Annotated in this window: 52 protein-coding genes, 1 rRNA gene and 2 pseudogenes (1 of these 55 only partly in view); 18 read left to right on the top strand and 37 right to left on the bottom strand. The window is 70.3% G+C overall.

Annotated features, from left to right (window positions below; translation table 11 throughout):
- On the top strand, window positions 1-698 hold the 3' end of the coding sequence (locus ACFY0F_RS24430) for an APC family permease (RefSeq protein WP_388798060.1). 775 nt of this gene lie to the left of the window's left edge; 698 of the gene's 1,473 nt are visible here — the last part of the coding sequence; its start codon lies beyond the left edge, outside the window; the stop codon is at window positions 696-698.
- A 19-nt stretch (window positions 699-717) separates the two neighbouring features.
- Here the strand turns inward: ACFY0F_RS24430 and ACFY0F_RS24425 are convergent, their stop codons facing one another.
- Window positions 718-1,545 (bottom strand): M55 family metallopeptidase, encoded by an 828-nt coding sequence (locus tag ACFY0F_RS24425; protein ID WP_388798057.1) that lies wholly within the window; start codon window positions 1,543-1,545, stop codon window positions 718-720.
- A gap of 154 nt (window positions 1,546-1,699) precedes the next feature.
- Here ACFY0F_RS24425 and ACFY0F_RS24420 point away from each other — a divergent pair, with 154 nt between their 5' ends.
- On the top strand, window positions 1,700-1,990 hold the full coding sequence (locus ACFY0F_RS24420) for a hypothetical protein (protein ID WP_388798054.1): 291 nt from the start codon (window positions 1,700-1,702) through the stop codon (window positions 1,988-1,990).
- Window positions 1,991-2,178: 188 nt separating this feature from the next.
- The gene (locus tag ACFY0F_RS24415; RefSeq protein WP_388798051.1) at window positions 2,179-3,981 is read left to right on the top strand and encodes a phosphatidylglycerol lysyltransferase domain-containing protein; all 1,803 of its coding nucleotides are present in this window, start codon (window positions 2,179-2,181) and stop codon (window positions 3,979-3,981) included.
- A gap of 9 nt (window positions 3,982-3,990) precedes the next feature.
- Here the strand turns inward: ACFY0F_RS24415 and ACFY0F_RS24410 are convergent, their stop codons facing one another.
- From ACFY0F_RS24410 to ACFY0F_RS24390, 5 genes are all read right to left on the bottom strand, one after another.
- Window positions 3,991-5,433, bottom strand: coding sequence for an ATP-binding protein (locus ACFY0F_RS24410; RefSeq protein WP_388798048.1), 1,443 nt, complete (start codon window positions 5,431-5,433; stop codon window positions 3,991-3,993).
- Complete coding sequence (locus ACFY0F_RS24405; protein WP_388798619.1) at window positions 5,434-6,156, bottom strand: response regulator transcription factor; 723 nt, start codon at window positions 6,154-6,156, stop codon at window positions 5,434-5,436.
- A gap of 323 nt (window positions 6,157-6,479) precedes the next feature.
- A complete protein-coding gene (locus ACFY0F_RS24400; RefSeq protein ID WP_388798045.1) occupies window positions 6,480-7,070 on the bottom strand; it encodes an FMN reductase in 591 nt (196 codons plus the stop codon).
- Window positions 7,067-8,167, bottom strand: coding sequence for an LLM class flavin-dependent oxidoreductase (locus ACFY0F_RS24395; RefSeq protein WP_388798042.1), 1,101 nt, complete (start codon window positions 8,165-8,167; stop codon window positions 7,067-7,069). The genes ACFY0F_RS24400 and ACFY0F_RS24395 overlap by 4 nt, the downstream gene beginning before the upstream one ends.
- Window positions 8,168-8,327: 160 nt before the next feature.
- Window positions 8,328-9,218, bottom strand: coding sequence for an NADP-dependent oxidoreductase (locus ACFY0F_RS24390; RefSeq protein WP_388798039.1), 891 nt, complete (start codon window positions 9,216-9,218; stop codon window positions 8,328-8,330).
- A 122-nt stretch (window positions 9,219-9,340) separates the two neighbouring features.
- Between ACFY0F_RS24390 and ACFY0F_RS24385 the strand changes: the two genes are divergently transcribed.
- On the top strand, window positions 9,341-9,748 hold the full coding sequence (locus ACFY0F_RS24385; RefSeq protein ID WP_388798036.1) for a winged helix-turn-helix transcriptional regulator: 408 nt from the start codon (window positions 9,341-9,343) through the stop codon (window positions 9,746-9,748).
- Window positions 9,749-10,040: 292 nt separating this feature from the next.
- Here ACFY0F_RS24385 and ACFY0F_RS24380 read toward each other — a convergent pair whose 3' ends face one another.
- Together ACFY0F_RS24380 and ACFY0F_RS24375 are read right to left on the bottom strand one after the other, a co-directional pair.
- On the bottom strand, window positions 10,041-10,541 hold the full coding sequence (locus ACFY0F_RS24380; protein ID WP_388798033.1) for a MarR family winged helix-turn-helix transcriptional regulator: 501 nt from the start codon (window positions 10,539-10,541) through the stop codon (window positions 10,041-10,043).
- Window positions 10,542-10,612: 71 nt separating this feature from the next.
- A complete protein-coding gene (locus tag ACFY0F_RS24375) occupies window positions 10,613-11,080 on the bottom strand; it encodes a hypothetical protein (RefSeq protein ID WP_388798030.1) in 468 nt (155 codons plus the stop codon).
- Between the two features lie 110 nt (window positions 11,081-11,190).
- Between ACFY0F_RS24375 and ACFY0F_RS24370 the strand changes: the two genes are divergently transcribed.
- From ACFY0F_RS24370 to ACFY0F_RS24355, 4 genes are read left to right on the top strand one after another with little or no spacing between them, the layout of a single operon-like run.
- Window positions 11,191-11,529 carry a YnfA family protein gene (locus ACFY0F_RS24370; RefSeq protein ID WP_388798027.1) on the top strand — a complete coding sequence of 113 codons (339 nt, stop codon included), beginning with the start codon at window positions 11,191-11,193 and terminating at the stop codon, window positions 11,527-11,529.
- 59 nt (window positions 11,530-11,588) lie between these two features.
- The gene (locus tag ACFY0F_RS24365) at window positions 11,589-12,365 is read left to right on the top strand and encodes an SDR family NAD(P)-dependent oxidoreductase (RefSeq protein ID WP_388798024.1); all 777 of its coding nucleotides are present in this window, start codon (window positions 11,589-11,591) and stop codon (window positions 12,363-12,365) included.
- Window positions 12,362-12,514, top strand: a complete 153-nt coding sequence (locus ACFY0F_RS24360) for a hypothetical protein (protein WP_388798021.1) — start codon at window positions 12,362-12,364, stop codon at window positions 12,512-12,514. The genes ACFY0F_RS24365 and ACFY0F_RS24360 overlap by 4 nt, the downstream gene beginning before the upstream one ends.
- 14 nt (window positions 12,515-12,528) lie before the next feature.
- On the top strand, window positions 12,529-13,797 hold the full coding sequence (locus ACFY0F_RS24355; protein WP_388798018.1) for a GNAT family N-acetyltransferase: 1,269 nt from the start codon (window positions 12,529-12,531) through the stop codon (window positions 13,795-13,797).
- Between the two features lies 1 nt (window position 13,798).
- Here ACFY0F_RS24355 and ACFY0F_RS24350 read toward each other — a convergent pair whose 3' ends face one another.
- Window positions 13,799-14,992 carry an RtcB family protein gene (locus ACFY0F_RS24350; protein WP_388798015.1) on the bottom strand — a complete coding sequence of 398 codons (1,194 nt, stop codon included), beginning with the start codon at window positions 14,990-14,992 and terminating at the stop codon, window positions 13,799-13,801.
- A 205-nt stretch (window positions 14,993-15,197) separates the two neighbouring features.
- Between ACFY0F_RS24350 and ACFY0F_RS24345 the strand changes: the two genes are divergently transcribed.
- The 3 genes from ACFY0F_RS24345 (at window position 15,198) to ACFY0F_RS24335 (ending at window position 18,596) form a co-directional block, all read left to right on the top strand.
- Complete coding sequence (locus ACFY0F_RS24345; protein WP_388798011.1) at window positions 15,198-16,091, top strand: DUF3558 domain-containing protein; 894 nt, start codon at window positions 15,198-15,200, stop codon at window positions 16,089-16,091.
- Between the two features lie 119 nt (window positions 16,092-16,210).
- Window positions 16,211-17,137: a DUF3558 domain-containing protein gene (locus ACFY0F_RS24340; protein WP_388798008.1), complete on the top strand. Its 927-nt coding sequence runs from the start codon at window positions 16,211-16,213 to the stop codon at window positions 17,135-17,137.
- Between the two features lie 73 nt (window positions 17,138-17,210).
- Window positions 17,211-18,596: a DUF2637 domain-containing protein gene (locus ACFY0F_RS24335; protein ID WP_388798005.1), complete on the top strand. Its 1,386-nt coding sequence runs from the start codon at window positions 17,211-17,213 to the stop codon at window positions 18,594-18,596.
- A 75-nt stretch (window positions 18,597-18,671) separates the two neighbouring features.
- On the opposite strand, the gene lysS is transcribed toward ACFY0F_RS24335, so the two are convergent.
- Window positions 18,672-20,414, bottom strand: a complete 1,743-nt coding sequence (gene lysS / locus ACFY0F_RS24330; protein ID WP_388798616.1) for a lysine--tRNA ligase — start codon at window positions 20,412-20,414, stop codon at window positions 18,672-18,674.
- Window positions 20,415-20,577: 163 nt separating this feature from the next.
- On the opposite strand from lysS, the gene argS reads away from it, so the two are divergent.
- Window positions 20,578-22,347 carry an arginine--tRNA ligase gene (argS, locus tag ACFY0F_RS24325; protein WP_388798001.1) on the top strand — a complete coding sequence of 590 codons (1,770 nt, stop codon included), beginning with the start codon at window positions 20,578-20,580 and terminating at the stop codon, window positions 22,345-22,347.
- Between the two features lie 61 nt (window positions 22,348-22,408).
- Here argS and ACFY0F_RS24320 read toward each other — a convergent pair.
- From ACFY0F_RS24320 to ACFY0F_RS24300, 5 genes and pseudogenes are all read right to left on the bottom strand, one after another.
- Window positions 22,409-22,591: pseudogene (locus ACFY0F_RS24320) on the bottom strand (PLP-dependent aminotransferase family protein); the annotation flags it as partial.
- Window positions 22,592-22,610: 19 nt separating this feature from the next.
- Window positions 22,611-23,513, bottom strand: coding sequence for an SAM-dependent methyltransferase (locus ACFY0F_RS24315; RefSeq protein WP_388797998.1), 903 nt, complete (start codon window positions 23,511-23,513; stop codon window positions 22,611-22,613).
- Between the two features lie 109 nt (window positions 23,514-23,622).
- Window positions 23,623-24,627, bottom strand: coding sequence for a porphobilinogen synthase (hemB, locus tag ACFY0F_RS24310; RefSeq protein WP_388797995.1), 1,005 nt, complete (start codon window positions 24,625-24,627; stop codon window positions 23,623-23,625).
- A gap of 68 nt (window positions 24,628-24,695) precedes the next feature.
- Entirely contained in the window at window positions 24,696-25,463 is a 768-nt protein-coding gene (locus tag ACFY0F_RS24305) for a hypothetical protein (RefSeq protein ID WP_388797992.1), read from the bottom strand.
- 322 nt (window positions 25,464-25,785) lie between these two features.
- A complete protein-coding gene (locus tag ACFY0F_RS24300) occupies window positions 25,786-26,811 on the bottom strand; it encodes a helix-turn-helix domain-containing protein (RefSeq protein ID WP_388797989.1) in 1,026 nt (341 codons plus the stop codon).
- A gap of 400 nt (window positions 26,812-27,211) precedes the next feature.
- Here ACFY0F_RS24300 and ACFY0F_RS24295 point away from each other — a divergent pair, with 400 nt between their 5' ends.
- Window positions 27,212-27,502: a DUF6087 family protein gene (locus ACFY0F_RS24295; RefSeq protein WP_388797986.1), complete on the top strand. Its 291-nt coding sequence runs from the start codon at window positions 27,212-27,214 to the stop codon at window positions 27,500-27,502.
- Window positions 27,503-27,555: 53 nt separating this feature from the next.
- On the opposite strand, the gene ACFY0F_RS24290 is transcribed toward ACFY0F_RS24295, so the two are convergent.
- Window positions 27,556-27,990, bottom strand: a complete 435-nt coding sequence (locus ACFY0F_RS24290; RefSeq protein ID WP_388798613.1) for an ATP-binding protein — start codon at window positions 27,988-27,990, stop codon at window positions 27,556-27,558.
- Between the two features lie 153 nt (window positions 27,991-28,143).
- Between ACFY0F_RS24290 and ACFY0F_RS24285 the strand changes: the two genes are divergently transcribed.
- Window positions 28,144-28,974: a helix-turn-helix transcriptional regulator gene (locus ACFY0F_RS24285; RefSeq protein WP_388797983.1), complete on the top strand. Its 831-nt coding sequence runs from the start codon at window positions 28,144-28,146 to the stop codon at window positions 28,972-28,974.
- A complete protein-coding gene (locus tag ACFY0F_RS24280; protein ID WP_388797980.1) occupies window positions 28,971-29,177 on the top strand; it encodes a DUF397 domain-containing protein in 207 nt (68 codons plus the stop codon). Before ACFY0F_RS24285 ends, ACFY0F_RS24280 begins: the two co-directional genes overlap by 4 nt.
- 60 nt (window positions 29,178-29,237) lie before the next feature.
- On the opposite strand, the gene ACFY0F_RS24275 is transcribed toward ACFY0F_RS24280, so the two are convergent.
- From ACFY0F_RS24275 to ACFY0F_RS24230, 10 genes are all read right to left on the bottom strand, one after another.
- Window positions 29,238-32,474, bottom strand: coding sequence for a type I restriction endonuclease subunit R (locus tag ACFY0F_RS24275; RefSeq protein WP_388797977.1), 3,237 nt, complete (start codon window positions 32,472-32,474; stop codon window positions 29,238-29,240).
- On the bottom strand, window positions 32,471-33,772 hold the full coding sequence (locus ACFY0F_RS24270; RefSeq protein ID WP_388797974.1) for a restriction endonuclease subunit S: 1,302 nt from the start codon (window positions 33,770-33,772) through the stop codon (window positions 32,471-32,473). The genes ACFY0F_RS24275 and ACFY0F_RS24270 overlap by 4 nt, the downstream gene beginning before the upstream one ends.
- Entirely contained in the window at window positions 33,772-35,382 is a 1,611-nt protein-coding gene (locus tag ACFY0F_RS24265) for a type I restriction-modification system subunit M (protein WP_388797971.1), read from the bottom strand. Before ACFY0F_RS24265 ends, ACFY0F_RS24270 begins: the two co-directional genes overlap by 1 nt.
- Window positions 35,383-35,485: 103 nt before the next feature.
- Complete coding sequence (locus ACFY0F_RS24260; protein WP_388797968.1) at window positions 35,486-37,669, bottom strand: N-6 DNA methylase; 2,184 nt, start codon at window positions 37,667-37,669, stop codon at window positions 35,486-35,488.
- Window positions 37,670-37,726: 57 nt separating this feature from the next.
- Entirely contained in the window at window positions 37,727-38,404 is a 678-nt protein-coding gene (locus ACFY0F_RS24255) for a hypothetical protein (RefSeq protein WP_388797965.1), read from the bottom strand.
- Between the two features lie 430 nt (window positions 38,405-38,834).
- Window positions 38,835-40,544 (bottom strand): uroporphyrinogen-III synthase, encoded by a 1,710-nt coding sequence (locus ACFY0F_RS24250; RefSeq protein ID WP_388797962.1) that lies wholly within the window; start codon window positions 40,542-40,544, stop codon window positions 38,835-38,837.
- Complete coding sequence (hemC, locus tag ACFY0F_RS24245; RefSeq protein WP_388797959.1) at window positions 40,541-41,503, bottom strand: hydroxymethylbilane synthase; 963 nt, start codon at window positions 41,501-41,503, stop codon at window positions 40,541-40,543. Before hemC ends, ACFY0F_RS24250 begins: the two co-directional genes overlap by 4 nt.
- Window positions 41,500-43,245, bottom strand: a complete 1,746-nt coding sequence (locus ACFY0F_RS24240) for a glutamyl-tRNA reductase (RefSeq protein WP_388797956.1) — start codon at window positions 43,243-43,245, stop codon at window positions 41,500-41,502. The genes hemC and ACFY0F_RS24240 overlap by 4 nt, the downstream gene beginning before the upstream one ends.
- Entirely contained in the window at window positions 43,242-44,003 is a 762-nt protein-coding gene (locus ACFY0F_RS24235) for a redox-sensing transcriptional repressor Rex (RefSeq protein ID WP_388797953.1), read from the bottom strand. The genes ACFY0F_RS24240 and ACFY0F_RS24235 overlap by 4 nt, the downstream gene beginning before the upstream one ends.
- Before the next feature lie 234 nt (window positions 44,004-44,237).
- Window positions 44,238-44,510, bottom strand: a complete 273-nt coding sequence (locus ACFY0F_RS24230) for a glutaredoxin family protein (RefSeq protein ID WP_388797950.1) — start codon at window positions 44,508-44,510, stop codon at window positions 44,238-44,240.
- Window positions 44,511-44,613: 103 nt separating this feature from the next.
- Here ACFY0F_RS24230 and ACFY0F_RS24225 point away from each other — a divergent pair, with 103 nt between their 5' ends.
- From ACFY0F_RS24225 to ACFY0F_RS24215, 3 genes are all read left to right on the top strand, one after another.
- Entirely contained in the window at window positions 44,614-45,567 is a 954-nt protein-coding gene (locus ACFY0F_RS24225) for an HAD family hydrolase (RefSeq protein ID WP_388797947.1), read from the top strand.
- Between the two features lie 300 nt (window positions 45,568-45,867).
- Window positions 45,868-46,644 (top strand): ECF subfamily RNA polymerase sigma factor, BldN family, encoded by a 777-nt coding sequence (locus tag ACFY0F_RS24220; RefSeq protein ID WP_388797944.1) that lies wholly within the window; start codon window positions 45,868-45,870, stop codon window positions 46,642-46,644.
- Window positions 46,645-46,907: 263 nt separating this feature from the next.
- Complete coding sequence (locus ACFY0F_RS24215) at window positions 46,908-48,152, top strand: DUF5667 domain-containing protein (protein WP_388797941.1); 1,245 nt, start codon at window positions 46,908-46,910, stop codon at window positions 48,150-48,152.
- 61 nt (window positions 48,153-48,213) lie between these two features.
- Here the strand turns inward: ACFY0F_RS24215 and ACFY0F_RS24210 are convergent.
- The 11 genes and pseudogenes from ACFY0F_RS24210 to rrf all read right to left on the bottom strand — a co-directional run.
- Window positions 48,214-48,433: pseudogene (locus tag ACFY0F_RS24210) on the bottom strand (glycerol acyltransferase); the annotation flags it as partial.
- Between the two features lie 88 nt (window positions 48,434-48,521).
- Complete coding sequence (locus tag ACFY0F_RS24205) at window positions 48,522-49,583, bottom strand: lysophospholipid acyltransferase family protein (protein WP_388797938.1); 1,062 nt, start codon at window positions 49,581-49,583, stop codon at window positions 48,522-48,524.
- Window positions 49,584-49,597: 14 nt separating this feature from the next.
- Window positions 49,598-50,659: an NAD-dependent epimerase/dehydratase family protein gene (locus ACFY0F_RS24200; protein ID WP_388797935.1), complete on the bottom strand. Its 1,062-nt coding sequence runs from the start codon at window positions 50,657-50,659 to the stop codon at window positions 49,598-49,600.
- Window positions 50,660-50,856: 197 nt separating this feature from the next.
- On the bottom strand, window positions 50,857-50,955 hold the full coding sequence (locus tag ACFY0F_RS24195) for a 30S ribosomal protein bS22 (RefSeq protein WP_003948845.1): 99 nt from the start codon (window positions 50,953-50,955) through the stop codon (window positions 50,857-50,859).
- Between the two features lie 133 nt (window positions 50,956-51,088).
- Window positions 51,089-51,301, bottom strand: coding sequence for a helix-turn-helix domain-containing protein (locus ACFY0F_RS24190; RefSeq protein ID WP_004984898.1), 213 nt, complete (start codon window positions 51,299-51,301; stop codon window positions 51,089-51,091).
- Window positions 51,302-51,430: 129 nt separating this feature from the next.
- The gene (locus tag ACFY0F_RS24185) at window positions 51,431-52,246 is read right to left on the bottom strand and encodes a phosphatase (protein WP_388797932.1); all 816 of its coding nucleotides are present in this window, start codon (window positions 52,244-52,246) and stop codon (window positions 51,431-51,433) included.
- Between the two features lie 282 nt (window positions 52,247-52,528).
- Window positions 52,529-53,704, bottom strand: a complete 1,176-nt coding sequence (locus ACFY0F_RS24180; protein WP_388797929.1) for an acetoin utilization protein AcuC — start codon at window positions 53,702-53,704, stop codon at window positions 52,529-52,531.
- Window positions 53,655-54,887, bottom strand: a complete 1,233-nt coding sequence (locus ACFY0F_RS24175) for an MFS transporter (RefSeq protein ID WP_388797926.1) — start codon at window positions 54,885-54,887, stop codon at window positions 53,655-53,657. The genes ACFY0F_RS24180 and ACFY0F_RS24175 overlap by 50 nt, the downstream gene beginning before the upstream one ends.
- 81 nt (window positions 54,888-54,968) lie before the next feature.
- The gene (locus tag ACFY0F_RS24170) at window positions 54,969-55,658 is read right to left on the bottom strand and encodes a VC0807 family protein (RefSeq protein WP_388797922.1); all 690 of its coding nucleotides are present in this window, start codon (window positions 55,656-55,658) and stop codon (window positions 54,969-54,971) included.
- 69 nt (window positions 55,659-55,727) lie between these two features.
- Window positions 55,728-56,372 (bottom strand): HAD family hydrolase, encoded by a 645-nt coding sequence (locus tag ACFY0F_RS24165; RefSeq protein ID WP_388797919.1) that lies wholly within the window; start codon window positions 56,370-56,372, stop codon window positions 55,728-55,730.
- A 61-nt stretch (window positions 56,373-56,433) separates the two neighbouring features.
- A 5S ribosomal RNA gene (rrf, locus tag ACFY0F_RS24160) occupies window positions 56,434-56,520 on the bottom strand; the annotation flags it as partial.

Here is a 56,520-nt window from a genome sequence, read left to right as displayed (position 1 = left end):
TGAGCTACGTCCTGTTCTCCTACGCGACGGTGACCGGCTTCGACTACGACGTCGCCCGGCTCGGCGCCGCCCGCATCCCCTTCGTCGACGTCGCCCAGGACACCCTCGGCGGGCTGGCGTTCGTGGCCTACCTCGGCGGCCTGACCTCGACCCTCGGCGTGCTGATCGCCGGCATCAACTCCCAGGCCCGGCTGGTGTTCAACGCCGGCCGCGAGGGGCTGCTGCCGTCCTTCTTCGGTTACGTGCACCCCAAGCGCCGTACACCGAACAACGCCATCGTCACCTTCACCGCCATCTCGCTGCTGATCATCGGCGGCTGGGGCCTGGCCCATCTGCTCGGGGCCGACGGCGGGCCGATGAACCCCGTCACCTTCTTCGCCGAGTCCTCCAGCCTGGGCGCCATCCTGATCCTGCTCGTCTACCTCGCGTCCAACATCGCCCTGCCGCTGTACTACCGCAGGTACCGCCCGCAGGAGTTCCGGACGGTCCGGCACCTGGTGCTGCCCGCGATCGGCACCCTGGCCATCCTGATCCCGCTCTACTACCTCGCCAAGCCCGGCCAGCCCGCGCCCTACAGCTGGTTCCCCCTCGCGGCCCTCGCCACCCTGCTGGGCGCCGTCGGCTACGCGGCCCTGCTGGTCCGGCGCGACCCGGGCCTGGCCGAGCGGGTCGGGTCCGTCGTCGCCGACGCCGAGTGAGCAGAGGCTTGCCGGAAGGTCAGCAGTACGGCGGCTGGTTGGTCAGCGCGGCCGCCACGCGCATCCACACGCCGAACTGGCGGTAGAGTGCGGGCAGGCCGCCGCTCACCCGCACGGTCCGGCTGTCGGTGGCGGTGACCCCGGGGATGCCCAGCAGGGTCTCGGCGACCGAGGAGGACTGCCAGCGGACGGCGAGGGTGGCCTCCCGGGGGGCGGGGCGGGGCTCGGGGACGGCGGCGAGGGCCCGGGTGACCGCTTCCTCGATCTCCCGGCGGGCCTCGGCGGTGGGACGCAGTTCGGCGGCGAAGCGGTCGCGGGCGTACTTCACGGGGACCGTGACGATGCCGCCGTCCCAGTCCGCCGCCTCCTCGCAGGCCGTGTCGTCGCCGGTGAGAGCGACCACGGGGACGCCGAGCGCCGCCGCGGTGGCCTGGGCCAGGCCGATCTCACCGACCGGGCGGCCGTCCAGCCACATGTCCTCGATCTCGTGGCCGAAGAAGCTGTGGCTCAGCACGCCGTGGACACCGGCCCGGGAGTGGTAGCCGACGCAGACGACGGCGTTGTACTCACCGGTGAGCCCCTCCAGCATGCCCATCGGCTTCGGCCTGCCGCGGACCAGGCGGGCCGCCGGGTGCAGTGCCTCGGGAAGGAGGTTGCGCATCGGGCCGTGGGCGTCGTTGACGAGTACGGAGCTCGCGCCGGCGGCCACGGCGCCGCGGACGGCGGCGTTCACGTCCTCGGCCATCATGGCCCGGCCCCGCTCGTAGTCCCGCCCGCCGGGCTGCACGTCGTCGGCGTCGACGAGCCCGGTGACGCCCTCCATGTCGGCAGTGATGTATATCCGCACGGTGGCCAGCCTAGGGTGAACCGGACCCTACGTATTGTAGGTTTCGAGGCGCCTACGGGCAGACAGGGATCAGCAGGGACGATCCACGGGCATTGATCAGCAGGCAGCGGTCACACGTATCCAGTGACCAGGCAACTGTTCGACGGGGGAGAGCATGCAGGACACAAGGGAAGCGTGCCCACCACAGCCGGGCGTACCGCCGGCCGTGCGGGCGCTGGCGCCGACGGTCGCCGTGCTGGTGGCGAGCCTGACGATCGCCGCGGCCGGGGTGTACGAGCTGTGCGGGTTCGGACTGCACAGCCTGGACCGGCGGCCGCACCTGTTCAGCGACGGGCTGACCACGGCCGGAGTGATCGTCGCCGTGGTGGCGGCCGGTGCGGCGGTGGGCAACCTGGCGTGGATGCTGACGGCGGACCGGCGGCGCACGGAGGACCGGGCCGGCTGAGAACCGGCGCGCTCCTCGCCGTACGCGCCCCCACGCACTCCGACTCCCGTGGGACGATGCCGTACGGCCACCCCCTGCCTGCATTACCCTACAAACTGTAGGGTCTTCGGTGGCGGTGACGCGTGACGACCACGCGGCCGACCGCCCACCCGTCCCCGTCCCCACCCCACTCAAGGTGACCGGTCACCATGTCCCCACTGCCCGCACAGCAGTCGACGACGCACCCCCCACGTCCCACCCAGGACACCCCACGCCGCTTCCCCGTCCGCCCCGGCCCGCGGCTGCGGGCACGCGCGGCCTCCGCCACCGTCTGGTACCTGCGGCTGCTCGCCGCGCTGAACATCGTCGCGGTCGTCTCCCTCCCCTTCCGCCAGGAGGTCCACGAACACAACGCCGGCGAGTACTTCACGCCCTACCTGGCCACCGCCGGCCTGGTCTCCGCCGCCCTCGCCCTCTTCCTCGCCGTGGTCATGCGGCGCCGCAAGCGGGCCGCCTGGCTGTTCAACCTGCTGTGCGCCGGCGCCCTCCTCGGCCTGTACGTCATCGCCCTCACCCGCGACGACTACCGCGAGCACCTGTTCAACTGGCTCTCCGCCCTGCTCACCGCCCTGTTCGTGGCCGCGCTGCTGATCGGCCGCCGGGAGTTCGACGCCATCGGCGACCGCTCCAACCCCCGGCTCGCCCTGGCCGTCGGCGCCGGCGGCACGCTGGTCAGCGCCACCCTCGGCACCCTCCTCGTGGACGCGACCAACAAGGTGCCCGGCGCCACGCTCCAGGACAAGATCGCCTACACCCTGCTGCGCGGCATCAGCGTAGGCCCGCTCGCCGACCGCTTCGACGCCGTGCACGCGCCCCGCTGGGTCGACGTGATCATCAACATCCTGGTCGCCGCGACCTTCCTCCTCGTCCTCTACGCCCTCTTCCGCGCCCCGCGCGGCCAGGCCCTGCTCGGCGAGGACGACGAGCGGCGCCTGCGCGACCTCCTCGACCGGCACGGCGAGCGCGACTCCCTCGGTTACTTCGCCCTGCGCCGCGACAAGGCCGTCATCTTCTCCCCCAGCGGCAAGGCCGCCATCGCCTACCGCGTCGTCGGCGGCGTCAGCCTCGCCTCCGGCGACCCCATCGGCGACCCCGAGGCCTGGCCCGGCGCCATCGACGCCTGGCTCGCCGAAGCCCGCCGGCACGCCTGGACACCCGCGGTGATGGGCGCCGGCGAGGAGGCCGGCACGATCTACGCCCGGCACGGACTGGACGCCCTCGAACTGGGCGACGAGGCCATCGTGGACCTCGCCGACTTCACCCTGGAGGGCCGCGCCATGCGCGTCGTCCGCCAGGCCCACAACCGCGTCCGCCGCGCCGGCTACACGGTCCGCGTCCGCCGCCACGAGGACATCCCCGACGACGAGATGGCCCTGCTCGTCGACCGCGCCGACCACTGGCGCGACGGCGCCACCGAACGCGGCTTCTCCATGGCGCTCGGCCGCCTCGGCGACCCCGCCGACGGCCGCTGCGTCATGCTCGAATGCCGGGACGCCGAGGGCGAACCGCGCGCCCTGCTGAGCTTCGTGCCGTGGGGCGAGCACGGCCTCTCCCTCGACCTGATGCGCCGCGACCGGGACTGCGAGAACGGCCTGATGGAGTACATGGTCGTCGAGCTCCTGACCCGGGCGGAGGAACTGGGCGTACGCCGGGTGTCGCTGAACTTCGCCATGTTCCGGTCGGTGTTCGAACGCGGCTCCCGGCTGGGCGCCGGACCGGTCCTGCGGCTGTGGCGCTCCGTCCTCGCGTTCTTCTCCCGCTGGTGGCAGATCGAGTCCCTGTACCGGGCCAACGCCAAGTACCGACCCGTCTGGGAGCCCCGCTTCCTGCTGTTCGCCAAGAGCAGCGACATCCCCCGCATCGGCCTGGCCAGCGCACGGGCCGAGGGCTTCCTCACCGCCCCCGCCCTGCCGGGCCTGCCCGGCCGCCGCAAGTCCCCCTGCCGCCCCTGACCGGACCGCTCAGCCGCCCCCGCGCGCGCCGCTCGGCAGGCCGCCCCCGCCCACGGTGAACCCGATCGCCGCGCCGCCACCCTCGCGCCGGAAGGCGAACGGCGCTCCCCCGTGTGCCGCGGCCACCTCGCGCACGATGGACAGACCGAGGCCGGAGCCCGGCAGGGAACGGGCGTCGGCGGCACGGTAGAAGCGGTCGAAGATACGGATGAGGTCGCCGTCGGCGATACCGGGTCCGCGGTCGAGGACCTCGACCCGGACCACACCCGGCCGGGCCGGCCCGGTGACGTTGACCTCGATGGGCGCCTTCCCGTCACGGTCGAACTTGGCGGCGTTCTCGACCAGGTTGGAGAGGGCGCGCTGCAGCATGCCGGACCGGCCGTCCGTCGTCGTGTCCCCGCTCACCCTGAGGACGATGTCACGTCCGGTACGGCGCCGGGCCAGACCCACCACGTCCTCCGCGATGTCCGCGAGGTCCACGGCCTGCGGGGGCTCGGTGTCGGACTGCCCGGCGGCCAGGTCGACGAGCTCGTTGACCAGGTCGGTCAGCTCGCGGGCCTCCTGGCCGAGGTCGGCGACCAGTTCCTCACGGGTGGCGGGCGGCAGCTCGTCGATACGCCGCAGCAGCGAGATGTTCGTACGCAGCGACGTCAGCGGCGTACGCAGTTCGTGGCCCGCGTCCTGGACCAGCCGGCGCTGGTCCTCCTCCGACTGGGCGAGCCGGCCCAGCATGCGGTCGAAGGCCCGGCCCAGCCGGCCCACCTCGTCGTATCCGGCGACGGGCACCTGGATGCCCAGTTGCCGGGTACGGGCGACGTCCTCGGCGGCCGAGGTGAGGATCACCAGCCGGCGGGTGATGCGGCGGGCCAGCCACCAGCCGAACAGGCCGGCGGCGACCACCACCGCCGACATCAGGGCCAGCGTCCGCTGCTGCAGCGCCCGCAGCAGATCCTCGGTGTCGCTGAACTCCTGCGCCACCTGCACCGCGCCCCGCCCGTCGCCGAGCGAGACGGTCGCGATACGGAAGAGGTCCTCGCCGACCCGGACGTCCTTGTGCTCGGCCAGCCGCCCGGCCGCCCTCGCACCGGCGACGACCCGGTCCCGGGCGGTGACCGGCAGCACGGGGCTGCCGTGGTCGACGATCCCGCCCTCGGCGCCGAGCACCTGCACGTCGGTACGGGCGGGCCGTACGACGTCGTGGCCCGGGCGGGAGGAGGAGAAGTCGTCCGGCTTCATGTCGTGCTGCCGGACCTCGTCCCGCACGTCCTGCACCACCTCGGTGAACACCGACTGCTGGTCGACCCGGACCAGACGGGCGGCCGCACCGTAGGAGAGGATGCCGACGAGGATCGTGACGGCGGCGGTGACGGCCGCGAAGGACACGGCGAAGGTGGTCCGCAGCGACACCAGTTTGGGCCGACGCCTGGCCGGCAGCCGCCCGAGGCGGCCCACTCAGTCCTCCCGCAGCACGTAACCCACGCCACGGACGGTGTGGATCAGCTGCGGCGCACCCGGCTCGTCGAGCTTGCGGCGCAGATAGCCGACGTAGACGGCGAGGTTCTTCGAGCCGGGGCCGAAGTCGTAGCCCCAGATGCGGTCGTAGATGGTGGAGTGGTCGAGCACGATGCCCGCGTTGCGGACGAGCAGCTCCAGCAGCTCGAACTCGGTACGGGTCAGCTCCAGCTCACGCCTGCCCCGCCAGGCCCGGCGGGCCTGGAGATCCATGCGCAGCCCCGCGGCCTCCACCTGGCGGTCGGAGACCTGGACGTCCGTCCGGCTCACCTCGCTCACCTCGGAGCCGCCGCCGACCGGGGCGACCGGGCTGGTGCGGCGGAGCAGGGCGCGCAGCCGGGCGAAGACCTCCTCGACGTCGAACGGCTTCACCACGTAGTCGTCGGCGCCGGCGTCCAGGCCCGCGATGCGGTCGGCGGTCTCCACCAGGGCGGTGAGCATCAGGATCGGGGTGCGGTCGCCCTCGGCGCGCAGCACCCGGCAGACCTGCAGTCCGTCGATGCCCGGCATCATGACGTCCAGCAGGAGCACGTCCGGCGGGGTCCGGTGGGCCTGCGCCAGCGCCTCGACGCCGTCGGCGACCGCCGTGACCTCGTAGCCCTCCAGGCTCAGGGCACGCTCGAGGGCATGACGGATGGCGCGGTCGTCTTCGGCGAGGAGCACAGTCTGGGGCACGTCCCCAGTCTGCCAAGGCCTCCGGCGGTTCGGCCGGGACGAGTGGGCCTACGATCACCCTTTTTACCTGGCTCTCACCGTGGAGGAGGCAACCCCGGGCTCTGCTGGGGGCTGCCGCCGCCGGACCCCCGCTTCGGCCTGAACGGCCTCGTCCTCGAACTCCCCCAGAGGGGGCGCCCCCGGACGGGCTGAGTAATGCGGACCGGCGCCCATCAGCCCCACAGCCGCCCTAGCTGCGGGCGGGTGGGCGGTGGGGGAGGCACCTCGCAGCGCCGAGTTGCGCAACGCCCCGCCCCAGCCCGCACCCCGGGTCACCCCCGCAGGGCCGCCAGCTGCTCCTCGAACGGCACGACCTCAAGGTCACGGTCGGCCTTGGCAGGAGCCGACCCCACCAGCCCCGTCATCAGCGCGGCCAACTCCCCCGCCGCCCGCTCGATCCGCTCCGCCAGCCCCTGCGCCCCCCAGTCCTCCGAGGCCGCGTACACGGCCGTCGGCACGACCACCGCACGCAGGTAGGCGAACAGCGGCCGCATCGCGTGCTCCAGCACGAGCGAGTGCCGCGCCGTCCCACCGGTCGCCGCGATCAGCACCGGCTTGCCCGTCAGCGCCTCCTTGTCGAGGACGTCGAAGAAGGACTTGAACAGGCCGCTGTAGGAGGCGGTGAAGACGGGGCTGACGACGATCAGCCCGTCGGCCGCCGCCACCGCCTCCAGCGCGTCCGCGAGGGCCCGCCCGGGGAACCCGTTGGTGAGGTTGTGCGCGATCTCCACCGCGAGGTCCCGCAGCTCGATCACCCGCACCTCGGCCGAGGTCCGCCCGGCGGTCGCGTTCGCCAGCCGGTCGGCCAGCAGCCGGGTGGAGGACGGGACGCTCAGTCCCGCCGAGACGACGACGAGCTTCATACGACGGTCACCCCTTCCGGGTTCTTCGAGGCGGCGGCGAGCAGGGACTGGTGGGTCGGCGCGTCCGGCACGTCCGCCGGACGGCCCTTGGCGAACTCCTGACGCAGCACCGGCACGACCTCCTCGCCCAGCATGTCGAGCTGCTCCAGCACGGTCTTCAGGGGCAGGCCGGCGTGGTCCATGAGGAAGAGCTGGCGCTGGTAGTCCCCGGCGTACTCGCGGAAGGACAGGGTCTTCTCGATCACCTGCTGCGGGGAGCCGACGGTCAGCGGGGTCTGGTCCGTGAAGTCCTCCAGGGACGGGCCGTGGCCGTAGACCGGGGCGTTGTCGAAGTAGGGGCGGAACTCGTTCACCGCGTCCTGCGAGTTCTTCCGCATGAACACCTGCCCGCCGAGCCCGACGATCGCCTGTTCCGGCGTGCCGTGGCCGTAGTGGGCGTACCGGGTGCGGTACAGCTCGACCATCCGCTTGGTGTGGTCGGCCGGCCAGAAGATGTTGTTGTGGAAGAAGCCGTCGCCGTAGTAGGCGGCCTGCTCGGCGATCTCCGGGGACCGGATGGAGCCGTGCCAGACGAAGGGCGGGACCCCGTCCAGCGGACGCGGGGTGGAGGTGAAGCCCTGCAGCGGGCTGCGGAACTTGCCCTCCCAGTCGACGACGTCCTCGCGCCACAGGCGGTGCACCAGGGCGTAGTTCTCGATGGCGAGGTTGATGCCCTGGCGGATGTCCTGGCCGAACCAGGGGTAGACCGGGCCGGTGTTGCCGCGGCCCATCATCAGGTCCACCCGGCCGTCGGCCAGGTGCTGGAGCATCGCGAAGTCCTCGGCGATCTTCACCGGGTCGTTGGTGGTGATCAGCGTGGTGGAGGTGGAGAGGACCAGCCTCTCGGTCCGCGCGGCTATGTAGCCGAGCATCGTGGTCGGGGACGACGGCACGAACGGCGGGTTGTGGTGCTCGCCGGTCGCGAAGACGTCCAGGCCGACCTCCTCCGCCTTCAGCGCGATGGCGACCATGGCCTTGATGCGCTCGCGCTCGGTCGGCGTCCGGCCCGTGGTGGGGTCCGGGGTGACGTCGCCGACGCTGAAGATCCCGAACTGCATGGTCGCTCAACCTCCAAGTTGTTGACCGTTCAACTATAGCCCTGCAACAGACCCCAGTGTCCGCCTATTCCGCCGGGCCCTCCTGGTCCACGAGTGCACACTTCTCCCCCTGCCGCACCCACCCCTGACGCACCCACCGCGGACGCCCCCTCCCACGTCGTCACGGAACGATCACCAGCCGCCCCCGCACACCGCCCTCCGCCTGCCGCACGTGCGCCTTGACCGCCTCCTCCAGGGAGTACGTCTCGGCCACCCGCAGCGTCAGCACCCCCTCGTCCACCAACCTGACCAGCTCGGCCAGCCGGGCCCCGTCGGCGGCCACCTCGACGGCCGACGTCCGCACCCCGCGCACCGGCGCGGGCTGGGCCTGCGGGATGACACCGACGTACGCGCCCCCGTCCCGCACCCACTCCAGGGCCCGCTCACCCAGCACCGCCGCGTCGAACACCGCGTCGAACCCCGCCGGCGCCACGCCACCGGAGGCGAAGTGCGCGGCCCCCAGGGAACGCACGAACTCCTCGTCGCCCTCCCTGGCCAGCGCGGTCACCGAGACGCCCTGGTGGGCGGCGAGCTGCACCACGTACCCGCCGACCGCGCCCGCCGCACCCGTCACCAGCAGCGACCGGCCGGGGGCCGGCTCCAGCAGGTCGAGGCCCTGGGCGGCGGTCAGGGCGTTCAGCGGAAGGGTGGCGGCGTGCACCGCGTCCGCCGTCGCGGGCGCCAGCGCCACCGCGTCCGTGGGCACGACGACGTACTCGGCGTGCGCGCCCACCGGCTTCGTCATGCCGTAGTCGAGCGCCACCACCTCGTCGCCGACGTTCCACGCGGTCGCCACCCCCACCGCGTCCACCGTCCCGGCGACGTCCCAGCCCAGCCCGACCTGCTTGCCCGCCCCGCCGAAGGCCCCGGACCGCGTGCCCGCGTCCACGGGGTTCAGCGCACTGGCCGCGACCTTGATCCGCACCTCACGCGCCCTCGGCTCCGGCACCTCCGCCTCCACGACCTCCACGGCCTCGGGCCCGCCGAACGTCCTCACCACAGCAGCACGCATGTCAACTCTCCCCGATCGATCGCTTGTCGGTGTCTCCCAACCCGTTGCGACAACCCTAGGAAGAGTTACTATCCATCAGTAAGTAGTTACCTGAAGGTGCGTAGGAGACGCGGAGGAGAGCCATGGCGACCATGACGGCGGCACAGCGACGCGAACAGGCCCGCGTGGAGTACGACGCCTTCATCCGCGACTGCCCCACCAACCAGCTCCTGGGCCGGCTCAGCGACAAGTGGGTCAGCCTGGTCGTCGCCGCCCTCTCGACGGGCCCCATGCGCTACAGCGACCTCGGCCGCAAGATCGCCGGCGTCAGCCCCAAGATGCTGACCCAGACCCTGCGCACCCTGGAACGCGACGGCATCCTGAGCCGCACGGTCACCCCGTCCGTACCGGTCCGCGTCGACTACGAACTCACCCCGCTGGGCCGCAGCCTCGCCGTGCTGCTGACCGCGGTGAAAGGCTGGGCGGAGACCCACTTCGACGAGGTACGGGCCGCCCGGGAGCGCTACGACACGGAGACCCCCGCCGACTAGGGCCTGTCCGGCGGATCATGCCGCAGACGCGGGGCTTGGCACGCCCTCCCCCGCTCTCGGCTTCGCTCGAGCGGGCGGTGCCCCCACCGGCGTTGTCGTCGGTTGCCGACTCCCCCACGCTCGAACGAGCTCGCGCGGGGGGACCCCCATCGCGTCGACGCCCTCCTCCGCCTTGCAGCCGGACGCTCCCCCACGCTCGAATGAGCTCGCGCGGGGGCACCCCCATTCGCCCCGCTCACCAGCGCCGATGAGGCACCGCCCGTGCCCTGCGACCTGATCCGCCGGACAGGCCCTAGGGTCCGTCCGGCCGCGGCCGCCCCTCCCGCAACCGGGCGACCTGCTCGCCGCTCAGCTCCACCGTCCGCCTCATATGCCGGACGATCACCCCCAGCTCGGCGTCGTCCAGATCGTCGAAGAGCGCCTCCCAGGCGCCGCCGAGGCTGTCCCACATACGGCCGAACTCCGCCACCTTCTCCGGCACGGTCGCCACCAGCACCCGCCGCCGGTCCTCCGCGTCCCGCCGCCGGACGACGTACCCCGCCTTCTCCAGCCGGTCCACCAGCCGTGTCGCCGACCCGGTCGTCAGCCCCGTCAGCTCCGCGATCCGGCCGGTGGTGACCGGCGCCTCCTCCAGCGTGAGCAGGTTCAGGCACTGCAGATCGGTGGGGTGCAGACCGAAGTGGTCGGCGACGGCCTGGTTGAACAGGGCGTACGACGCCATGTACCGCCGGGAGACGGCCGCCAGCTCCGCCAGCAGCCGCGACCGGCCGCTCCCCGCACCGCTTCCCGACATGCCCGGCCACCTTTCGCCTGCGCCGTGCAGGGATCGTACGGCGCGGGCCGGGCCGATCCCGCCACCGCGACTCAGAACGCGTACGTGTCCCCGGTGGCCAGCACCAGCACCCGCTGCCGGTCGTGCGCCTTCCCGGCATCCCCGGCGGCGCCGCCCCACGCCGTCTCGAACTCCAGCGTCAGCTCCGGCGGCCGCTCCTTCAGCCGCACCGAGAGCACGATCCGCTCCCCCACCCCGTCCACGGCCAGCGAACCCGTGCGGCACACCACCGCCCGCTCCTCCTCGCGCACACACCCCGCCGGCAACTGCTGCACCTCCGCGAGCGGCACCGACCAGCGCAGCCGCACACTCGCGTCCACGACGGCGGACGGACCGTTGTTGCGCGGGGTCAGCCGCACCTCGACCTGGTCGCCGGCCATCACCGCGGAACCGTGATAGACCACGTCCGCCCCGGCATCACCCGCCCAGGCGGCCCCGCCACCCATGACCACCGCCAGCCCGGCGACCCCGCCCACGGCAAGCCCTCGGACACCTCGCACGAAACCCACTCCTCACATATGCATATGAATGCCATGTAAGGGATGTATGCCACGAGGAGTACACGGCAGGCGCCGTCCATCAGGTGACACGGCCGTGCGAAGCTGCCCCCATGCCCGTCCTCCGCTCCGCCGCCCTCTTCGTCGTCGCCGCCCTCTTCGAGATCGGCGGCGCCTGGCTCGTCTGGCAGGGCGTACGCGAGCACCGAGGCTGGCTCTGGGCGGCCGGCGGCGTCCTCGCCCTCGGCGCCTACGGATTCGTCGCCACCTTCCAGCCCGACGCCCACTTCGGCCGCATCCTCGCCGCGTACGGCGGGATCTTCGTCGCCGGTTCACTGCTGTGGGGCGTGGTCGCCGACGGCTACCGCCCCGACCGCTGGGACATCGTCGGGGCGCTGATCTGCCTGGCCGGAATGGCCGTGATCATGTGGGTGCCGAGAGACGGCCGCTGACGCTCGCCTACCCTGGCCGCAGACGCCCGGAACCCAGCCCCGCCCCCGAGGAGCAGCCCATGGCCCCCGCCGCCCCGTCCGCCGCCTCCCGCATCGCCGTCGTCACCGGTGCGAGCAGCGGAATCGGCGCCGCCACGGCCCGAAAGCTCGCCGCCGCCGGATACCGCGTCGTCCTCACCGCCCGCCGCAAGGACCGCATCGAGGCACTCGCGGAGGAACTCACGGCAGCCGGCCACTCGGCCGTGGCGTACCAGCTCGACGTGACGGACCGCGCGGCGGTCGACGAGTTCGCCACCGCCTTCCAGACCATCGGCGTCCTCGTCAACAACGCCGGCGGAGCACTCGGCGCCGACCCCGTCGCCACCGGCGACCCGGCCCACTGGCGCACCATGTACGAGACGAACGTCATCGGCACGCTCAACCTCACCCAGGCACTCCTGCCGAAGCTCGTGGCCAGCGGCGACGGCACGGTCGTGGTCGTCTCCTCCACCGCCGGCCACGGCACCTACGAGGGCGGCGCGGGCTACGTCGCCGCCAAGCACGGCGCCCACGTCCTCGCCGAGACCCTCCGCCTGGAGATCGTCGGCCAACCCGTCCGCGTCATCGAGATCGCCCCCGGCATGGTCCGCACCGACGAGTTCGCCCTCACCCGCTTCGACGGCGACCAGGAAAAGGCGGCCAAGGTCTACGAGGGCGTAGCCGAACCCCTCACCGCCGAGGACGTCGCCGACACCATCACCTGGACGGTGACCCGCCCCAGCCACGTCAACGTCGACCTCCTGGTGGTCCGCCCCCGCGCCCAGGCCTCCAACACGAAGGTGCACCGGGAACTGTGACCGCCGACCAGGACAAGACGCTGGAAAGACGCCGACTGGAACAGGAGACCAAGGACGAGCGCAAGGTCTGGTACTTCCTCGCCTACTTCCTCTTCGGCATCCACTTCGTGGCGTTCGTGATGATCTACGCGGTGCGGCACGCGCACTGAGTCCACACTGAGGTGTGGACAGACACATACCGTTCGACCGCCTGCACAACTTCCGCGACCTGGGCGGCTATCCGACCCCGGACGGCCGCCACCGCATCCGCCCCGGTCGCCTCTACCGCGCCGACTCCTTGGGCAAGCTGACCGAGGACACCCCCGACTGGGACCGCTTCCTCTCCCTTGGCATCGGCACGGTGATCGACCTGCGCCACGGCTGGGAGGTGGAGAAGCGGGGCCGTATCCCGGCACACCCCTCCTTCACGTACCACAACCTCGGCATCGAGCACCGCCCCTACGACCAGGCGGCCCTCACCCCCGACGTCGATCCCGGTCCCTACCTCGCTGAGCGCTACATGGAGGTCGCGGAGGACGGCACCAAGGAAATCCGTGCGGCACTGGAACTGATCGCGGAGGCGGCCGAGTCCGACACCGCTCTGGTCTTCCACTGCGCCTCCGGCAAGGACCGCACGGGCCAGTTCGCCGCCCTGGTCCTCTCCCTCCTGGGCATCCCCGAGCCGACGATCGTCGAGGACTTCAGCCTCACGGAACTGGCCACACCGGCCCTCCTGACCGCCTGGCGCACGCGAAACGGGGGCCGCACCCCCACCTGGCCCGCCTGGGGCCACGCCCCGGCCCCGGTCATGCGCCTGTTCCTGGCCGCTCTCGACGCGCGGTACGGCTCGGTCGACGCGTACGTGGCAGGCGCGCTGGGCATGGACGCCGCGCGCCTCTCGAAGACCCTGCGCGCCCACCTGCTCGAACCGGTCCCGAAGACCTCGCCCACCCTGACGTACCGCAAGGCGATCCCCGCCGAGGCCTCCGTCCTGGTGCGCCTGCGCGACACGGCGGCCCTGTGGCAACTGGCCCGCGGGATCGACCAGTGGAAGCCGGGCGAGAAGGACGAGGCCCACTTCCGCGCCCGTATGGCGGACGGCGAGGTGTGGCTGGCGCACAGCGGCGGCCATCTGGCGGGCGCCTGGGAACTCTGGTGGGACGACCCGGCGGCCTGGGGCCCCCGCGCCCCGGACGCCGGCTACATCCACCGCCTGATGACGACCCCGCACACGGCTCCCCCGGGGACCGGCCGCCGCATGCTGGCGGAGGCCGAGTCCCGCATCGCCGCCGAGGGCCGCCCGTACGCCCGCCTGGACTGCCTCGCCTCCAACCCCCGCCTGCGCGCGTACTACGAGGCGGCGGGCTACACGGTGGTCGGCGAACAGCCCGCCAAGGACGGCGGACCGGGCAACCCGTACGCGGTGACACTGCTGGAGAAGCGACTGAGGTGAATCAGCCCTTCACACACACGACCTGCTTCAGCTTCGCCACGACCTCCACCAGGTCCCGCTGCTGGTCGATGACCTGCTCGATCGGCTTGTAGGCACCGGGGATCTCGTCGACGACGCCGGAGTCCTTGCGGCACTCCACGCCCCGCGTCTGCTCCTCGAGGTCCTTGGTCGAGAAGCGGCGCTTGGCCGCGTTGCGGCTCATACGCCGGCCCGCGCCGTGCGAGGCCGAGTTGAAGGACAGCTCGTTGCCGAGGCCCTTCACGATGTACGAGCCCGTGCCCATCGAGCCGGGGATGATCCCGTACTCGCCCGAGCCCGCGCGGATCGCGCCCTTGCGAGTGACGAGCAGGTCCATGCCCTGGTAGCGCTCGCGGCTCACGTAGTTGTGGTGGCAGCTCACCTCGGGCTCGAAGGTCACCTTGGCCTTCTTGAACTCCTTGCGGATCACGTCTTTGAGGAGCGCCATCATGATCGATCGGTTGTACCTGGCGTACTCCTGGGCCCAGTAGAGGTCGTGCTCGTACGCTGCCATCTGCGGGGTGTCCGCCACGAACACGGCGAGGTCGCGGTCCACCAGCCCTTGGTTGTGCGGGAGCTTCTGCGCAACCCCGATGTGGTGCTCGGCGAGTTCCTTGCCGATGTTGCGGGAACCGGAGTGGAGCATCAGCCAGACAGAATCTGTCGAATCCGTGCAAACTTCGACAAAATGATTTCCGGATCCAAGCGTCCCCATCTGCTTCCCCGCCCGCTCGTGACGGAATTTGACCGATTCGGCGACCCCGTCGAACCGCGCCCAGAAGTCGCCCCACCCCGCGGTCGGGAACCCGTGCAGCCGCCCCGGATCCACGGGATCGTCATGCATCCCCCGCCCCACCGGAATCGCCTGCTCGATCTTCGACCGCAGCCGCGAAAGGTCGCCCGGCAGGTCGTTCGCCGTCAGTGACGTCCTCACCGCCGACATGCCGCAGCCGATGTCCACCCCGACCGCCGCCGGGCACACGGCGCCCTGCATGGCGATGACGGAGCCGACCGTCGCACCCTTGCCGTAGTGGACGTCCGGCATGACCGCGAGGCCCTTGATCCACGGCAGGGTCGCGACGTTGCGGAGCTGCTGCAGCGCCACGTCCTCGACGGTCGCGGGGTCGGTCCACATGCGGATCGGGACCTTCGCGCCGGGCATCTCCACGTACGACATGTCTTCCTCATTCCCCCGAAGGTGCAGCAAAAGTATTGAAATGCTCAGAACGCAAAAGCGGCGCCAAGGTCGAGGAAAAGGGACAACGGACCGGCGTCCACAGCAGTGCGTGCGATACACATTGTCTGCAGTGGACGCCCCGCCGCGGCAAGCGAATTACCAGCGGGGACACTGGAGCACCCGGACCGTCGAGAGGAGCCTGACCGTGCAGCGGAAGGCGTATGTAACCGGCACCGCCGCCCTCCTCGCGGCCCTGCTGGTCGGCTGCACGAGCGGGTCGGACGACACGGGCTCGACGGACGACGCGAACCCCGGTGACGCCGGCACGGCGACGGCGGTGGCGCAGCCCGGTAAGTACCGCACGCTTCCGGAGCCCTGCGGGGCGGTCAGCCACGGGACGCTCGACTCGCTTCTGCCGGGCATCAAGCAGATGACCGACGAGGAGCAGCGGGACAAGGCCTATCAGGGCGAGGCGACGCTCACGTACGACACGGACCGCAAGGTCGGCTGTCGCTGGAAGGCCGATTCCACGGATGCGACCGATCATCTCCTGGTCGATTTCGAGCGGGTGGTGTCGTACGACAACGCGGTCAGCGACGACAGTCAGGCGGAGAGGCTCTTCGCGGGCATGCAGACCGCGGCCGACCTTCCGGCGCCCGAGTCCTCCGCGCCGGAGGCTTCCGCGTCGGAGTCCTCGGCGGGGTCGGCCTCCGGGTCTCCTTCGGTGTCGTCGTCCGCCTCGGCCGCCGGCGGGGAGTCGGCGGCCACGGTGGCGGCCTCCGCGGCGGCTTCCTCCACCGCGTCGCCGTCCGGTTCCCCCTCGGGTTCCCCGGGTTCCCCGGGGGCCGCCGCGGCCGATCTGCAGCCCCGCACTCTCGACGACCTCGGTGACGAGGCGTACCTCGACGACGAGACGACGAGCGCCGGTTCGACGGCGGAGCAGCGGACGGTGACTGTGGTGTTCCGCACGTCCAATGTGATCGTGACCATCGCGTACACGGAGCAGCCGACGACGCTCGGTGCCGTGCCGGACAGCAAGGAAATGCAGGACAGGGCGCGTAATCTGGCGGGTCTGCTGGATGACGCGCTGGGTGGTTAGAGGTGCCGCGGGGGTCGTCGGGGGGCGTGTGCGAAGCCCGCGAACGGAGGCCGCACAGCTCGCTCACCGCGTACCGTGGCCCATCGGACCCCGATCCGACCGCAGGAACCACGAGCGTCATGAGTGAAGGAACCATGCAGCGAGCAGCCCAGCGAGACGACCAGCGTGCCCAGCGAGTCCAGCTTCTTCCCCGCCTCCTTGTCTGCGCGGCGGCGGTCCCCGTGATGCTGGTGGCCGCCGGCTGCTCCGGCTCGGACTCCGACTCCGGGGATGCGGCGCAGGGTTCGCAGCAGACCGCCGCGGCCGGTGCGGACGCGGGCAGTGCCTCCCCGAGTGCTTCTCCGACGGTGGAGGCGGCCGCGTACGCGAAGCTGCCGGAGCCGTGCAAGGTGCTGTCGAAGAAGACTCTGGGCGAACTCGTCCCGAAGGGGGCGAAGTCGGGCAAGGAGGGTACTTCGAGTGACACTTCGGCCCGGTCGAGCTGCTCCTGGAGCAGCCTCGCCAACAACGGGGTGAAGGGGTCGCAGTTCCGTTGGCTGAACGTTTCGATGCTCCGTTTCGCGTCGGACGCCAACCGGGGTTCGGGCGAAAAGCAGGCGCAGGCGTACTACGCGGACCAGGTCAAGGCGGCGCAGACGGCGCCGGGTGCGAAGAACGGCAAGACGGAGCAGGTCGCCGGGACGGGTGACGAGGCGTCGGTGGTGCGCTACGACCTGAAGAAGAAGGAAGGCGACTTCAAGCAGCAGACGGTGGTGGCGCGCGTGGAGAACGTCGTCGTCACGCTGGACTACAACGGTGCGGGTCTGGCCGGCGAGAAGTCTCCGAGCGCGGACGACCTGGTGAAGTCGGCGGAGAAGGCGGCCAAGGAGGCGGTGGCCGCGGTGTCGGCGGCCAACGGGCAGGGTGCGGGCGGCAGTTCGGACGCGGGTTCGGGTGGGGCGAGTTCCTCGCCGTCGAAGTCGGCGTCCGGGTCGGCGTCTCCCTCGGCTTCCAAGAAGGCTTCCCCGAGCGCTTCTCCGTCGAAGTCGGCAGCCAAGAAGGACTGACCGGCACCACGTTTGCCGTACAGGTGTGCCACCCTGTTGCGCGCAAGAAGACGCAATGGGAGGGGAGTAGCGAGTGGCCGCGCCACTGCAGCTGACTCGGATGCACCGCGTTCTCATCGGCGTGGTCGTGACCGGCGCCGTGATCATCGCCGGTATCGGCTTCGCCGGTTCGTACGCGGCGGTCCGTGAGCTGGCCATCAAGAAGGGCTTCGGGAACTTCTCCTATGTGTTCCCGATCGGCATCGACGCGGGTATCTGTGTCCTGCTGGCCCTGGACCTGCTGCTGACCTGGATCCGTATCCCCTTCCCGTTGCTGCGTCAGACGGCGTGGCTGCTGACGGCGGCGACGATCGCCTTCAACGGTGCCGCGGCCTGGCCGGACCCGCTGGGTGTGGGCATGCACGCGGTGATCCCGGTGCTGTTCGTGGTGGCGGTCGAGGCGGCCCGGCACGCGGTCGGCCGGATCGCGGACATCACGGCGGACAAGCACATGGAGGGCGTCCGTATCACGCGCTGGCTGCTCTCGCCGGTGCCGACGTTCCTGCTGTGGCGTCGTATGAAGCTGTGGGAGCTGCGTTCCTACGAGCAAGTGATCAAGCTGGAGCAGGAACGTCTCGTCTACCGGGCGCGGCTGCACTCCCGCTTCGGCCGGGCGTGGCGGCGGAAGGCTCCGGTGGAGTCGCTGATGCCGCTGCGTCTGGCGCGGTACGGGGTGCCGTTGGCGGAGACGGCTCCGGCCGGGCTGGCGGCGGCGGGCATCGAGCCGGTGCTGCTGCCTCCGGCGCCGCAGCCGTCCGCGGCGGTGACCGCGGCACCCGCGGCACCCGCTGCCGGGCAGCGCCCCGAGCTGACCCGGCCGAGCGCCGCCCAGCCGGGGAACCCGGCTCAGCCGGGGGGTGCGGCTCAGCCGGAGGGCGCCGCGCAGCCGGAGGGCGCCGCGCAGCCGGAGGCCGCAGCCCGGCGCGAGGGTGCCGCCCAGCCGGGCGGCGCGCCGGAGCCCGAGCAGAGCCCGTGGTTCCAGGCTCCGAAGGAGGTCGACTACCAGGGTGGTTACGACCCGGCCTACGAGCCCGTCCCCGACCCCTCTTTCGGCCCTCCCTACGACCTCCAGTACGCGCCGGAGGAGCAGTACGAAGGGTGGTACGAGGAGCAGGAGCCGGAGCAGTTCCAGCAGGCGCCCGGCCCGGAGGAGACCGGCAGCTTCCCCATTCCGTCCGGTCCCGGCCGTACCCGCCAGCTCGGTGAGGGTGGGGGTACGCCGCAGGTGGAGCCGGACGAGGAGGCGTACTACCAGGTGTTCCGCCAGTCGATCAACGGCAGCCTGCCCACGCCGCGCCAGTTCCAGGACGGGGTCGAGGCGACGTACGGGATCACGTTGCCGGACCAGGAGGCCAAGCGCATGGTGAATCGGTTCTCCAACCGCTTCAACGCGGAACTGGAAGAGGACCACATCGCGTAGGGCCTGGCATGGAACGGCATGGCATGCGAAGGCGCCCGGTGCTACGAGAGCACCGGGCGCCTTTCTGCCTGGGGCCTACTCCCCGAGCAGGGCCCGCACCCGCTCCTGTCCCACCGCGAGCAGCAGCGTGGGCAGGCGCGGGCCGGTGTCGCGGCCGACGAGCAGGTGGTAGAGCAGGGCGAAGAAGGACCGCTGGGCGGTCTTGATCTCCGGCGGCAGCTCCTTGGGCGTGGCGTCGGCGGGGAACCCGGCCTGGACCTTGGGCACGCCGTAGACGAGGTGGGTCAGTCCGTCGAGCGACCAGTTGTCGGCGAGCCCGTCGAGGAGCAGCCGGATCGACTGCTGGGAGGGCTCGTCGAGGGACTTCAGCAGTTCGGCGTCGGGTTCGCCGCGGACGATGGTGCGCTGGTCGGCCGGGACGTGGGTGTTGATCCAGGCCTCGGCCTTGTCGTACCGGGGCCGGGCCTCGTCCAGGGAGCCGAGCGGGTTGGCCGGGTCGAGCTCGGACAGGATGCGCAGGGCCTGGTCCTGGTGGCCGGCGGTGATGTCGGCGACGGAGGCGAGGGTGCGGTAGGGCAGCGGGCGGGGCGTCTTCGGCAGTTCACCGGCGGCGGTGCCGACGGCCCGGGTGTACGCGGCGACGTCCGCCGGGAGGGCGGAGCCGTCGGTGACCTTGCCGGCGAGCTTGTCCCACTCGTCGTAGAGCCGCTGGATCTCCTGGTCGAACGCGATCTTGAAGGACTGGTTGGGCCTGCGCCGGGCGTACAGCCAACGCAGCAGCTGCGGCTCCATGATCTGCAGCGCGTCGGCCGGGGTGGGCACGCCGCCGCGTGACGACGACATCTTCGCCATGCCGCTGATGCCGACGAAGGCGTACATCGGCCCGATCGGCTGCTTGCCGCCGAAGATCCCGACGATCTGCCCGCCGACCTGGAAGCTGGATCCCGGGGAGGAGTGGTCGACGCCGGAGGGCTCGAAGACGACGCCCTCGTACGCCCACCGCATCGGCCAGTCGACCTTCCAGACCAGCTTGCCGCGGTTGAACTCGCTGAGCCGGACGGTCTCGGAAAAGCCGCAGGCGGTGCAGGTGTAGGCGAGCTCGGTGGTGTCGTCGTCGTAGGAGGTGACCGTCGTGAGGTCCTTCTCGCAGTTGCCGCAGTAGGGCTTGTACGGGAAGTACCCGGCGGTGGAGCTGCCGTCGTCCTCGGCGGCCGCGCCGGAGCCCTCGGCGGCCTCCAGCTCGGCCTCGTCGACGGGCTTCTGCTGCTGCTTCTTGGCGGCGGCCTTGGGCTTGGTGCGGTACTGGGCGAGGATCGCGTCGATGTCGCCGCGGTGCTTCATGGCGTGCAGGACCTGGTCGCGGTACGCGCCGGAGGTGTACTGCGCGGTCTGGCTGATCCCGTCGAACTCGACGCCCAGCTCGGCCAGCGACTCGATCATGGCGGCCTTGAAGTGCTCGGCCCAGTTCGGGTACGCGGACCCCTCGGGGGCGGGCACGGAGGTCAGGGGCTTGCCGATGTGCTCGGCCCAGGACTCGTCGACGCCGGTGACGCCGGCCGGGACCTTGCGGTAACGGTCGTAGTCGTCCCAGGAGATCAGATGCCGGACCTGGTACCCGCGCCGCCGGATCTCGTCGGCGACGAGGTGGGGCGTCATGACCTCGCGGAGGTTGCCCAGGTGGATCGGGCCGGAGGGCGAGAGCCCGGATGCGACGACGACCGGTTTGCCCGGGGCCCGACGCTCCGACTCCTCGATGACGTCATCCGCGAAACGGGAGACCCAGTCGGTGGTCTCGGTGCTCTGAGCCACGATCGGCACGTCCTCTTTGTCCTGGGAGTTCTGCTCCATGGGCAGCCGGTACGGTCGCACGGCTGACCGCACCATTCTCCCAGACCGACTCACGCCCAGGAAAACCGCTTTACCCACCGTGGGATACTGGCCGGGTATATCCATCCCCACGAGGAGAACGGCACCCATTCCTATGGCCTCGGTCACGTCCCTCAGCGACTCCGTCCAGCAGCACCTCGCGTCCGCCCTCTCGGCCACCCTGCCGGAGGCCGCCGGCGCGGACCCGCTGCTGCGACGAAGCGACCGGGCCGACTTCCAGGCCAACGGGATCCTGGCGCTCGCCAAGAAGGCGAAGGCGAACCCGCGGGAGCTGGCGACGCAGGTCGTCTCCCGCATCGCCACCGGTGACGTGATCAAGGACGTCGAGGTCTCCGGCCCCGGCTTCCTGAACATCGCCATCGCCGACAAGGCGATCACGGAGAACCTGGCCGCGCGCTACGCCGACGACACCGGCCGCCTCGGCGTGCCGTACGCCGAGCACCCGGGCACGACGGTCATCGACTACGCCCAGCCGAACGTGGCGAAGGAGATGCACGTCGGCCATCTGCGGTCCGCCGTCATCGGCGACGCGGTGGGCCGGCTCCTGGAGTTCACCGGCGAGAACGTGGTCCGCCGCCACCACATCGGCGACTGGGGCACCCAGTTCGGCATGCTCATCCAGTACCTGGACGAGCACCCGCACGAGCTGGACCACAAGCAGGGCCAGGTCACCGGTGACGAGGCGATGTCGAACCTCGACCGCCTCTACAAGGCGGCGCGCAAGCTGTTCGACTCCGACGAGGAGTTCAAGACCCGTGCCCGGCGCCGGGTGGTGGACCTCCAGGCCGGCGAGCCGCACACCCTCGCCATGTGGCAGAAGTTCGTGGACGAGTCGAAGATCTACTTCTTCTCCGTCTTCGAGAAGCTGGACATGGAGATCCGGGACCCGGACATCGTCGGCGAGTCGGGTTACAACGACATGCTGGCGGAGACCTGCCGCCTCCTGGAGGAGTCGGGGGTGGCGGTCCGCTCGGAGGGCGCCCTGTGCGTGTTCTTCGAGGACGTCAAGGGCCCGGACGGCAACCCGGTCCCGCTGATCGTCCAGAAGTCGGACGGCGGGTACGGCTACGCGGCCACCGACCTGTCCGCGATCCGCGACCGCGTCTTCGGTCTGAAGGCGAACACGCTGCTGTACGTGGTGGACGCCCGGCAGTCCCTGCACTTCCGGATGGTCTTCGAGACCGCCCGCCGGGCGGGCTGGCTCGGCGACGACGTCAAGGCGCACCAGCTGGCCTTCGGCACGGTCCTCGGCAAGGACGGCAAGCCGTTCAAGACGCGTGAGGGCGAGACGGTCAAGCTGCAGGACCTCCTCGACGAGGCCGTCGACCGGGCCACGGCGGTCGTCCGGGAGAAGGCCGAGAAGGTGGGCCTGGCGGAGGACGAGATCACCGAGAACGGCCGGTACGTCGGCATCGGCGCGGTGAAGTACGCGGACCTGTCCACCTCCGCGGTCCGGGACTACAAGTTCGACCTGGACCAGATGGTCTCGCTGAACGGCGACACGTCCGTCTACCTCCAGTACGCCTACGCCCGTATCCAGTCCATCCTCCGCAAGGCCGGCGAGGCGAGCCCGGCGGCCCACCCGGAGCTCGAACTGGCCCCCGCGGAGCGGGCGCTCGGCCTCCACCTGGACCGGTTCGCCGAGACGGTCCTGGAGGTGGCGGCGACGTACGAGCCCCACAAGCTGGCGGCGTACCTGTACCAGCTGGCGACGCTGCTCACGACCTTCTACGACCAGTGCCCGGTCCTGAAGGCGGACACGCCCGAGCAGGTCGAGAACCGCCTGTTCCTGGTCGACCTCACGGCCCGCACCCTGCACCAGGGCATGGCCCTGCTGGGGATCCGGACGCCCGAACGCCTCTGAGGCCCGGGAAGGACAGGGCGCTGGCGGCCCCACGGCAACCACCCAACCGACCTGAGATTCCCAGCCTCTCCGCCAGCCTCCCCAGCCCCTCCGTGATCTCATCCGGGGTCGGGGTCACGCAGCACAGGCGGAGGGTCGAGCGGTCAGGGGTGCCGGCGCAGAAGGGGGCGCCGGGAACGTAGGCCACGTTCTGCTCGCCCACGCGCGGGAGCAGGGCCTTGGTGTCGTACGCGTCCGGGACGCGACAGCCCGCTCCGGCCCGGTCAGGGCTTGTTGCCGACGGCCGCGTACACGTTGATGTCGGCGTCCGTGACGTCGTTGATGTCGGCGTACCGGACCTTGTCGATGGCGTCGAGGGTCGCCAGGTAGCCCGGCTCCGGCTGCTCGGGGACGGGGGCTGCGTGGTCGGGGCGCCAGTGGTGGGCCGGGACGACGCCCGGGTCGGCGAGTTCGAGGCCGGTGTCCGTGAAGAACCGCTCGACCTCGGCCTTGGAGCGCAGCACGAACGTGAACCCTCGTTCGGTGTACGTCCGCTGGACCGCGCGGATGTTGTCGGGGTTGAGGTCCTCGGTGAGGTGGCTGAGGACCAGTCGGCTCCCGGCGGGCAGCGCCTCGACGAGCCCGCGCACGATCGGGTACGCGTCCTCGTCCTCGACGAAGTGCAGGATGGCGACCAGGCACAGTGCGATCGGCTGGTCGAAGTCGAGCGTCTTCGCGGCCTGTTCGAGTATGTGCGCGGGGCTGTTGAGGTCGGCGTCGATGTAGTCCGTTCGCCCCTCGGGTCCGCTGGTGAGCAGGGCGCGTGCGTGCGTGAGGACGACCGGGTCGTTGTCGACGTAGACGACCCGTGCGTCGGGGAGGGTCCGCTGGGCGATCTGGTGGACGTTCTCCGCGGTGGGCAGGCCGGTGCCGATGTCGAGGAACTGACGGATGCCGTCCTGCCGGGTCAGCGTGGTGACCGCGCGGCGCATGAAGTCGCGGTTGTGCCGTACGTCGAGGTAGCCGCGGGGGTTGGCGGCGAGCGCGGCTGCGGCCGCGTCACGGTCGACGGGGTAGTTGTCCTTGCCGCCGAGGAAGACGTCGTAGACCCGGGCCGGATGGGCCTGGGTGGTGTCGATCCTCCTTCTCAGCTCGGCGGGGTCGTGGCTGAGGGCATCGCCGGACATAGAGGCCTCTCCCGGGCAGTCGGTCGGTCGTTCAGCGGACAACCACTGAGCAACCTGCCAACTACCGGGGAGTGTTGATGGTTCCCGCGGCGCCCCTGCGGCCGGTCGCCTACCAGTCGCCCCGCCCCAGCTTCTGCGCGGCCTCGGTCGCCCAGTAGGTGAGGATGTTCCGCGCGCCGGCCCGCTTGATGCCGGTCAGTGTTTCCAGGATCGCCCGGTCCCGGTCGACCCAGCCCCTCTCGGCGGCGGCCTCGATCATCGAGTACTCGCCGGAGATCTGGTAGGCGGCGACGGGCACGTCCACGGCGTCCGCGACGCGGGCGAGGACGTCGAGGTAGGGGCCGGCGGGCTTGACCATCACCATGTCGGCGCCCTCCTCCAGGTCCAGGGCGAGCTCCCGCAGGGACTCGCGCCAGTTCGCGGGGTCCTGCTGGTAGGTCTTGCGGTCGCCCTTGAGGGAGGAGGCGACGGCCTCGCGGAAGGGGCCGTAGAAGGCGGAGGAGTACTTGGCGGTGTAGGCGAGGATCGCGACGTCCTCGCGCCCGATCTGGTCGAGCGCGTCGCGGATGACGCCGATCTGACCGTCCATCATGCCGCTGGGGCCGACCACGTGGGCGCCGGCGTCGGCCTGGACCTGGGCCATTTCGGCGTACCGCTCCAGGGTGGCGTCGTTGTCGACACGTCCCTGCTCGTCGAGCACCCCGCAGTGGCCGTGGTCGACGGTCTCGTCGAGGCACAGGTCGGACATGACGAGCAGCTCGTCCCCGACCTCGGCCCGCACATCACGGATCGCGACCTGGAGAATCCCGTCCGGATCGGTCCCCGGTGTCCCGAGGGCGTCCTTCTTGCTCTCCTCGGGCACGCCGAACAGCATGATCCCGGAGATCCCGGCCGCCACGGCCTCCGCCGCCGCCTTCTTCAGACTGTCCCGGGTGTGCTGGACGACACCGGGCATGGCGGCGATCGGCACGGGCTCGCTCACGTCCTCCCGGATGAACGCCGGGAGGATGAAGTCGGCGGGGTGCAGCCGCGTCTCGGCGACCATCCGCCGCATGACCGGCGAGGTCCGCAGCCGCCGCGGACGCGTACCGGGGAAGGATCCGTACTTCGTCATGCCCTCTACGCTACGCCCGCCACTCCCGTGCCTTTGCCGACGGGCAGTCGGCCCGTTCGGCCCGCCCCTCAGTGTCCGCCGAGCCCGGCGAGCACCCGATCCACGATCTCCCTCCGGTCATTGGCGCGAGACGCCCGGGAACGGAACTCCTCCAAGCGCCGGACCACGCTGAGCGGAACGTCCTCCGTTTCCATGTCGTCCACGCACTGGCCTACCGCCCGCAGCGCCCAGTACTGGTTGAAGGGGAGCGGCTCGACGACCGCCGCGTCGACCAGCGCGCCCAGTGCCTCCGGCTCGGGCAGCCCGTACAGGCGCGCGTAGGTGGCAAGGCGCATTCCGGCGTCCTGGGAGCCCAGCAACGCACCGGCGTCGAAGTCGCGCACACGCTGCGTCGCGCGCACCAGCCGGGCGAAGATCTGGTCCATCCGGTGGTTCCGTGCCGGGCCGCTGCGCTGCTCCAGGCGCACCTTCACGTATTCGGCGGCCAATTCCCGGACCGCTTCCCAGGCCGCCGTGTCGTCCACGGTCCCGCGGTCAGGGCCGTCACCGACGAGTGCCGCGTTCGCCGTGCGCTGGACGGCCTCGATCCTGCGTTCGATGTCCCGGAACTCGATCTTTCCGATGCCCGGCACCTCGATACTCCGGAACAGCTCCCCGAGCCACGGCACCACGGCCACCACCAGCAGCATCACCGTGACGCCGTCGATCCGCAGGCCGGGCGCCAGAACGTGCACGACCGCGAGCCCCGCACCGACGCACGTCAGCACCACCGCACCGGCCCGACGCCGCAACCAGTGCCCCACCCCGGCGCGCCGCTCCCGATCTCCCTCACCCATGCGGGCCAGCATCCCAGACACGCCACGGCGAGGCGGGCACTTCGTGCACTGGCCCACGCGGCGGCCGGGACAGCCGTTCCAGGCCGAAGCCGTCTCATCGCGGCGGGCAGCCGGTCAGCATCGTGTCACTCCTACGGGAGCGTGGCTGGAGCCCGATCAGAGGCCGTCCACCCATGCAGGTCTGCATCGCGGAGGCGAGATCACGACGAAGGTGATCCGGTCAGGAGTGGCCCCACGGACGCAAGGTTCATGCCGCAAGTATAAAAACGGCTCCCTCTGACGCAGGCGGCTCGCGCAAGGCCCACGGGCCGGTACAGCAGGCTCATGCGACACACACATCCTCTCCTGGCACCGTCCGGGAGGCGCGGCAGTCGCGGCAGCGACCGGGACGCGGGGCGCGGAAGGCGCGTTCGCAGCCGTCACAGTTCTGGAGCGGGTCGGGCCGACGGATGGCTTCGACCGTCCTCTCGGTGGGCGGCGGGACTGCGGGCCGGGCGGGGAGCGGGACCGGCCGCATCGCATCGAGCCGATAGGCGAGCACGCCGGCCGGGTGCGGCATGTTCGCAGGGAGATCGGTACTCAGAGCCCGGTGAACAGCGGCCTCCGTGGCACCGACCGCGAACCACGCGGCGACGGCGGGGGCGAGCCGGTCCACCTGCCGCTGGGAGAGGACGAGACGTTCGTCGGTGCGGCGCAGGTCCGCGAGGACGGCAACGGCCTTGTCGTGATACCGGTGGCGGTGGTCGCGTTCCCTGGGCGGCTTCGATGGCGTTGCAGGTGAGGGCGGTTGGGGTCGGTCGGCGGGGGTATCGGGCGCAGGCGGGGCTTCGGATGCGGGTTCGGGCGCGTGCTGGTGAGGGGCTTGGTCGTCCTCCTCGGGCGTCTCCTGTACGACCGCGCCCGCCTCGGGCTGACGGCCGCGGGTACCGGTCGTCGGCGCCGGACGCGCAACCATGCGCAGGGGCGCGACGGCGGCGCGGTTCGGGGCGGGGGTGTGGTGGACGTACGTCCGCGTGACCAGGCGGCCCGAATCCGTGTGCTCACGGACCCGCGCCAGATAGCCGTGCGCCTCCAGCTCGCGCAGCGCGGAGGCGATCCGTTCCCGGCCCTCGGGGAAGCGGTCCGCGAGGCTGCGGATGTCGACCGGGGTGCCCTCGGGCACCGACAGGATGTGGGTCGCGAGTCCGATGGCGGTCAGGGACAGCTCGCGGTGCTGGGCCAGGTGGTTGCCGACGACCACGTACTGGCCGGACTGGTACGTGCGTACGTGGGTGACACCGGAGGGGGTGGTGGATCGTCGAACACCCTGAATCGGGCGCCGGGCAGCGTTAGGCTTCTTCTCAGCCATGGGGAAGGGTTCGCTTCCTCGTTGGTTAGGCCCTCGCACTGGGATTGCCGTCCCGGCGGGGGCCGATGCATGTGTGGGCTTGTGGAGTTGCGAGGCCGTCGAGTTGCCTCGGGGTGAGACTGCACGCCCGAGCCGCCGCCACGCCAGCCAGATCGACCGCATTCACCCGCTCGGGTGACCTGCACGAGGTTTGGTTGGGTTGGTTGGTTTTTTCCCTGGGTTCTTTGGTCTTTTACCGCCCGCAGCCCCGGCCCGCGCGCCACCGGAGCACCTGCTTCCGGGCTCCGGCATGACGCCGCCCGGCCCTTCCGGACCGCCAGCGTGAACGAAGTCCGCACCCACGCAACGGATCTCGCGGCGGCCCGACCGGCCACGGTCGCGGCCTGAGACCATCGGGCCCATGGGCAAGCACTCCCGACCCGGACCGCCGAACCAGCCATCGCGGGCGATCCCCAGGCTGGATGGCGACGACCGGCTCGCCGCGTACGACAAGCGGCGCCGCCCCCCGCTCGATGTCCACCGCCGACACCGGCCCCTGCAGGGCGGTGGCGGGCACCTCCGCCCCGGGGAGCCGAGGGCGCTGGAGGAGTGGAACGGATTCGCGTACGAGCCTGCGGGCACCGCCGCGAACCTCGCGGAGGCCCAGCGGTGGGTGAACCGACAGACGGCCGGTGACGAGCCGGAGGCGTAGCGATCGAGGGGACGTGCGCCCGACCCGTCAGTCGTCAGGATGGGAGAACGCCGTCACCGGTCAAGGTCCACTTCCGCCCAGACGGTTTTCGACGGCACGGGCCCGCACCGCACTCCCCAGCGGTCCGACAGTTCCTCGACGAGCAGCAGCCCGTACCCCGACTCCCCGGGTGAGTCGGCGGTCACCTGCGGGCTGACAGGCAGTCGGTCACCTCGCGTGTCCGTGACCTCGATGCGGAGTACGGCGGACCGCGTGACGGAGAGGGCGAGTCGGAAGCTCCGGCCGGGGACGCGGCCGTGCAGCGCGGCGTTCGCCGCCAGTTCGGCGACGATCAGACGAGCCGGGTCCAACGGCACTCCCCATGAGCGCAGTTGCTCAATGGCGAGCAGCCGGGCGAGCCGGGCGCCGCGAGGGGTCGGGGACAGGGGCACGAAGAACTGGTGCGCCGGGGTGTCGAGGGTGGAGATTCGCTCATTCACGTCACTCAGCGTGTTCGCACATGCGTAACTTGTGAAGGAGGTGGCCCCGTGCGACCGGTGACCGTCCGCGATGTGTCCGGTTCCGTCCGGGCTGTACGGGGTGACCGGGCGCGGAAGTTCGGGGTTGGTCCGGGAAGGGCGCGCTGCAGGAGGTTGGCGGACATGAGTGACTGGGACGCGGGTGACGACGAAGAGGCCGGGGCCGTGATGCGGACGGTCGTGCGGCAACTGAAGCTGTGGCGGGAGGCGGCCGGCCTCACCCAGGGCGAGTTCGGGGCAGCCATCGGGTATGGGGAGGAGCTGGTTTCCTCCGTGGAGCGGGGGCGGCGGATTCCCCGGCCGGAGTATCTGGAGGCGGCGGACGAGGCGCTGGGGGCGGGTGGTCGCCTCGCCGCGATGAAGAAGGACGTTGCAGAGGTCCGTTACCCGAAGAAGGTGCGGGACCTTAAGAAGCTGGAGGCAGAGGCTGTCGAGTTGTGCGCCTACAACAACTCTGTCATCCATGGGTTGTTGCAGACGGAGGAGTATGCGAGAGCGGTGTACGCGGGGAGCCGCCCGCCCTTCCTGGCGGACCAGTTGGAGCAGCGTGTGGCTGCCCGAATGGCCCGTCAAGAGATCGTGAGCGAGTCGGCCGGACACCCTCTCTTCAGCTTCGTCCAGTGCGAGTCGACGCTACGCCGTCCCATCGGAGGCAAGATGGTGATGCGGGCACAACTCGAACGACTGCTGGAGGTTGGCAAGTTCCGGAACGTGGACCTGCAGGTCCTTCCCCTGAACCGCGAGGACAACTCCGGTCTCGGCGGCTCGTTCAGACTGGTCAGGCTCAAGGACGGAACCTCGGTAGGACACGTCGAGGTCCAGGAGATCAGCCGGGTGATCACTGACCCGAAACACGTGCAGGTCTTGGACATGCGCTATGGAATCATCCGGGCGCAGGCTCTCACCCCACGAGAGTCGATGGCCCTCATCGAGAAAGTGCTGGGAGAGACATGACTCATAGGCTCGTTGCCGGAGACAGGACAGCTCTGGAGTGGATAAAGAGCACTTACAGCACTGCTGAGGGCCCGGACTGTGTCGAGGTGGCCGCCGTCCCCGACCACATCCTCGTCCGAGACTCCAAGAACCCCGACGGGCCCCGCCTCGCCCTCACCCCAACCGCCTGGGCAACCTTCCTGCCCTACGCCAGCGAGTACTGACCTACGCGTCGGGCGGGCCCTCGTACCGCGACAGCAGATACGAGGGCACGTGACCACTGGTCAGGCCAGGCCTTCTGCCATCTCCTCCGCCTGCTTCAGCACCCGGTCGATCGCGTCCCGCTGCTTGCCCGGCGGGTAGCCATACTTTCGCAGCAGGCGCAGAACGCGGGCCATGATCCGATCCCTGGCCTGTTCCTTCACCTTCCAGTCGACCGTGACGTCCTTCCGGATCTGCTCGTAGAGCTCGTGGGCGATCTTCGCCAGGAGGCTGTCCTCCATTTCGTCCAGCACTGACGGGTCGGCGGCGAGCGCGTCGTAGAAGGCGAGCTCGTCCTCGGTCAGTCCGAGCTTCTTCGCCCGGCCACGGTCGGCAGACACCTCGCGCGCCAGATTGACCAGGAACTCCATGAACTCGGCGGCTGTGAGCAGGCCGTTGGTGTACCGGTTCATGGCGGCCTGCATCTTCTTGGTGAAGGTCTGCTGCCGGGTGAGGTTGTTCGGATGGGCCTCCTTGATCTCTTTTACGAGCGCCCGCCGCAGCGCCGCGATGGCGAGGTTGGGGTGCCTGCTGGCCTGGAGATCGCGTAGCACCCGATCGTCCAGATGGGACAGGTCGGGCTTGGTCAGCCCGGCCGCGTCGTAGATGTCCACCACGCCGTCGGTCGCGACGACCGACTCGTTGAGCTGGGCGATCAGCAGGCGTACGTCGGCGGCCGTGGCGAGGCCCTGCTCTTCCTTCTCGTCCATGGCGTACTTCTCGCGCGAGGTGCGCACGGCCTCGAAGAAGCGGATGTCGGGGAGCAGGTCCTGCACCCGCTGATCGGTCGGGCATAGGGAGAACGCCTGACGCAGCAGGTTGGCGTGATAGGCGAAGCGTTGCCTGCGGGTGGCCTTGCCGGGTTCCAGCCCTCGTTCGGGGGCGATCAGGAACTCCAGCACCTCCGTCAGAGCCTCCCGGTAGGCGCTCGGCCCGCCCGCGTCGCGGATGCTCCGCCAGGGGCAGTCGGCGAGGAGTTCGTCGAGGTGCTGGTGACTCTCCCGGACGAGCTTGACGGCCTCGTGGAGGTCGGCACCGAGCATGGGGTGTTCCTGGTCCCGCTCGGAGTACTCGGCCAGGGCCTCCTTGATCTCGCGGATCACTCCCTGGAAGTCGACGACCAGGCCGGACGGCTTGCCCGGCCAGGTGCGGTTGACACGGGCGATGGCCTGCATCAGGGCCGCGCCGCGCATCCGCTTGTCCAGGTAGAGGGTGTGCAGGGGCGGGGCGTCGAAGCCGGTCAGCCACAGGGACTGGACGATGACGAGTTGCAGTTCGTCCTTCTCGTCGGTCACCCGCTTCTGGATCTTCTTCAGCTGAGTGGGAGTCCGGACGTAGTCGGTGACCTCCGGGTCGTCCTTGGCCGGGTTGCCGGTGAACACCACCCTGATGCGGCCGGTGTCGTCGGTGAGCAGCTGAGACTGTGGGTCGCGGTCCCCGGCCCACTCCGGCCGACGGCGGATGATCTCCTCGAAGAGGCGAGCGGCGATGACCCGGGAGGCGCAGACGATCATGCCCTTGCCCGGATATCCGGTGAGCTTGGTCATCTCCCGGCTGCGCACGTCCCAGTGGTCGAGCAGCTTTCCGGCCAGCTCCTTGATCCGCTGCCGGGCGCCGATCAGGCTCTCGTACTCCCCGAACTGCTGACGAGCCTTGCGCTTTTCCTCCTCTGACAGCCCCTCTATCAACCCCTCGGCGCGTGCGTCGAGGTCATCGAGGTCGACGTCGGCCGGCAGGTCCACCCGGACAAGATGGGGCTCGTAGAAGACGGGAACGGTAGCTCCGTCATCGACGGCCTGTGTGAGGTCGTAGGTGTGGATGTTCTCGCCGAAGACGCCGCGGGTGCTGCCGACGCCGTTCTCGATGGGGGTTCCGGTGAAGGCGATGAACGTGGCGTTCGGCAGTGCGTCGCGCAGGTTGCGGGCGTAGCCGTCGATGAAGTCGTAGTGGCTGCGGTGGGCCTCGTCGACGACGACGATCACGTCGCGGCGCGGGGAGATGAGCGGGTGCCGGACACCCGCTTCCTTCTCCTCCTGGTTGAGGCGGAACTTCTGCAGAGTGGTGAAGATGACACCGCCGCCGCCCTCCTGCCGTTGGAGCAGCTGTCGGAGTTGGCTCGCGTCCTCCGCCTTCTCCGGCGGTCCGGTGATCTTCTCCAGGGTGCGGCTGGCGGCGAACGTGTCGTAGAGCTGGGTGTCCAGGTCGATGCGGTCGGTGAGGAGGACGAAGGTCGGGTTGGACAGCTCGGGGGTACGGGCGGCCTTGCCGACGTAGAACAGCATCTCCTCGCTCTTGCCGGCCCCCTGGGTGTGCCAGACGACGCCGGCCCGGCCGTCGGTGGCCACGGCAGACTCGGTGGCGCGTACGGCGGCGTTCACGGCGATGTACTGGTGGGCCTTGGCAAGCTTGACCGTGTCGACGGCGCCGGATTCCGGGGCCGAGTACGACAGGAAGTTTGCGACCAGGTCCAGGAACCGGGCGGGCTCGAAGGCGCCGTAGAGCATCCGCTCCAGCGCGCGGCCGTCCTGCCGCTCCTCCTTACGAAGCATGACGTCGTGCTCGTCGGCGTGCCAGGGGGCCATGTGCTGCCAGGGCGTGAAGGGGGTGCCGAGGCGGGCGGTGATTCCGTCGGAGACGAGGGTGACTAGGAGTGTGGCGAAGCTTCCGGTGTCCTTGAGCTCGCGCCGGTAGCCCTGGAGCTGGTCGTAGGCCGTGCGTGCGCTGTCGTTGCTGTCGGCCTTCTTCAGCTCGAAGACGGCGAGGGGGAGGCCGTTGACGTACAGCACGATGTCGAAGACGAAGGTGCGGTTCTTGGTGCTGCGCACCCGAACCTGGGAGGCGGCCACCAAGTCGTTGCCGTGCGGGTCGGCGAAGTCGAGCGGGCGGATGGTGGCGTGGCGCTTCTCGCCGGTGGTGGGGTCGTCGTAGGGGACGCGGACGCCGGCTGTCAGGCGCTCGTAGAAACGGTGGTTCTCACGGAGATCGTTCCTGGTGTGCCAGCGCAGCAGCTCGCTCGCGGCGTCCTCGGCGACGTGGTCGGGCAGACGCGGATAGCGGGCCCGGATCGCCTTGAGCAGGCGAGGGCGCAGAACCAGATCGTCCCAGTCCGCACGGATGCCGTACGCGGGCCCCAACTCGGGACCCGGAATGTGCTGCCAGCCGTACTCGGCGAGCAGGTCGAGCGCGTGCAGCTCCAGCTCTTTCTCCGTGAGCCGGTCTATCGGGGGCTCACCGAGCGGCTCCTCGGCACCTGCGGTCATACGACCTCCTCGACGGTACGGATCGCGTCCTTGACGCGGAGCTGGCCGGAGAGAAGTTGCGGGAGGAGGGTGTCGCGGAGGTCGGCGAGGGTGCGATTCTCGTGCTGCATGTGCGCGGCCACCGCGTCGGGCCCGGCCAGGCGCTCGTTGATCCTGCGTACCTCTTCACCTGGCGGCAGTACGACGGGCACGCCGCCGAGAATCGCCGTGTTCAGGTTCGGCATCGTCGCGCCGACCGCATGTTGTGCGATCCATTCTTGGATCTCGGGCTCGCCCAGGTAGTAGCTGATGAACAGCGGCTCTGCAGCCGATCCAACACGAACGCGCAGACACCCGGTGCCACAAAGCCAACCGGCCTCGTACTTCCGTACCAGTGCCCTACGCTTCACGTCGCCGCGACGGGAGTACACGATGTCCCCCTCCGCCAGGAGGTACTTAGACAGTCTTTCGGCGTCCGCAGCCGTAATCCGTGCGATTCCCTCCTCCGAAATGAAGTTGTCCCCGATGTTCTGGGGCATGACACTCGGAATCCCAGAGTCAACGTAGTCGGAGGCGTGCAATTGGCTTCCGAACGGACCTGTTTGGATAGCTCCACCACCGGCTGCACATAGTTTGCCAAGAGTCACACGTCGCCAATTGTGCCGGGCGGTGGTAACTTCGCGCGTCAGCGACATGAAACCGCCCCTGATCCAGAGCTCCTGCATGACGGCTCGACAAAGCTCACGAGCGGTGGAGGCAATCCGCTCATTGAAGGCGATCTTGTCATCCAGGGCGCCGAGAACTTCTGCGATTGCCTGCTGCTCCACCCGCGAAGGGAACGGAACCAGGATCCTCCTGAGCGTCGAAAGGGAATTGGCGATACTCGGAACCCCCACCTGTGAGGCATTGGCCAACAAAGCATGCTGCCCCTGCGGCGATCGGAACCAGTAATAATAGAACTCAGGCAGAGCCTTATTCTCGTCCAGACGCGCCTTCATCTGGCTCGACGAGATGACGTAAGAGGGGAACCGGGATGCGCGAGGAATCATGGAAACCTGACCAATGGTACCCTTCCGGGTGAAAACCAGATCCCCCGACGCAACGGCCGCAGACTCGACTTCCCTAGCTGTCGCTTCATCAAGGAAGACGAACCCTTCATCGCGGAACCTTCCGCCTCCCAGGTTTACACCTCGAATAAACGGCACCCCCGACGCAACGTAATCTTTGGTCGTTACCTTCGACCCAAAGGGACCGAGTGCGAAACCGGCCTCGCCGCGGTCGCCAAGAATACCGAAAGGAACAGTCGTCCAGCTGTTCATCACACCCTCCCCAACTGCTCAATCACAACCTGGGCCAACCGCTCCGACTCCGCGAACTGCTCCCGCAGCAAAGCCGTCAACCGAGCGATCTTCGCCTCCACCGGCTCCGCGTCCGGGTCGACCTCCGCCTCAGCCGCGCCCACGTACCGCCCCGGCGTCAGCACGAAGTCGTGCCCGGCCACTACATCCAGCGAAGCGCTCACGCAGAAGCCCGGGACGTCCTCGTACGGCCCGTAGCCCTCCACACCCCGCCACGCCCGCACCGTGTCGCCGATCCGGTGGACGATCTCCTCCCCCGTCAGCTCCCTGAGCGTGCGGTTCTTCATCACCCCGAACTCACGCGCGTCGATAAAAAGCACCTCGCCCTTACGCCCGCGCACCCACCCCGAGTGCCGCCCCTTCCCCTCCGCCATGAACCAAAGGCAGGCGGGGATCTGGGTGGACCGGAAGAGCTGGCCGGGCAAGGCGATCATGCAGGCCACCATGTCGTCCTCGACGATCGCGCGGCGGATGTCGCCCTCGCCCGACTGCTTGCTGCTCATCGAGCCGTTCGCGAGGACGACGCCCGCACGCCCGCCCGGTGCCAGCTTGCTGATCATGTGCTGGAGCCAGGCGTAGTTGGCATTACCGACGGGCGGGGTGCCGTACATCCACCGCTTGTCCATGCCAAGCAGCTCCCCGCCCCAGTCGGAGATGTTGAAGGGCGGGTTGGCCATCACCACGTCCGCCTTCAGCTCGGGGTGCTGGTCGTTGCGGAAGGTGTCGGCGGGCTCGTCGCCCAGCTTGGCCTCGACTCCGTGGATGGCGAGGTTCATGTGGGCCAACTGCCAGGTGGTCTGGTTGAGTTCCTGACCGAACACGGAGACGTTCAGCGGGTTGCCGCCATGCGACTCGATGAACTTCTCCGCCTGCACGAACATGCCACCCGAGCCGCACGCCGGGTCATACACCCGCTCGCCCTGCTTCGGTTCCAGGACCTCGACAAGGAGCTTCACCACGCTTTCGGGGGTGAAGTACTCGCCGCCCTTACGGCCCTCCTTCAGAGCGAACTCTCTGAGGAAGTACTCGTACACCTCGCCCATGACGTCCCGCGCGCCCTTGCGCGCGCCGTCCTCGCCCAGCTGCTCCTGGAAGACCAGCCGGTCCAGCAGCTTCACCAGGCCCGCGAGGCGCTCCTCGTCCACGCGCCCGCTGTTGTAGATCTTCGGCAGGGTCCGGTTCAGGGCCGGGTTGAACTTCTCGATGGCGCGCATCGCCGCGTCGAGGGCCTCGCCGAGGCTCTGGCCCTCGACCGTGCCTTTCGCCCGTTCCAACACGCTTTCCCAGCGGGCGGTCGGCGGGACGTAGAAGATCCCCGAGCCGGTGTACTCGCGGCGCTCCTCAAGGGTGGCGAGGATGTCGTCCTCGCTCCAGCCACCCTCCTCCCGCAGCTCGGCCTCCAGCTGCGCCCGCTTCTCAGCCATGGCGGCGGAGACGTACTTCAGGAAGACCAGGCCCAGCACGAAGTGCTTGTACTCGGCGGCGTCCAGACTGCCGCGCAGCTTGTCCGCCGACGCCCACAACACCTCCTCCATGGACGGAGCCTTGGTTGTCTTCTTACGTGGCGGCACGGGTGCCTCACTTCTTTCCTGTGCTTGATGGTTCTCGTCGAATGCCGTGTACGAGGAGGGGCCGCCGGAACTGCCTGCCCCGGTCGCCGCGACCGTCATGCCCTCACGTACCGGGTCTGCGGCGCAACGCCAGGTCTCCGTCGGCGACGCCGGCCGCCAGCCGCCGGGCCAGGTTGTCCAGCGCCTCCAGCTGCCGCCGCACCTCCGCCCGCTGCCGGCCCGTCTCGGTCAGGATGGCCTCCAGCTCGGCGACCTCCTCGGGGGTGAGCCCCGGCAGGTCCATGTCCCGGACGCTCACCCTGCGCACCAGCGAGCCACTGCCGCGCTGCTGGTTGCGTGGGGCGGCGAGCAGCTGTGCCAGCGCTTGGGGGCGCATCCACAGGTTCTCCGGGGCCACCGGACGTTTCGCGTCGGGACCCGCCAGGTACTCCCGGTAGGCCGGGATCCTCAGCCCTTGTACCGGAGCCAGCAGCACACATCCGCCCGCGTCGTCCACGCGCGTGTGCACCCCGTGCTCGGTGAGCAGGAAGACATCGCCGCGCTCGGTCGTCACCGATTGCGGATACTGGGCCAGATCCTCCAGAGCGATCCGTCGCCGGCCGAGCGGAAGCGCGCCGAGCATCTCCTCGCGGCCGATGACCATCAGACCGGCGTCCCCGATGTCCGATTCGCGGATGCGGTGCCCGGCCAGCAGTCGGAGCTGGCCGGCCCTCAGGTGTTCGCCGACCTTGCGGTGCGTCACCGCACTGTCCTCGGGCCGACGGGCAATGCCCAGATTGCCGATCCACTCCTTCAGGCCCGGCAGAGCGACGGCGGCCTCGCGGCGCGCGTCCAGGGTGGCCGAGAAGTGGTCCAAGTCCTGTTCCTTAGAGGCGAGCCGGTGCGCCGGCAGCACCGAGCGGCCGTCCAAAAGCGCGTCCGCCCTCGGCCCTGCGGCCGACACGGGGAAGTACCCGGCCTCCTCGTCCACCGGTGACCGACCGGCATCCAGCACTTCGGTTACGTACGCCGTCCACGCGCCGCCGACACGACGGGCGATCCGGTCGGCGTCGACCAACAACACCTCGCCCCGCTGCTCTGGGGCCGCCTCACCACGCAACACCAGCAGCGCGTGCTCCGCACCCGTGCGGAACGGATGGATCCGGCGCGGCAGTTGAATGACCGCCTCCACCGCGTCCCGACTCAGCAGCTCTTCCCGCATCCGCGCGTTCGGTGTCGGTGTCGTGCCACGCGGCCGGCTCAGGGTCCAGGATGGTACGACGACAAGCCCTCGGCCGCCGGGATTCAGCCGGCGCACGGCCTCCAGCGCCCAGCCGAGCGGGCCGCCCTCGTCGAACTCCCGCTCCCCAGCGGCGTAGGGCGGGTCGGCGAGGACGATGTCGCCGGACGGGATTCCCCAGGGGCGGTCGGGGTCCAGATCGAGCTCACGCTGTTCCCAGGGGCGCAGCGTGTCCAGTTCTTCTGCTTGCGAGCAGATGTCCACGGCGGTGCAGTGGTGTGCGAACAGCCGGTAGAGGAGAAGCTTGCGGCGCAGTGGATCGGGTTCTACCGCGACGATGCCCCCGCGTCCCTTGATGCTGTCGAGCGCGAACAGCAGCTCCCCGGTGCCTGCACACAGGTTGATCACCGTTGGATGATCAGGGCCGGAGGACAGCACCCCTACCGGACCGGCCAGCGTGCTGATCAGCCGTGCTACAGCGAGCGGCGTCGTGTCCGTCGTCAGGTCCGACTCCAGTCGCTCGGCCAGACCCAGCACGGTGTCAGCCGCAGCGGCCGGTGAGCCGAGTTCCTCGATGAGGTCGCGGACGGCACGGACAACACGGGGATCAGCGTTCTCCACATCCTCCAGCAGGTGCTCGGGGAGATACTCCGGGTACCAGTCGCCCCCTTCACCCGCCATGGCGCACGCGGCAAGCGCGTCGACGATGAGCCGGTCCGCAGAGCCCAGCTCGTGACGCAACGCCACCAGTCCGCGCAACCGTAGCCCGCGCCGGAACCGGTCACCGTAGGTGGGAACGGTGCCGTCCTCCTCAGGCTCCGCGTCCGGGATGGGGCGCAGGTCCAGCCAGGACGCCACGTCCTCGGCGTCGAAAAGAGGCTTGCTGTCGCTGCCTCCCACGGGATCGGGGAACGGCATGCGTCCGTTGCCGCCGGTTCCCAGGACCTCCTTGGCGAACCTGCGCCGCCAATTGCTGACGGTGGGCCGGCCGACCTCGGCGAGTTCCTTGATCTCGCCGAGCGAGACCAACGACGACTCGCCCGTCTGTTCCTGCGCCCGCGTCGTCATTCCGGTTCCCATTCCTTTCCGTCCCCGTCGTAGGTGGCCTCTTCTACGGCCACGGCCTCACAGCCGCATCGGCTCTTCTCCGGAGAGCACCGCCTTCTTGCGTGCCAACACTGCGGGTACCTGCCCGTACTTCTCATGCCGGTCGGCCATTTCCGGTGAGAGGTACCGCATCAACGTCAAGGCGGTGTCCAGGTCTCGATCCAGATGCCGGTGGAAGACGCACTCGTGATGCGCGATGCGGTTCCGCAGCGTAAGCATGAGCTTGAATCGCTCGTACAGGTCCGCCCGGCCGCCGCGGTGCTCCCGGAACAGATGACGGAGCGAAGAGTTCCAGTACTTCATCTCGTAGTTGTCACGGCCGCCACGCCCGAGCAGGCTGACCCAGAAGCCGAACGACAGCTGCGCGACGATGTCGCACGGGCCGAACGGGCGGTACGGTCGCCTGTCCTCCAAGGTCTCCATCGCCTGGGCCAGCATGTTCTGGCCCTTGTAGTTGGGCCGCGCCTTCGGCACGTCCCACCAGGCCTCTTGGCCATGACGTCCCACGAGCTGGCGGTGGAGCCGGTTTCGCAGGCTCACCTCGAGGTCACGCAAGGGGCTCTGCATAGCCCGGGCCACCTCGGAGTCCCAGGCGTACAGCCGCAGTGCGCGGGTGCGGTTGCCTCCACACCTGTGCAGGAACGACTGGAACCGCTCTGGAGAGATGGCTTCGATTAACCGACTGTCCTCATCCATCCCTCGGTCACCCAGAGTCACCGCACATCCTTTCCCCCGTGACCCGACCGTGGTAGAGTCCTTTGAGTAAGCCTTGGATCCCTGTCACTGCATCGCATACAGCCCTTGGCAGTGCTTGGTTGTGACCCTCGAGTCCGCCCGCTCGACTCGGGCGGACTCGAGGGCACAACTGCTTCTGGCGCAAGGCGGGTTGAGTCGACTTCGTTTGACCGCGGCGCCCACGAACCACAGTAGTAGCCCCAGCGATGCAAGGTCAACAATTTCGACGAAGCTGTTCTGAGAAGCCGGCTTCTCAGAACAGCTTCGATGGCTTAGCTGCTTTTGAAAACTTTCCCACCCTGCCCGTGACAACAACAAGAACGCCCCACCGTCCCTCAGCGGAACGGTGGGGCGTTCGGGGGTCTGCTCATTGCAAGCCCACCGTTTACGGCTACGTCGTCGACCGCCGCCTCCGCGCCCCCGGCCGGCGCTCGCTCGGCCGTGTCACCGGGTCCCCCGCCTCAAGGGCGGCGGCGCGGCGCTTCATGCCGAAGTCGGCCAGGGCCTCCGCCAGCTTCAGGACGGACGGTTCGGGGGCCATGACGTCGACGCGCAGGCCGTGTTCCTCGGCCGTCTTGGCCGTGGCCGGGCCGATGCAGGCGATCACCGTCACGTTGTGCGGCTTGCCGGCGATGCCGACCAGGTTGCGGACCGTGGAGGAGGAGGTGAAGAGGACCGCGTCGAAGCCGCCGCCCTTGATCGCCTCACGGGTCTCCGCCGGGGGCGGCGAGGCGCGGACCGTGCGGTAGGCCGTGACGTCGTCGACCTCCCAGCCGAGCTCGATCAGCCCGGCGACCAGGGTCTCCGTGGCGATGTCGGCGCGCGGCAGAAACACGCGGTCGATCGGGTCGAAGACCGGGTCGTAGGGGGGCCAGTCCTCCAGGAGGCCAGCCGCCGACTGCTCGCCGCTCGGGACCAGGTCGGGCTTCACGCCGAAGGCGACCAGGGCCTTGGCGGTCTGCTCACCCACCGCGGCCACCTTGATGCCCGCGAAGGCGCGCGCGTCGAGGCCGTACTCCTCGAACTTCTCCCGGACGGCCTTGACCGCGTTGACCGAGGTGAACGCGATCCACTCGTAGCGGCCCGTCACCAGGCCCTTGACCGCCCGCTCCATCTGCTGGGGCGTGCGCGGCGGTTCGACCGCGATGGTCGGCACCTCGTGCGGGACGGCCCCGTACGAGCGGAGCTGGTCGGAGAGCGACACCGCCTGCTCCTTGGTGCGCGGCACGAGGACCTTCCAGCCGAACAGCGGCTTGGACTCGAACCAGGAGAGCTGGTCGCGCTGGGCGGTGGCGGACCGCTCGCCGACCACGGCTATCACCGGCCGGCCGCCGTCGGGGGACGGCAGCACCTTGGCCTGCTTGAAGGTCTGCGCGATGGTGCCGAGGGTCGCCGTCCAGGTGCGCTGGCGGGTGGTCGTACCGGCGATGGTGACCGTCAGCGGGGTGTCCGGCTTGCGGCCGGCCGCCACCAGTTCGCCCGCGGCGGCGGCCACGGAGTCCAGCGTGGTGGAGACGACGACCGTGCCGTCGGAGGCGCCGACCTCGGTCCAGCAGCGGTCGGACGCCGTACGGGCGTCCACGAACCGGACGTCCGCGCCCTGCGCGTCGCGCAGCGGCACACCGGCGTACGCGGGCACGCCGACGGCGGTCGCGATGCCGGGGACGACCTCGAAGGGCACCCCGGCGGAGGCGCAGGCGAGCATCTCCTCGGCCGCGTACGTGTCGAGTCCGGGGTCCCCGGACACCGCACGGACGACCCGCCTGCCGCCCCGCGCGGCCTCCATGACAAGATGAACGGCATCCCGCGCGGGCGGGACGGCTGCGGTTGCTGACGTGCCGTCAACGACCGTCAGCTGAGGTGTGCCCGTGGGCGGATACGTGTCCCCGGAAGGATCCGTGTCCGTATGCACCACGGAGACGCCTTGCCTGGCGTGCGCGCGGATCACGTCGAGCACGTCGTGTTCGGCGACGAGGACGTCCGCGTTCGCCAGCGCCTCGACGGCGCGCAGAGTCAGCAGTCCCGGATCCCCGGGTCCGGCACCGAGGAAGGTGACGTGCCCGTGTTCCGGACCGGCGGCGGGAAGGGTGGTGGGGCTCAATGTGCTCGCTCCCCCATCAGACCGGCCGCGCCCTGGGCAAGCATCTCGGTGGCGAGTTCGCGACCGAGCGCCGTTGCCTGGTCATGTGTCCCGGGCACGGGACCGGTGGTGGACAGCTGCACCGTGCGGGTGCCGTCGGGGGTGCCGACGACGCCGCGCAGGCGCATTTCCTTGACAATCTGCCCGTCGGCCAGCAAGTCGGCCAGTGCGCCCACGGGGGCGCTGCAGCCGGCTTCCAGGGCGGCGAGCAGGGACCGTTCGGCGGTCACGGCGGCCCGGGTGAAGGGGTCGTCGAGTACGCCGAGTGCGGCGATCAGGTCCGCGTCGTCCGCGGCGCATTCGATCGCCAGTGCCCCCTGGCCGGGGGCGGGCAGAACCGTGTCGACCGACAGGAAGTCGGTCACCTCGTCCATCCGGCGTATCCGGCTCAGGCCGGCGGCGGCGAGGACGACGGCGTCGAGTTCGCCGTCGTGGACGTATCCGATGCGCGTGTCCACGTTGCCGCGGATCGGGACCGTGCGTATGTCCAGTCCGTGGGCGCGGGCGTACGCGTTGAGCTGCGCCATGCGGCGCGGCGAGCCGGTGCCGATGCGGGCGCCGCGGGGGAGGTCGGTGAACTTCAGCGCGTCCCGGGCGACGATCACGTCCCGCGGGTCCTCGCGGACCGGTATGGCGGCCAGCGCCAGTTCCCCGGGCTGCGTGGTCGGCAGGTCCTTCAGCGAGTGCACCGCGAAGTCGACCTCGCCCTTGAGCAGGGCGTCGCGCAGCGCGGTGACGAAGACGCCGGTGCCGCCGATCTGGGCGAGGTGTTCGCGGGAGACGTCGCCGTACGTGGTGATCTCGACGAGCTCGACGGGCCGCCCGGTCACCTGGCTCACGGCATCCGCCACTTGCCCGGACTGGGCCATGGCGAGCCTGCTCCGCCTGGTCCCGAGTCTCAGTGCCTTGGTGGTACTCATGCTGGCCCTCGGTTCTTGCCGTTCTTCTCGGAGTCGTGGTCGGCCCGGGAGACGGCGGCCACCGTCTCGGGGTCGAGGTCGAACAGGGTGCGCAGCGCGTCCGCGTACCCGGCGCCGCCGGGCTCGGCCGCGAGTTGCTTGACCCGGACGGTAGGCGCGTGCAGCAGCTTGTCGACGACGCGGTGCACGGCCTGGCGGACCTCGCCGCGCTGGCGGTCGTCCAGGTCGGGCAGCCGTCCGTAGAGCCGGGCGATCTCGCTGGAGACCACGTCGGCGGCCATGGTGCGCAGGGCCACCACGGTCGGCGTGATGTGCGCGGCCCGCTGGGCGGCACCGAAGGCGGCGACCTCGTCGGAGACGATACGGCGTACCTGGTCGACGTCGGCCGCCATCGGTGCGTCGGCGGAAGCCTCGGCCAGCGACTCTATGTCGACCAGCCGCACTCCGGCCAATCGGTGCACGGCCGCGTCGATGTCGCGGGGCATCGCCAGGTCGAGGAGGAAGAGCGCGGGGGCGGGACGGGGTATCTCCGCGACCGGCTCGGGCCTGCGGCGCTCGGGGATGCGGCCGACGGTGGCGACGGTCGCGGCGAGCGCGGTGATCAGCTCGGCGTCGGCCTCGGGGCCGCGGCGGGTGGCGCCCCGCCGGTCGACGGTGGCGTTGTCCACCCAGGCGCCGTGCTGCTCGAGCGTCGCCGCGTCGATGCCGGCGACGGCGGCCTCCCCCATCACGGAGAAGCCGGTGGCGCCCGGCACGGCGGACAGGTCGAGCGGGCAGCCGTCGTCGGTGCCCGCGGCGGGCGGCTGGGCCGGTCGTACGTCGGCCGGGGCGGGGGTACGGCCGTCGCCGTCGGCCGGGGCTGGGGTACGGCCGTCGCCGTCCGCCGCCGTGAGCTCGCCGGTGCGGCCCTCGACCGCGTTCGCGATGGCCTCGGCGGACAGGACCAGCCCCGTCGCCCCGGTGCAGGAGACGGCGACGTCGGCACGTGTCAGCTCGAACGCGACGGCGTCCATCGGTACCGCGCGGGCCAGTACGTGCGTGTCGTCACCCTCGGTGAGTATCTGTGCGAGGCGTTCGGCGCGGTCCTGGGTGCGGTTGGCGACGACGACCTCGGCGACCCCGGCGCGCGCGAGCGTGGCCGCGGCCAGGGAGGACATCGAGCCTGCGCCGATGACCAGGGCCTTCTTGCCGCGGGCCCAGGCCTCGACCGGTGTGCCGAGGGCCAGCTGCTCCAGGCCGAAGGTGACCAGGGACTGGCCGGCGCGGTCGATGCCGGTCTCGGAGTGGGCGCGCTTGCCGACCCGCAGGGCCTGCTGGAACAGGTCGTTGAGCAGGCGTCCGGCGGTGTGCAGGTCCTGCGCGCGGGCCAGGGAGTCCTTGATCTGGCCGAGGATCTGGCCCTCGCCGACGACCATCGAGTCCAGTCCGCAGGCCACCGAGAAGAGGTGGTGGACGGCCCGGTCCTCGTAGTGCACGTAGAGGTAGGGGGTGAGCTCGTCCAGCCCGACGCCGCTGTGCCGGGCGAGCAGCGTGGACAGCTCGGCGACACCGGCGTGGAACTTGTCCACGTCGGCGTACAGCTCGATGCGGTTGCAGGTGGCGAGCAGCGCGGCCTCGGTGGCCGGTTCGGCGGCGACCGTGTCGTGCAGCAGCTTGACCTGGGCGTCCGTGGAGAGCGCGGCGCGCTCCAGGACGCTGACCGGGGCGCTGCGGTGACTCAGTCCGACGACGAGGAGACTCATGCCGGCATCACGGCGGGCACGTCCCCGTCGGGTCCCTGGTCGGCGGACTTGGCGCGGGTGGCGGCGGGCAGCGCGCCGTCGCCGGCGGCGGTCTCCTCGCCGGCCTTGCGCTGCTCGTGGAAGGCGAGGATCTGCAGCTCGATGGAGAGGTCGACCTTGCGCACGTCGACGCCGTCCGGGACGGCCAGGACGGTCGGCGCGAAGTTCAGGATGGAGGTGACACCGGCGGCGACGAGACGGTCGCAGACCTGCTGGGCGGCGCCCGCGGGGGTGGCGATCACGCCGATGGAGACGCCGTTGTCCTTGATGATCTTCTCGAGCTCGTCGGTGTGCTGCACGGGGATGCCCGCGACGGGCTTCCCGGCCATGGCGGGGTCGGCGTCGATCAGCGCGGCGACCCGGAAGCCGCGGGAGGCGAACCCGCCGTAGTTGGCGAGGGCGGCGCCGAGATTGCCGATACCGACGATGACGACCGGCCAGTCCTGGGTCAGGCCCAGCTCGCGGGAGATCTGGTAGACGAGGTACTCGACGTCGTAGCCGACACCGCGCGTTCCGTACGAACCCAGGTAGGAGAAGTCCTTGCGCAGCTTCGCGGAGTTCACTCCCGCGGCGGCGGCCAGCTCCTCGGAGGAGACCGTGGGCACCGAGCGCTCCGAGAGTGCCGTGAGGGCTCGGAGGTACAGCGGAAGCCGGGCGACGGTGGCCTCGGGAATCCCTCGGCTGCGGGTCGCCGGTCGGTGAGTTCGGCCAGTTGCCACGGTGCTCCTGCGGGTAGAGCGGGGCTGCAGGCGGTCACACGTCCCCAGACCGCCCCGTCGAATGCAGGCTATGTCTTTGTGAACGCGTGCACAAAGATGGTGTCCGTTTTGCCCGCCCAACGTGACCGGGCTCACGCACCTCACTCGTGGGGGCAAAACCGACACACTCCTCGCGATTCCCGCCCCCGAGACCAAGCCGCCATCGATCCTAAGCCAGCTTCCGCATGACTTGGACTAGTCGGTCAGTTCCTTTCGGAGGCGACCCTCGTCCACCCGCCAGAAGGTGTGCTGCCTGCCGTCGACCAGGACGACGGGGATCTGCTCCCAGTACTGGTCGTGGAGCGCCTGGTCCTGGGTGATGTCCTTCTGCTCCCAGGGCACGCCCAGATCGCCGCAGACCTTCTCGACCACGGCCTGCGCGTCGTCGCACAGATGGCAGCCGGGCTTCCGGATCAGCGTGACGAGCCGGTCGCCCGGCGCGCCCTTACGTCGAAAGAGGGGACTCATGAGGGCCATTCTCCCGCTGGTTTAACGACACGGTCGCGGAGAGTTCACAGCGTCCCAACCTCACCGCGCCGGAAGCTCCGAACAAACTGGCTATGCTCACGCCATGGCCGCTCTCGGATGGCTCACTCCCCGTAGGCGCTCCGCCACGGCGCGGAGCGTGTTGGCAGGCGAGGCCTCGGCGGAGGCCGCGCGCAAGTCCTCGCAGGACCTCCTGGACGTCGTGGACGTGCAGGACGCCCGGGACACCGACGTCACGGACCGGGAACCGGAGTTCCCGGTGCTCGGCGACGACAAGGCCGCCGCGTTCTTCGACCTGGACAACACGGTGATGCAGGGCGCCGCGCTGTTCCACTTCGGGCGGGGCCTGTACAAGCGGAAGTTCTTCGAGACCCGCGACCTGGCGAAATTCGCCTGGCAGCAGGCCTGGTTCCGGCTGGCCGGGGTCGAGGACCCCGAGCACATGCAGGACGCGCGCGACTCCGCGCTGTCGATCGTCAAGGGCCACCGGGTGGCCGAGCTGGAGTCGATCGGCGAGGAGATCTACGACGAGTACATGGCCGACCGCATCTGGCCGGGCACCCGGGCGCTGGCCCAGGCCCACCTGGACGCGGGCCAGAAGGTGTGGCTGGTCACGGCGGCCCCGGTGGAGATCGCGCAGGTCATCGCGCGTCGGCTGGGCCTGACGGGTGCGCTGGGCACGGTGGCGGAGTCGGTCGACGGCGTCTACACCGGCAAGCTGGTCGGCGAGCCCCTGCACGGCCCCGCCAAGGCGGAGGCGGTGCGCGCGCTGGCCGCCGCGGAGGGCCTGGACCTGTCCCGCTGCGCCGCCTACAGCGACTCCCACAACGACATCCCGATGCTCTCCCTCGTCGGCCACCCCTACGCCATCAACCCGGACGCCAAGCTGCGCAAGCACGCCCGGGACAAGGACTGGCGCCTGCGGGACTACCGCACCGGCCGCAAGGCGGCGAAGGTCGGCATCCCCGCGGCGGCGGGTGTCGGCGCCGTGGCGGGCGGCACCGCGGCGGCGATCGCCCTGCACCGGCGCCGCCGGTAGGCGACGCGCCCTCTCGCGCAGTCGAACACGGGTCGGGTGGGGGATACCCCATCCGTACCCCGACGCGCCCGCGGTTCGCCGAAATCCACACCTTTCCGATCAGCAATCGGTCACGCTCAGACATGTGAAGGGGCGTCAAACGGTTACGGAAGCGACGTAATCGATGATTTGAGCAACTGGGTGTAGCAGCGCCTGCACGAAGCGTTATTCTCCTGGGACGCAAACCGGTACCCCTCCGTCGCTACGACGGGTGAAAGGTCCCGTACTGCACGTGATGGAAGCTCTGCCTCTGGGAGTCCCGTGTACCCACACGTCGGGGTTGACGCCTCGGGCCTGGCTGCGCTGCGCGCGACGGTCGCGACGGTCAAAGCGTCGTTGCGCGACTTCGCCCCCACCGCGTACGCCGTCCCCGCCTTCGCCACCGCCGCGCCCGTAGGCCCGTGCTACGCACTGGCCGAGGGCGCCGCGGTGGGCAGACGAGGGCGCGCGACCGGCTCGGCCACCACGCGCCGCCCGGCCGCGGACAGCGACAGCGCCCGGATGATGGACCTCGTGGAGCGCGCCCAGGCCGGCGAGGCCGACGCCTTCGGACGGCTCTACGACCAGTACAGCGACACGGTGTACCGGTACATCTACTACCGGGTCGGCGGCCGGGCCACCGCCGAGGACCTCACCAGCGAGACCTTTCTGCGCGCCCTGCGCCGGATCGGCACCTTCACCTGGCAGGGCCGCGACTTCGGCGCCTGGCTCGTCACCATCGCCCGCAACCTGGTCGCCGACCACTTCAAGTCCAGCCGCTTCCGCCTCGAGGTCACCACCGGCGAGATGCTCGACGCCAACGAGGTCGAGCGCTCCCCCGAGGACTCGGTGCTGGAGTCCCTCTCCAACGCCGCCCTGCTGGACGCCGTACGACGGCTCAACCCCCAGCAGCAGGAGTGCGTGACCCTGCGCTTCCTCCAGGGTCTCTCCGTCGCCGAGACCGCCCGGGTCATGGGCAAGAACGAGGGCGCCATCAAGACCCTCCAGTACCGGGCCGTGCGCACGCTCGCCCGGCTCCTGCCGGACGACGCGCGCTGACCGCGAGCGCCGAGCGACGAGCGGCGACGCCGGGCGACATAGGGCGACGCCCAACTCACGTTGCGTGAAGGCCGTTTGACTTTCCGATCCGGCCGTCCGTCGTCCGTAACCCAAGTGGCGCGCCAGTCGTTGTTCGGGATACAGGCTCCCTGTGGTCACGTCCCGGTCGACCATGCTCACTCGTTCGTGTGGATCGGTCGAGGGCGTGCAACCCTCAGGACCCCCTGGGGAGTCGACCGTCATGACGAGAGGAGGTGCCGCCAGTGATCGCGAACGTATCGGCGCACCGGCGGGCGAACGCCTTCGCCCAGGCCCTGGAGGAGCAGTCCGACCGGGACACGGTGGCCGAGCAGACCGAAGGGCCGGCGCGACCGGACCCGGCCACCGCGGAACAGACCGAGCGAGGCCGGTTGTTGGCCCTCGCCGGAGGTCTCGGCGCGCTGCCCAAGCCGCAGCTCGACCCCGACGTCAAGGTCGTCCAGCGGGCTCAGCTGGTGGCCGCGATGGAGGCCATGCTGCGGGAGGGCACCGCGGGCGAGGCGGCGGACCCTGCGGTGCCCGGACAACGAGCCCACCGGGCGCGCGGCGGCCATCGGGCGAGCCCGCTGGGGAAGCTGCGACCGCGTTCACGGCTGGCCAAGGGACTCGCCGCGGGCGGGCTCAGCGTCGGTGTGGCCGCGGGGGCGTTCGGCGGGGTCGCCGCCGCGAGTTCCGACGCCCTGCCCGGCGACTCGCTGTACGGCCTCAAGCGCGGCATCGAGGACTTCAAGCTCAACTACATGTCCGACGGGGACAGCGAGCGCGGCGGGCGCTATCTCGACCAGGCCTCGACCCGGCTGGGCGAGGCGCGGCGGCTGATGGAACGCGGCCGCGGCGGGCACCTCGACCACGAGTCCATCGGTGAGATCCGCCGCACGCTGTCCGGCATGCGGCACGACGTCTCCGAAGGCCACCGGCTGCTGCACGCGGCGTACGAGCGCGACCCCGACTCGCTGGGCCCCATCCAGGTCCTCTCCGCGTTCTCACGGTCCCACCGCGAGGCGTGGGGCGCCCTCCGCGACAAGCTGCCCGTCCAGCTCGGGGACGTCAGTCAGCAGGTCTCGTCGGTGTTCGACGCCATAGACGAAGAGGTCGCCCCGCTGCAGTCCCTGCTCCCCCAGCAGCCCGCCCAGCCCGGCGACGGCAAGCGGCAGAGCCCGGGCAGGACGCCCAGCAGCTCCTCCGGCACGCACCGGTCGACCACGCCCGGCACCGGCTCCGCCTCCGGCCACCAGTCCAGCCCCGGCAGCCCCAGCGGCTCCGCCTCCGGCAGCACCGGCGACGGTCTGATCGACGGCAGCACGGGCGGCCTGCTCGACCCGCCGAAGAGCAGCGGCAGCGCCTCCCCGTCCACGAGCAAGGGCCCGATCCCCGCACCGGACGTCACCGTCCCGCCCCTCCTCCCGGGCCTCCTGCCCGGCCTGGGCATCGACGGCGAGAACAACAACGGCAGCGGCAGCAGCAACTAGCGGTAAGAGAGCGGGGGTGCCCACGCCACGAGGGGGCGCCCCCGTCGCCGTACCGGCCCCCTCAGAAGAACACCGACCGCCGCTGCACCAGCAACTTGCAGGTCCGTCAGGTTGAACATCAGCATCGGGTCCTCGGCGGCCTCCGGCGGGTAGCCGTCCGTGGGGATCGGCTCGCCGAACTGGATCGTCCACTTCGTGGGGAGGGGAATCGCACCCAGCGGGCCCAGCCACGGGAAGGTCGGGGTCAGCGGGAAGTACGGGAAACCGAGGAGCCGGGCCAGGGACCCCTTTGCATTGCCGCCCTCGCGCCGCTTCGCGGGCTTCGCCCGGCCGCGCCGGACTCCGTCCGCCGACCGCCCCACCGCCCCCTCAGAAGAACACCGACCGCCGCTGCACCAGCAACTTGTACAGCGTGTGCTGGATCTGTTCCCTGACCTGGTCCGTCAGGTTGAACATCAGCATCGGGTCCTCGGCGGCCTCCGGCGGGTAGCCGTCCGTGGGGATCGGTTCACCGAACTGGATCGTCCACTTCGTGGGGAGGGGAATCGCACCCAGCGGGCCCAGCCACGGGAAGGTCGGGGTCAGCGGGAAGTACGGGAAACCGAGGAGCCGGGCCAGGGTCTTGGCGTTGCCCAGCATCGGGTAGATCTCCTCCGCCCCGACGATCGAGCAGGGGACGATCGGAACGCCCTTGCGCAGGGCGGTGGAGACGAAACCGCCCCGGCCGAACCGCTGGAGCTTGTAGCGCTCGCTGAAGGGCTTGCCGATGCCCTTGAAGCCCTCCGGCATCACCCCGACCAGCTCGCCCTGGCCCAGCAGCCCCTCCGCGTCCTCGGCGCACGCCAGGGTGTGGCCCAGCTTGCGGGCGAGTTCGTTGACGACCGGCAGCACGAAGACCAGGTCGGCGGCGAGCAGCCGCAGGTGCCGGCCCGCCGGGTGGTGGTCGTGCACGGCGACCTGCATCATCAGGCCGTCCAGCGGCAGCGTCCCGGAGTGGTTGGCGACGATCAGCGCGCCGCCCTCGGCCGGGATGTTCTCGACGCCCTTCACCTCGACCCGGAAGTACTTCTCGTACACCGGCCGCAGCAGGGACATCAGGACCTGGTCGGTGAGCTCCGCGTCGTAGCCGAAGTCGTCGACCTCGTAGTCCCCGGTGAGCCGACGGCGCAGGAAGGACAGGCCGGCGGCGACACGCCGCTCCAGGTCCCCGGCGGGCGCCGTGGCCTCCGGCTTCTCGAGCGGCGTCTCCTCGCCGGTCACGGGGGCGTCCTTGGGCGCGGCCGCCCGGCTGGGCAGCGGCTGGACCTCCCGGACCACGCCTCCTTCCCCGTTCCCCAGCCGGCTCCCGGCGCTCCGGCGCCGCGGCGGCCGCTGCGCGGCGCCCCCGCGGGACCGGTCGTCGTCGAACGGAATGACCTTGGCGTCCGCCATCGTTGCTGCGCTCCTCAGTTGGCGCTCTGCGTCGGGAGGTGGCCGCTGCCCCGCAGGGACAGCGCGGCGATCCGGTCGACGGCCCCCGAGAGGGCCTCCGGCGGCAGCAGCCCGGGGCCGTGGCTGCGGGCGAAGTCCGCGAACGTCTCCGCGGTCGTGTACTTCGGCTGGAATCCGAGCGTCTCTCGCATCTGGTCGGTCGCCACCACCCGCCCGTGGGTGAGCAGCCGGATCTGCTCGGGCGAGAAGTCCGTCATACCCAGCGTACGCACCAGAGAGCCGGCCCACGTCACGGCGGGCAGCAGCAGCGGCACCGTGGGGCGGCCCAGCCGCCTGGAGCACTGTGAGAGCAGCAGGACCCCGTCGCCGGCGATGTTGAAAGTGCCGCTGTTGAGCGTGCCGCGACGCGGCTCGTGCGAGGCGATCCTGAGCACCTCGATCACGTCGTCCTCATGCACGAACTGCAGCCGGGGGTCGTAGCCGAACACGGTCGGCAGGACGGGCAGCGAGAAGTAGGAGGCCAGGGGGGTGTCCGCGTTCGACCCGAGGATGTTGGCGAACCTCAGCACGCACACGGCGACGTCCGGCCGCCGGCGCGCGAAGCCCCGTACGTATCCCTCGACCTCGCAGACGTCCTTGGCGAAGCCGCCGCTGGGCAGGGACTTGGCGGGAGTGGTCTCGGTGAACACCGCCGGGTCGCGGGGCGCCGACCCGTACACGTTCGTACTGGACTTCACCACCAGCCGTTTCACCGTCGGCGACTTCTGGCAGGCGCCGAGCAGCTGCATGGTGCCGATGACATTGGTCTCCTTGACCGTGGTCCGGCTGCCGGTGCCCAGCGCCATGCCGGTCACGTCCATGTGGACGACCGTGTCGGCGCCCGTCTCGGCGAGCACGCGCGCGATGGTCGGCTGCCGGATGTCCGCCTGGATGAAGTCGGCGCCCCCCAGGTGGTGCTCGGGCTGCACCGCGTCCACGGCGACGACCCGGTCCACTTCCGGGTCACGCTGGATGCGTCGTACGAAACGGCCCCCCAGTTGACGGGCCACTCCGGTCACGAGCACGACCTTTCCCAAGATCAGCGCCTTCCTTCCAGCCCTCGTCCCAGACCTAGTCCAGCCCGCGTTCCCCGTGTGCGGCCAACTTAGCGGGTGGATGTCGCCCTGTGATGACCGCCCGGCGCCGGGGTGGCGGAATTCCCCCTTGGGAATATGACTGTGGCCTCCCACGGGTTTCCCCGTGGGAGGCCACAAAGCCGCGCTCTCGGCGCCGGCTACTTCTTGTTGCGACGCTGAACGCGCGTGCGCTTGAGCAGCTTGCGGTGCTTCTTCTTGGCCATCCGCTTGCGCCGCTTCTTGATAACAGAGCCCACGACTACCCTCGCTCACTTCTCATCACTCGGTGCTGGGCGCCATGGGCCCATACGACCTACGAGGGGCTAGCCTACCCGTCCGAGCGCTGAGGGCCGAATCGAGGTGTTCCGGAGAGGTCTCCGGCGGTCGCCGTCAGGCGGTTTCCACCCCCACATAGCTCTCGCGAAGGTACTCGTGTACCGCTTGCTCCGGGACTCGGAAGGACCTCCCCACCCGGATCGCGGGCAGATGACCGCTGTGCACCAACCGGTACACGGTCATCTTCGACACTCGCATCACCGAGGCGACTTCCGCCACGGTAAGGAACTGAACCTCGTTCAGAGGCCTCTCGCCAGCTGCAGCCATGACACACCTGAACCTTCCGCACTCGACGGCCACCGGCTTCCCCTTCCGGTGACTCTTCGTCGTTGCGTGCTCACTCCCCAATGTAGGGGCGGGTGATGCGAGTGGGGAAGAGGTGCACCCATCGGCGGCCTACTGTGACAGACACGCTCGATTGAGTACGTAGCGGGTAAGCGGACGGTAGTAAGAAGACCGCACCGCGTCATCAAGTGGAACGGCGACCGACACCGAGCCCTCGGCCTCCCCGACGAACAGCGCCGGATCGTCCGTGTCGGCCAGTCCGATGGCCTCGAAACCCAGCTGACCTGCACCGCAGACCCAGCCGTGGTCCCCGATCACCAACGCCGGCAGTGGGCCTCCCGCCTCGGCGGCCGCGGCGAGCACGGTCCGAAGCGGGAGCGGTGAGTGCGTGTGTGCGCCGGGCTCACAACCGGGGCGTTCCGCTGCCGGGTCTCGTAGCAGCGCGACGCCTCGTACGTAATCAAGGTTGTAGGTGCGTAGGCCGAACCGGGTCGTTATGTCGACACAGCGACCCTGCGCCGGTGTGAGGACCTCACATCCCGCCGCCGACAAGGCGTCCGCCAAGGCGGCGTAGAACCCCAGGAGCCGGTGGGGGTGCCCGGTCCCCAGCAGCACCGGCGCCCTACACCGTGCGACCGTCGCGACCCGGTCCGCGAAGGCGTCCAGCGCGGCCAGCGTCCGCTCCGGGTCGATCACATCATGCCCTGAAATGTGCGCAGGATCGGCTGAAACCCCGCACTTGTCCGCCATCAACGCGATCAGGTCCCGCATCCCCCACGACCACTCCGGGTCGATCCCGATCAACACCCTGGGATCCCGGGCGGCGAAGAGTCGATAACTGCGCAGACTCTCCTCCCTGAGGGTCGCCACGGTCCCGGCAAGCCGGGCAGCCAACAGATGCGCGCGCAGTGCTCCCGTGCTCAACACGGGAGCGATGCTCGCGGACCGGAGCCCCGGGGGTGGGGAAAACAGGCGAAGACCCCACGGTTGGCGCAACGCACCGGCCGGCATTGCTCAGTCCGGCCGGGGGTGCCCACTCTGGTGGAGTTTGCGGACGAGGCCGTTCATGCCGAAGCGGGGTGCAGGGGCGGAGCCCCGCGGGGGTCCGGGGGCGCAGCCCCCAGCGGGGTCGAAGGGGCGCAGCCCCTGGGGCCGGGAAGGGCAGGGGCTGCGGGGGCGAAAGACACGGCCCCCCACCCGGGCGGCGCCCTACGGCAACAGCCCCCGCAGGGGAAACGCCGCCCGCCGGGTAGCCAGCACCGCCTGGTCCAACCGATCCGCCGGGTCGTACCCCTCCTCCCACGACCCCCACTCCACCGGCCACCGCCCATCAGTCATCCGCGCCGGCGCCAACTGCCGCGTACGCGCGAAGACCTCCTGCCGCCACCCGTCCGGAATCATCGCCTCGGGCGCGACCTCCCGCCCCGCCGCGATCCCCACGAGGTGCGTCCACGACCGCGGCACCACCTCCACCACGGCGTACCCTCCCCCACCGAGCGCCACCCACTTCCCCCCGGCGTACTCGTGCGCCAGCGAATGACACGCCACCTGCACCGCCCGCTGCGCGTCCAGCGACACCGCGAGATGCGCGAGCGGATCCTCGAAGTGCGTGTCCGCCCCGTGCTGCGTCACCAGCACCTGCGGCCGGAAGTCGGCGATCAGCTCCGGCACCACCGCGTGGAACGCCCGCAACCACCCCGCGTCCCCGGTCCCCGCCGGCAGCGCGACATTCACGGCCGAACCCTCCGCCGGCCCCGCCGCCCCGGTCTCCTCCGGCCATCCGGTCTGCGGGAACAACGTACGGGGATGCTCGTGCAGCGAGATCGTCAGAACCCGCGGATCCTCCCAGAACGCCGCCTGCACCCCGTCCCCGTGATGCACGTCCACGTCGACGTACGCGACCCGCTCCGCCCCCAGCTCCAGCAGCCGCGCGATCGCCAGCGCCGCGTCGTTGTAGATGCAGAACCCCGAGGCGGCGCCGGGCATCGCGTGGTGCAGCCCGCCCGCGAAGTTCACCCCGTGATCCGCGTCCCCCCGCCACACGGCCTCCGCCGCGCCCACCGACTGCCCGGCGATCAGCGCGGACGCCTCGTGTATCCCGGCGAACGCGGGATCGTCCACCGTGCCCAGCCCGTACGACCCGTCCGCCGCACGCGGATCCGCCGACGCGGCCTTCACCGCCTCGATGTAGTCCTCCCGGTGGACCAGCCGCAGCGTCGACTCCCCGGCGGGTTTCGCCGCGACGACGCCCATCTCCCGGTCGAGCCCGAAGGCGCCGACCAGTCGCCGGGTCAGCTCCAGCCGGACCGGGTCCATCGGATGGTCCGGGCCGAAGTCATAGCCCGTTACTGCCTCGTCCCACATCAGCTGTGCGCGGCCGCTCATGCCCGCCACCGTATCGGTCCGGTTGAGCCTCGAACGACCTGGCGTACACCAACGTCACCAGCACCAACACCATCGGCACAAGCATCGCCCCCCGATAGCTCCAGGCGTCCCCCAACGCCCCCACCAACGGCGAACCGACGAGGAAACCCACGTAGTTGAAGATGTTCAGCCGCGCGATGGCAGCGTCCGAAGCCCCCGGACCGTGACTTTCAAAAGCGTGCCGCCCCGCGGCCGCGAAGGTCTGCGGCACCAGCACGCACAGCCCCAGCCCCAACAGGGTGAACCCGAGCATCCCCACCCACGCCCCCGGCGCGACGGCGACCACCGCGAACCCGAGCGCCGCCACCAGCGCCCCCAGCCGCACGACGACCACGGCCCCGAACCGCCGCACCCCGAAGTCCCCGATGGTCCGTCCCAGCAGCGTGGTCACCATGTACACGTTGTACGGGACGGTCGCCAGCTGCTCCGAACTCCCCAGCGTGTCCTGCAGGTACTTCGCGCTCCAGTTGGAGACGGTCGAGTCCCCGATGTACGCGAACGACATCACCAGGCACAGCGGCAGCAGCAGCTTGAAGACGACGCCCCCGCCGTCCCGCTGCTCCTCCCGGCCGTCCACCGGCCCCTGGTCCCCGTCGACGTACCACCGGCTGCCGAGCAGGGCCGCCGGCAACAGCACCGCCACGACCGGCAGATACGACACCCACAGCGCCAGATGCCAGTGCGCCCCCACCCAGGCCAGCGAGGCCCCGACGATCCCGCCCAGGCTGTACGCCGCGTGGAAGCTGAGCATGATGCTGCGCCCGTACGTCCGCTGCAGACTCACCCCGAGCATGTTCATCGAGGCGTCCAGCGCACCGACCGCCAGCCCGAAGCATGCCAGCGCCGCCCCCAGCTCGGCCATCTCCCCGCCCGCCCCGACGCCCAGCAGCGCCAGCAGCACCACGGGCTGGGACCACCGCAGCAGCCGGCTGGGCCGTACGCGCCGCACGAGCTGCTCCGTGGTCACGCTGCCGACCCCGGCGAGGATCGGCACCGCGGCCAGGAAGACGGGCAGCAGTCCGTCGGAGACGCCGTACCGGTCCTGGATCGCCGGGATGCGCGTCACCAGCAGCGCGAACGTGGCGCCCTGCGCGAAGAAGCTGAACGCCAGCGAGGCCCTGCCGCGCCGCAGCACATCTGTCATGGCGGCGAGCGTAGGGCCCCGGCGTACCGGTGGGTAGATCAAGCCAAAGATGAATTTCACTCAGCTCTGCGCGGGAAGCGCTCAGCCGGCCAGAGCGACCTCACGCTGCACGGTCGTGTTCGCCGCCTCGGCCCGTACCAGGGCTTCCATCGGCCCGGCGCCGAGCGCGCCGCCGACGACCATGGCGACAAGGATCGCGACGGCCAGGATGACCCCGCCCAGCCACACCATGGTGTCCACGGGGAGGGTGTAGGCGCCGACGACCCGCACGACGCATTCGGCGAGCAGCGCCGCGCCCCAGACGATCGAGAAGGCCCGCTCCTTGCGCAGGAAGACCGCCGAGCCGGCCGCGGCGCCCGACGCCAGCCGCTGCCAGGCGGCCTCCTTGGCGGCGTCGCCCTTCACGAGGAACGGCTTCAGCCCCGTGGTCATCATGGGCTTGCCGAGAGCCACGGAGACCAGGATGCCGATCGCGATCGTGCTGCTGACAGCGCTGTCCTTGGCGAGCAGGAGCCGCGGGTCACCGGAGACGAAGCCGAGCACCAGCGAGACGACGTTCACCACCAGGATGAGCCCGGCGAGACCGTTGGTCTTCCGCTCCCTGACCGTGCTCCACACGGTCCGCAGGGCCGGCACCACGCTGCTGAAGGCGAGCGCCGCGAACGTGCTCATCCCGAAGGCGTCCTTGCCGAGGTAGTACGACCCGAGAGGCACCGCCACGTCCACGATCAGCGGGAGGAAGGGGTTCTGCTTGCTCGTCTTCGTCGTCATGCCCTCAGCTTCGCCGAGCAGGCCCGTACCGCAGTAGAAACGATCGTCCGGAGCCCGGCATGACATTTGTCAGGCCAGCAGGGCGGCCAACTCACCCATGTCGGAGAACAGTTGATCGGCGTCCGCGAGCTTCGCCGCAGGGGTCATCGCGGTGAACCCGTACACCTCCATCCCGGCCGCCCGGGCCGCCTGAACCCCCAGCGGACTGTCCTCCACGACCGCGCACCGCTCCGGCACGACCCCCATCCGCTCGGCCGCGTGGAGGAACAGGTCTGGCGCCGGCTTGCCCCGTCCCACGTCCTGTGAGCTGAAGATCCGCGACTCGTCGAACCACCGGTCGAGCCCCGTCGTCCGGTGTCCCACCCGGATCCGCTCATGGCTCCCGGAGGACGCCACGCAGTACGGCACACCGTCCACGGTCAGCTTCTCCAGTACGCCGCTCGCGCCGGCCACCGGCTTCAGCTCCCGCTCGAACGCGGCGAACACCCGCCCATGGAAAACGTCGTCGAAGTCGTCCGGCAGCCGCTGTCCCGTGCGCTCCATGACCAGTTCGTGGATCCGGTGCATCGCCGAACCCATGTAGTCACGGATGGAGTCCTCGTACGAGGTCGGGTGCCCGAGCTCGGTGAGGTAGGCGGCGAGGAGCCGGTTGGAGATGGGCTCACTGTCGACGAGGACGCCGTCGTTGTCGAAGATGATCAGGTCATAGCGCATAGCTAGACCCTAAACGCAGAAAACCCCCGCACCGTGTGGTGCGGGGGTTTTCCCAATATTTGTTCGGCGGTGTCCTACTCTCCCACAGGGTCCCCCCTGCAGTACCATCGGCGCTGTGAGGCTTAGCTTCCGGGTTCGGAATGTAACC

Origin of the sequence: Streptomyces sp. NPDC001544, from assembly GCF_042894285.1 — a bacterium.
In the GTDB taxonomy this organism is placed as follows: domain Bacteria; phylum Actinomycetota; class Actinomycetes; order Streptomycetales; family Streptomycetaceae; genus Streptomyces.
Note: the sequence above shows the minus strand (reverse complement) of the source record. Positions and strands in the feature narration are given on the sequence as shown.

Coding starts and splice junctions, on each gene's coding strand:
- hemB (WP_388797995.1), bottom strand. CDS start 24,627: ATGACGAAGTACGGATCCTTCCCCGGTACGCGTCCGCGGCGGCTGCGG.
- ACFY0F_RS24415 (WP_388798051.1), top strand. CDS start 2,179: ATGTCCCCACTGCCCGCACAGCAGTCGACGACGCACCCCCCACGTCCC.
- ACFY0F_RS24305 (WP_388797992.1), bottom strand. CDS start 25,463: ATGGGTGAGGGAGATCGGGAGCGGCGCGCCGGGGTGGGGCACTGGTTG.
- ACFY0F_RS24400 (WP_388798045.1), bottom strand. CDS start 7,070: ATGAAGCTCGTCGTCGTCTCGGCGGGACTGAGCGTCCCGTCCTCCACC.
- ACFY0F_RS24300 (WP_388797989.1), bottom strand. CDS start 26,811: ATGGCTGAGAAGAAGCCTAACGCTGCCCGGCGCCCGATTCAGGGTGTT.
- ACFY0F_RS24420 (WP_388798054.1), top strand. CDS start 1,700: ATGCAGGACACAAGGGAAGCGTGCCCACCACAGCCGGGCGTACCGCCG.
- ACFY0F_RS24225 (WP_388797947.1), top strand. CDS start 44,614: ATGGCCGCTCTCGGATGGCTCACTCCCCGTAGGCGCTCCGCCACGGCG.
- ACFY0F_RS24260 (WP_388797968.1), bottom strand. CDS start 37,669: ATGACGACGCGGGCGCAGGAACAGACGGGCGAGTCGTCGTTGGTCTCG.
- ACFY0F_RS24165 (WP_388797919.1), bottom strand. CDS start 56,372: ATGCGCTATGACCTGATCATCTTCGACAACGACGGCGTCCTCGTCGAC.
- ACFY0F_RS24275 (WP_388797977.1), bottom strand. CDS start 32,474: ATGACCGCAGGTGCCGAGGAGCCGCTCGGTGAGCCCCCGATAGACCGG.
- ACFY0F_RS24285 (WP_388797983.1), top strand. CDS start 28,144: ATGAGTGACTGGGACGCGGGTGACGACGAAGAGGCCGGGGCCGTGATG.
- ACFY0F_RS24340 (WP_388798008.1), top strand. CDS start 16,211: ATGAGTGAAGGAACCATGCAGCGAGCAGCCCAGCGAGACGACCAGCGT.
- ACFY0F_RS24365 (WP_388798024.1), top strand. CDS start 11,589: ATGGCCCCCGCCGCCCCGTCCGCCGCCTCCCGCATCGCCGTCGTCACC.
- ACFY0F_RS24190 (WP_004984898.1), bottom strand. CDS start 51,301: ATGGCTGCAGCTGGCGAGAGGCCTCTGAACGAGGTTCAGTTCCTTACC.
- ACFY0F_RS24315 (WP_388797998.1), bottom strand. CDS start 23,513: ATGTCCGGCGATGCCCTCAGCCACGACCCCGCCGAGCTGAGAAGGAGG.
- ACFY0F_RS24395 (WP_388798042.1), bottom strand. CDS start 8,167: ATGCAGTTCGGGATCTTCAGCGTCGGCGACGTCACCCCGGACCCCACC.
- ACFY0F_RS24295 (WP_388797986.1), top strand. CDS start 27,212: ATGGGCAAGCACTCCCGACCCGGACCGCCGAACCAGCCATCGCGGGCG.
- ACFY0F_RS24175 (WP_388797926.1), bottom strand. CDS start 54,887: ATGACAGATGTGCTGCGGCGCGGCAGGGCCTCGCTGGCGTTCAGCTTC.
- hemC (WP_388797959.1), bottom strand. CDS start 41,503: ATGAGTACCACCAAGGCACTGAGACTCGGGACCAGGCGGAGCAGGCTC.
- ACFY0F_RS24280 (WP_388797980.1), top strand. CDS start 28,971: ATGACTCATAGGCTCGTTGCCGGAGACAGGACAGCTCTGGAGTGGATA.
- ACFY0F_RS24180 (WP_388797929.1), bottom strand. CDS start 53,704: ATGAGCGGCCGCGCACAGCTGATGTGGGACGAGGCAGTAACGGGCTAT.
- ACFY0F_RS24205 (WP_388797938.1), bottom strand. CDS start 49,583: ATGGCGGACGCCAAGGTCATTCCGTTCGACGACGACCGGTCCCGCGGG.
- ACFY0F_RS24230 (WP_388797950.1), bottom strand. CDS start 44,510: ATGAGTCCCCTCTTTCGACGTAAGGGCGCGCCGGGCGACCGGCTCGTC.
- ACFY0F_RS24390 (WP_388798039.1), bottom strand. CDS start 9,218: ATGCGTGCTGCTGTGGTGAGGACGTTCGGCGGGCCCGAGGCCGTGGAG.
- ACFY0F_RS24170 (WP_388797922.1), bottom strand. CDS start 55,658: ATGACGACGAAGACGAGCAAGCAGAACCCCTTCCTCCCGCTGATCGTG.
- ACFY0F_RS24240 (WP_388797956.1), bottom strand. CDS start 43,245: ATGAGTCTCCTCGTCGTCGGACTGAGTCACCGCAGCGCCCCGGTCAGC.
- ACFY0F_RS24255 (WP_388797965.1), bottom strand. CDS start 38,404: ATGGATGAGGACAGTCGGTTAATCGAAGCCATCTCTCCAGAGCGGTTC.
- ACFY0F_RS24370 (WP_388798027.1), top strand. CDS start 11,191: ATGCCCGTCCTCCGCTCCGCCGCCCTCTTCGTCGTCGCCGCCCTCTTC.
- ACFY0F_RS24380 (WP_388798033.1), bottom strand. CDS start 10,541: ATGTCGGGAAGCGGTGCGGGGAGCGGCCGGTCGCGGCTGCTGGCGGAG.
- ACFY0F_RS24270 (WP_388797974.1), bottom strand. CDS start 33,772: ATGAACAGCTGGACGACTGTTCCTTTCGGTATTCTTGGCGACCGCGGC.
- ACFY0F_RS24350 (WP_388798015.1), bottom strand. CDS start 14,992: ATGTCGTACGTGGAGATGCCCGGCGCGAAGGTCCCGATCCGCATGTGG.
- ACFY0F_RS24385 (WP_388798036.1), top strand. CDS start 9,341: ATGGCGACCATGACGGCGGCACAGCGACGCGAACAGGCCCGCGTGGAG.
- argS (WP_388798001.1), top strand. CDS start 20,578: ATGGCCTCGGTCACGTCCCTCAGCGACTCCGTCCAGCAGCACCTCGCG.